Origin of the sequence: Pantoea sp. VS1 (genome assembly GCF_002207995.1) — a bacterium.
Lineage (GTDB): Bacteria > Pseudomonadota > Gammaproteobacteria > Enterobacterales > Enterobacteriaceae > Pantoea > Pantoea dispersa.
Genome location: NZ_NHZE01000045.1, coordinates 450932 through 506423, shown reverse-complemented (window position 1 = coordinate 506423; position 55492 = coordinate 450932). Strand labels below are relative to the sequence as shown.

Sequence of the window (55492 nt, the reverse complement as noted above, 5' to 3'; positions counted from 1 at the left end):
TCGGCCGGCAGTTGAAAACTGCCGTTACTGTTGCCGCGCGTGCTCAGCGTGGCGCTGGAGTGCTGCACGTGGCCCTGCTCCAGCAGCTCCTGCAAAATCTTGCTGGCTGCCGGTATGGTCAGGCCGCTGAGCTGCGCCAGCTGCGATTTGCTCAGACGTTTATGACGCCACATCAGCTGCATAAACAGCGCTTTGTTGTGCTTACGCACCTGGAAATTATTCAGTCCGACGGTTTTCACGCGGCCTCCTTTCGCTTCATCCGCGCTCATCTTACTAAACAGTGTTTACTGACTTCTGTGATGGTTGCGCCATCCTGCGCGCCTGCCGTGCTTTAGAGTCCCTGCTCATAACAACCCGTTCGGGCTATCCCGGTAAAAAACGTTCTGATAATGCCGGGCGAACGCTTTATCTGGCTGTGCTGACACCAACCCTACTGAGAAAACATAATGACAACATCACCTGCAACCCATCCGTGGCTGATCCGCCTCGGCATTCCGCCCGCGCTGGCCTGGGGCTATCTGGCAGTCCTGCTGTTTATGATTGGCGACGGCGTCGAGTCCAACTATCTCGCGCCCTATCTGCACGAAAACGGCTTCTCCCTGAATATCGCTGCCTGGGTAATTGCCTTTTACGGCGTCACCGTCACGCTGGGCTCATGGCTGGCCGGTTCGCTGTCAACGCTGATTGGCCCGCGTAAAGTGATGCTGGCGGGCGGCCTGATCTGGATTGTGTTTGAAGTGCTGTTCCTGGCCGTGGCGCTGCCGTCGCACAGCGTGCTGCTGCTGGCGCTAACCTATGGCCTGCGCGGCGTGGCTTACCCGATGTTTGCCTACGCCTTTCTGGTGTGGATTCAGTCGGCAGCCCCGGCGGAGATGCGCGGCTCCGCCACCGGCTGGTTCTGGCTGGCGTTTACCGGCGGGCTGCCGACGCTCGGTTCGCTGGTGGCGATCTTCTCTATCCGCCTGGTGGGCGAATACGCTACCTTCTGGCTGTCGCTGGGTCTGGTGGCGATCGGTCTGCTGGTGATGCTGCTGGCGCTGAAAGAGCGCAGCGGTTATCAGTCGCTGCTGGATGCCGAACATCGTCAGCAGGGCACGCTGCGCACGCTGATGGGCGGCATCGATATTCTGTGGCGTGAGCCGCGCATCGCTGCCGCGGCAGTGGTGCGCATCATCAACACCACGCCCTACTTCGGCTTCTTTATTTTTCTGCCGGGCTTTTTCACCGAACAGATTGGCTTTTCCCAGACCGAATACCTCAGCCTGATCACCATCATGGGACTGGTGGGCATGAGCTTTAATCCGATCGTCGGCAAGCTGAGCGACCGCATCGGCTGGCGCAAAGTGCTGACGGTGTTCGGCGGCCTCGGTTCCGGCGTCTCGATGCTGCTGATGTACTTTGTGCCACAGTGGAGCCACGGCAGCTTTGTGCTCAGCGTGATCTGCGCCTGCCTGTACGGCATCACACTGTGCGGCTACGTGCCCGCCGCCGCGCTGTTCTCCTCGCTGTGCCAGCCGAAGGACAAAGGTAACGCTATGGCGATTTACTGCTTCGCCGCCGGTTTGTCTACCTTCTTCGGTCCGGCGCTGTACGGGGCGATCAATGCGCTGCTCGGCACGCTCGGGGTGATTTGGGGCTACGCCTTCCTGTATCTGGTGAGTGCGTTTATCTCGTGGCGTTATCTGCTCAGTCCGCTCGATCCGGGCGAGCAGCACAACCCGGCGGCGCAGCGCCTGCGCCGGTTAGATTCCATCGCGTCGGAGTAAACGGAGCGTTATGAAAGAGTACGATTACATTGTGGTGGGCGGCGGGAGCGCGGGCTGTATCGTTGCCGCGCGCCTGGTCAGCGAAGGAAATGCACGCGTGCTGCTGCTGGAGGCCGGGCGCGACGAATACCATCCGGTGCTGAAAATGCCCGCCGGCTATATGAAGTTTCTCGCCAGCGACCGGTTTCTGACGATGCATCAAACCGAAGCGCAGCCGCAACTCAACGGACGCGGCGTGATCGTGCCGCAGGCCAAAGTGCTGGGCGGCGGCTCGACTGTCAACGCCATGGTCTACATGCGCGGCCATAAACAGGATTACGCCGACTGGAACCAGGCGCTGGGCCATCAGGGCATCGACTGGTCGTGGGAGGCGCTGCTGCCGCACTTCACCGCCATCGAAGATAACGATCACCTCGGCGCACCCAATCACGGCGTTGGCGGCCCGATGAAGGTGTCGCATCTCGGCCACTTCAGCCCGCTGAGCCGCGCCTATGTCAAAACCCTGCAGGGGCTGGGTATTCCCTACACGGCGGATTTTAACAGCGGCAATCCGTCCGGCGTCGGCTTCATGCAGCACACCATTGACGCTCAGACAAGGCAGCGCTGCAGCGTGGTCGATGCGTTTATCAACCCGCTGCGCCATGACGCACGGCTGACGCTGGTCACCGGTGCGCAGGTTGAAGAGGTGCTGTTTGACGGCACCTGCGCCAGCGGCGTGCGCTATCGTCAGGATGGCCAACCGCAACAGGCGCGCGCCAGCCGCGAAGTGATTCTGGCCGCCGGTGCCTACCAGACGCCAAAACTGCTGATGCTCTCCGGCATCGGTCCGCAGGAGCAGCTGAAACAGCACGGCATAGCCGTGCGCCATGCCTTGCCGGGCGTGGGTAAAAACCTGCAGGACCATTACGAAGTGCCGGTGGTTGCCAGCACGCGCGGTGCGTTTGGCTATTACGGCCAGGATCGCGGCTGGCCAATGGTCAAAGCCGGACTGCAATATCTGCTGTTCAAAAGCGGCCCGGTGACCACCACCGGCGTGGAAACCTGCGCCTTTTTCGATCCGCTCGATTTCACGGCGACGCCCACCATTCAGATGTTCTGCGTGCCAACGGTCTATCTCGATCGCGATGTAATGGGTGCCGATCCCGGTGACGGTGTCACGGTGAATTCCCTACTGCTGCGCCCCAAAGCCACCGGTGAAGTCACGCTGCGCGATAACAACGCCAGCAGCCTGCCGGTGATCGATACGCAGATTTTCGGCCATCCGGACGATTTAGCGCGCACCCTCGCCGGCTTTCGCTTTGCGCGTCAGGTGCTGGCCGCCGCGCCCATCCGCGAGATGGTCGATCGGGAGATCTTCCCTGGTGCAGAAGTCACCAGTGATGAAGCGATTGGCGCCCACTGCCGGCGCATGGTAAAGACCGGCTATCACCCGGTCGGCACCTGTCGCATGGGCCACGATGACGATCCGCTGGCGGTGCTGCACGATGACCTGCGCGTGCGCGGCGTACAGCGGTTGCGCGTGGTGGATGCCTCGATGATGCCGAATATTATCAGCGGCAACACCAATGCGGTGGTGATGGCCGTGGCGCATCGCGCGGCGCAACTGGTTCTGCAGTCACAACTTGTCGAGCACAAGGAGGCCGTGTATGAGTGACAAACTGGCGCGCCTGCAACAGGCGCTGGCACACTGGCAGCTGGATGCAGTATTGCTGACGCGCCGCGATAACATCGCCTGGCTGACCGACGGGGCCAGCTATTATGTAGTGGATCGCGCCGAGACCGGCGTTGCCAGTCTGCTGATTGGCCGCGACAGCGTGCTGCTGCTGGCACCGGACAATGAATTACCGCGCATTCTGGCCGAAGAGCCGCTGCCGTTCAGCTGTGCGACCCGGCACTATCCGTGGTACCAGTCGCTGAGCAGCGTGCTGCCGGCGGGCCATATCGGCAGCGATACGCCCATGGCAGGATTGAGCGATATCCAGCCGCAGATGATTACGCTGCGCCAGGGGCTGAGCGCAGCGGAACAGCAGCGCTTTCGCACGCTGGGACAGGAGACGGCGCAGGTTGTCGAAACGGTGGCGCGCCAGCTGCGCGTGGGCGTCAGCGAATGGCAGGTCGAAGCCGACATTGCCGCCGGCTGTCTGGCGCGCGGCATTCGCCCGATGTGCACGCTGGTGGCCGCCGATGAGCGCATCGCCGCATTTAAACATCCGGTGCCGACCCGCAAAACGCTGCAGCGCATGATGCTGATCACCCTCGGTGCCGAGCGGCACGGTTTGCATGTCAGCCTGACGCGCCTGGTGCATCTCGGCGAACCCGACGCGGCGCTGCGCCAGCGCATTGTGACGCTGGCGGAGATCCACGCCGATATGCTGTATGCCACCCAGTTGCAGCGCAGCTGGTCAGCGGTTTTTGCCGACATCACTCAGGCTTATCAACGCCACGGTCACGCTGAGGCGTGGCGCGATCATCATCAGGGCGGTCCGGCCGGATACGGCTGTCGCGACTGGATTATCACCCCGGAGAGTCGCGGCGAGGTGCAGCCTGACATCGCCGTGGCGTGGAACCCGACGCTGAGGGGCGTGAAAAGCGAAGACACTTTTTTGCTCAGCCGCAGCGGGCTGGTGCCGCTCACGCGCAGCGACAGCTGGCCGCTGATTCGCCTGCAGCGCGGCGATAATACCCTTGAGCTGGCCGACTGGCTGATTCTCCCGACATCCTCATAAGGAAGCGACAATGTCCCCACGTTTAGCCAATAAAACCGCCATCATTACCGGTGCCGGCAGCGGCATCGGCAGCGCCATCGCCACCCTATTTGCGCGCGAAGGCGCCCGTCTGGCGCTGTTCGATCGCGACGCACATAGCAGCGAAGCGCTGGCGGCGCAGCTACAGCAGCAGTCCGGCCAGCGCTGTCTGGCCTGCGCAGCCGATGTCACGCAGCCGCAGCAGGTTAGCCGCGCGGTAGAGCAGGCGCAGCAGGCGCTGGGGGATATTGATATCCTGATTAACTGCGCTGGCGTAAACGTTTTTCGCGATCCGCTGACGCTGGACGAGGATGACTGGCAGCGCTGCATGGACACCAATCTGAAAGGGCCTTACAACCTGATACGCAGCGTCCTGCCGGCGATGCTGGCACGTCAGTACGGCAACATCGTTAACGTTGCCTCGGTGCACGGGCACAAAATCATTCCCGGCGCGTTCCCTTATCCGGTGGCCAAACACGGGCTGATCGGCCTGACGCGTTCGCTGGGCGTGGAATACGCCGCGCAGGGCATTCGCGTAAACAGTATTTCGCCCGGTTTGATCATGACGCCAGCCGCTGAAGCCTGGCTGGCGAGCTGTCCGGATCCGCAGGCCGAGCGCGCGCGTCAGGCGGCGCTGCTGCCGTGTAAACGCATCGGCGAGCCGGATGAAGTGGCTTACACCGCGCTGTTTCTCGCCAGCGACGAGGCGCGCTTCATCAATGCCACCGATATCCTAATCGACGGTGGGCGCAGCCAGATGTATCACGAGTGAGCCGGAATCACCGGTTACGGATGCACGCGCCGGCAATGATCGGCACCTGCCGCCACCGGATGGGCGGCGATATCAGCGCGGTCAGTGCGGATTGTCGCAGTATCGACGTCAAAGCGCTTGTCGCGGTCAGCCAGCAGCGCCGGATTGAGCTGACCGTCGGCGGTAAAGCCCATCATCAGCGTCGGCGCGCCCAGCGGCAGCGTTTTATCGCGGTCGGTATGCCAGGTGTGCCAGGTTTTTCCGTAGGTGTTGACGATTTTGCTCATCAGCGCGTGCTCCGCGGCCGGCGGCAGGCCAGGCGCAATCAGCGTACCGGATTTCACTTCATAGCGATGGCTGTGCCAGTACTGCTTTTCCTGCGCCGGCAGCTGCTTAAATAAACGTTCGCTGATGATATATTCCACGCCCATTAATTTGGCGTCTTTTTTGTTACCGTCATAAATAACCGCCTGCATCACATCGTCATTAAGAATGGTGACGTAGTGATGGGCCTCCATCTGCCCCTGCTGATTTCCGCAGTAATAATGAAAACCATCCAGATACGTATTGATCGCCTCAATCGGCGGCCGCGACTGCAACGCCGCCGCCCCGCTCTCCAGCAGCGCGGTTTTCCCCGCTACCGGCGCACCAGGCGCTGTGACCGGCGAGGCGCTGTTATTCGCGCCACAGCCGGATAATAACAATAACGCCAGCGCGCTAAATACACGGTTTCGCATTTCATCACCCCATACTTTTATTGAGTGATAAACATAGTTAATCAGTGTCAGGACGCGAGCGCAGCGGGAACACTATCCGGCGGCGAATTAAAACCGCCACGCGGTAAATAACAGGCCGCTCAGCTGCCCGGACTGTTCAGCGATCGGACTGTCCGCTGCGTTATTTTCCAGATGCTGCGCGACAACGCGCGCGCCCAATAGCCAGCTGGAGGTCATCTCATAATCCATGCCCAGCTCCCAGCCGACCTTCTCCAGTCCGGCACCCGCGTCATAGCGTGGCAGACCGCTGCGCATAGCCTGTGACGCTGTCACGCCGTATTGCGTTTGCATGTAGTCGCTATCGGCCCAGCTGAAAGTGGGGCCGGTGAACAGACGTACGCTTTCAACCGGACGCCACTGCAGATGTGCGTAGCCGGTGAGCTTAAACCCCTGCTGATTGCCGCCCACATCCTGCGAGGCTATCACGCCCCCTTTGAGCCAGCCGTTCTGGTAAGTCGCGGAGGCAAAGGCGCGCGGCGTGACGTCAATGTCGCCCAGTCCGCGCAGGTGCGCATCATCGGATTCCTGGCGCGGCGAGAGGTTGGTCCCAACGCCCAGCGCAAAGGTCCAGCGATCGGTTTTAGCCACCTCCCAGCCAGCACCCAGCAGGTCGTCCACGCCGCCGACGAAAAACGGGCCATACGCCAGTTTGATCGCCGGCACAAAGGTGGTCTGATTATATTTCGCCCCGGAATAGTTGGGCTTTACGCCAACGCCGCCGCCGATGAAACCGGATAGCGTGTCGTCCGCCAGTACCGGCAGTGTCGCCGGTAGCAGGCAGAACAGGATGAGAGGCTGGGCCAGAGGAAAACGCATCGCTATGTCCTTAAGGTTGCAAAACACCATTCTGATGAGTGGTGCTATTCAACCAGCCGGCTGTAAAGTGCGTTTTTCGCTTCGGTAAAGTTATGTAACAGCCAGCGGCAGGCGCAGGCTGAAGCAGGCCCCGCCGCTCTGGCGGTTGCGCACCGTGATGCTGCCGCCGTGATGATGGACAATCGAACGCACCAGCGCCAGTCCGAGGCCGGTGCCGGGCTGCGCGTGGTGCAGTCGATAAAACGGTGCAAAAATCCGTTCGATTTCCTGCGGCGGAATACCCGGTCCGCGGTCTTTCACCTCCAGCCGGAAATAATGCGCCTCCTGCTGCAGGTGCACTTCAATCTTCTCACCGGCATAGCGCCGTGCGTTGTCGAGCAGATTACGCAGCAACCGCCTCAGCAGGCGCGCATCAACCTCCGCTACCACGTGCTGTGCGCTAAGCTCGACCTGGGCGCTGGCGCACTCTTCTGCGGCGATGGCCGTCACATCTCTCAGCTCAAATGTACCGCTGACGAGGGTGGTGGCCATTTCCAGCCGGCTGAGCGTCAGGATTTCATCCACCAGTTCATCCAGTTCGGTCACGCTGCGCTGCAGTTCGCGGCGCGCGACGGATGCATCATCTGCCAGTAACGCCGCCGCCATCTGAATGCGCGTCAGCGGCGAGCGCAGTTCGTGTGATGCATTGGCCAGCATGGTTTTTTGTGACTGAACCAGCTGTTCGATTTGCGCCGCCGAACGGTTAAAACTGGCGGCCAGCTGCGCCACTTCATCACGCCCGGTGACCAGTACGCGCGCGCTGAGCTGCCCCTGCCCGAGCGACTCCACGCTCTGCTGCAACGACTCCAGCCGCGCTGTCAGGCGGCGGATCACCAGCAGTGAAACCAGCGCCACGCTGACTGCCAGGGCAATCAGCAGCAGGATAAACAACCACGGCCGCTTGATGCAATCGAGGCTGAGCTGGATCACCAGCAGTCGCCCATCCTGCAGTGGCCAGACGAAGCGCGTCGCGTACCAGTCATCAAAACTGCCCCCCGGCACGCTGTGCGCGGGTCGCGGCAGCAGTGGCTGGAGCGGACGGCTCAGCAGAGCCCCATCAGGCGCGAACAGCGCAAAGCGCGCTCTGGTGCGCACCATCCAGCGATCAATGGCGGCGGCCTGCGCGCGCGGTGGCGCGGACGCAGGTGGCAGATTCTGCTCCACCAGTTCAGCAAAGGTAGCGAAGGCATCGCGATGGCGGCTGTCATCGTTATTCCACAGCCACAGCACGATGGTGAGCGTGACCACCATCAGCAGCGCACCGCTGAAGGCAAAAAATATCTGCAGATAGAGTGGAAAATCAGCGAGACGTTTCATCAGCCGGGCTGCGCCGAAAACACGTAACCGACACCGCGCACCGTGATAATCCGCGTTGGCGCGCGCGGATCGTCACCAATCGCCTGACGAATGCGGCCAATGTGGACGTCAATCGCCCGGTCAAACGGGTCATAATTCTCGCCGCGCACCGCCTGCCAGATCTGTTCGCGCGAGAGAACGCGGCCCGCCTGACGCGCCAGCGCCACCAGCAGATCAAACTGTAGCGAGGTCAGCTGACAGGATTGCTGCGCCAGCGTAACGCTGCGCGCGGCGGTGTCGATCTCCAGCGCGCCGCTGCGGATCACATTGCGCCCGGCGGCGGTGCCTGCCGGGCGGGTACGCCGCAGCACAGCGCGCATACGGGCCAGCAGCTCACGTGGTTCAAACGGTTTGGGCAGGTAATCATCGGCACCGACTTCCAGCCCGATGATGCGGTCAGCCGGATCGCCCCGGCCGGTCACCATGATGATGGCCGGATCGTGCTGATAGTGACTGCGAATCTGGCGGCACAGCGCCAGACCATCGGCATCGCCCAGCATCAAATCCAGCAGCACCACATCAAACGGCTGCTGCTGCATGCGGTAATGGGCATCGCTGACGCTGGCGCTGTGCTGCACGCTGAATTCGTACTGCGCCAGCCATGGCACAATCATTTGCGCCAGCCGGTTATCATCCTCAATCAACAGAACCGAGGTCATCGCGTTACCCGCCAGAGGAGTGGTTAATGAGATACAGACAGCGCCGTTTGTTAATAAGTTTCGTGAGTGAACAGACGATTCCGCTATCATGAGTGAACGCTCATAAAACAAGGCTGCACCGATGAGAGAGTTACCGCCTACCGCCATGCTGCGCGCGTTTGAAGTGGCGACGCGCCATCCGACCTTTACCGCCGCCGCTGAAGAGCTGTTTATCACCCAAAGCGCCGTCAGCCATCAGCTTAAAAACCTGGAAGAGATCTGGGGCGTGCAGCTCTTTCAGCGCGGCAAAACGCTGAGTCTGACGCCGGCCGGCGCGGCGCTGGCACCGATAGTGCGCGAGTTTTTCAGTAATCTGGAAACCACCTTAGCCGACTTACGCGAGCAGAAAGGCCGCGTGCGGCTGCGCGTGAATACCACCTACTCGTTTGCGCTGAAGTGGCTGTTGCCGCGCCTGCCGGACCTGACGCGCCAGCATCCGGAAATTCTGGTGACGCTGGAAAGCACCGATGATGCGATTACCTTCTCGCGCCAGGATTCTGATGTGGCGATCCGCTTTGGCCATGGCAATTATCCGGCGCTGCACAGCGAATTTATGTTTCGTGAACAGCTGTTTCCGGTTGCCAGCCCGGCGCTGCTGCAGCGCTTCGGCACACCGCAGGAACCGGCAGAACTGCTGCGCTACCCGCTGCTGATGCGTGATGGCGCCGATCTGGTGCCTAAGTGGGAGATCTGGTTTAAACAGGTCGGCCTGACGCTGGATGCCTTACAGGAGAGCGTACGTTTTGCCGACACCAATATGACGCTGGAAGCCGCGCTGCTGGGGCAAGGCGTGGCGCTGGCGCGCAGCGGTCACGTTGAAAAAGAGCTGCGCGACGGCAGCCTGGTGCGGCTGTTCAACGTCGCGTTTTCCTCGCCCGCCGCCTACTATTTCGTCTGTCCGCAGGGCATCGAAAGCCAGCCGCATATTGTTGATTTTCGTCGCTGGCTGCTCGCTGAATCACGTCAGGCGCAACAGGATTATCAGTGAAGCATGAGTATTTACTCATAGCGCAATGATAAATCTTCGCTTTCCAATCCATTTGCGGCTGCATAGCATCAGCCTATGCCTGATTACATTATTGTCTTAACGCTGTGCGCCGCACTGCTGCACGCCAGCTGGAACACCTTACTGCGCGGCGGATCCGATCGCCTGTGGTCGATGACCATTATGTGCGTGGCGATCGCGCTGGTGTGTGCGTTCAGTACGCTGTTTCTGCCGCTGCCGGCGCGCGCCAGCTGGAAATATGCGCTGCTGTCGGCGCTGCTGCACGTCGGCTATAACCTGTGCCTGGTGCGCAGCTACCAGAGCGGCGATCTCGGCCAGACCTATCCGATTGCGCGCGGATCGTCGCCGCTGCTGGTGACCTGCGCCGCCGCGCAGTTTGCCGGCGAGCACATCGCCTTTACTACGCTGTGCGGCATCGTGCTGGTGTCCGCTGGCATTGTGTCGCTGGCGCTGCGCGGCGGCAAACTGGCGCTGCCGGGCCTGCGCTACACGCTGGCGACCGGTGCCTTTATCGCCGCGTACAGCGTGGTGGACGGCATGGGCGTGCGCGTTGCCGGCAATGCATTTGCGTATACCGCGTGGATGTGCAGCTTGTGGGGCATATTAATGCCGGCGGTCTACATCGCGCTGCGCGACAGCAAAAGCCTGCTGCAGTGGCGACCGGGCGTGCTGAGCGCCGCGGCGGGTGGCCTGGTTTCGCTGCTTGCCTACGGCATCATCATTTACGCCATGACGGCAGCGCCGATGGGCGCGGTGTCGGCGCTGCGTGAAACCAGCGTGCTGTTTGCCGCCGTGCTGGGCGCGCTGTTTCTCGGTGAAGCATTAACGGTAAGAAAAATGCTGGCGTGTGCGGTGATTGCACTCGGCACGCTGATGATCGGTTAAGCGATGAGGAGATGGCAGCATGTCTGAACGTTGTAAAATCGCCCTGCTGGGCCCCGGTGCAATTGGTACCACCGTCGCGGCGGTGCTGCATGAAGCCGGGCGCACCCCGCTGCTGTGCGGCCGCACGGCCCATGCACAGTTAACGCTGCGCCACGATGCGGGCGAAATCAGCGTGCCCGGTCCGGTATTGCATGATGCCTCGCACGTGACACAACGCTGCGATTTGCTGTTCGTGGCGGTTAAAACCACCCAGGTCGCGGACAGCGCCGCGTGGCTGGCAACCCTGTGTGATGAAAAAACCGTGGTGTGCGCGCTGCAAAATGGCGTCGAGCAGCAGAGCCAGCTGGCGCCTTACGTCAACGGCGCCACGGTAATACCTTCGGTGGTGTGGTTTCCGGCGCAGCGCGAGCCGGATGCATCAGTCTGGCTGCGCGCCCAGCCTCGCCTGACCTTGCCGGATGTGCCGCAGGCCGCGTGTGTAGTGGATGCGCTACGCGACACGCGCTGTGAGGTGGCACTGGCCGCGGACTTTCTCTCCATCGCCTGGCGCAAGCTGTTACAAAATGCCGCCGCCGGTTTGATGGTGCTGGCCAACCGTCGCGCCGGCATGTTTAGCCGCGGCGATATCACGCAGCTGGGATTAGCTTATTTACAGGAGTGCCTGACGGTGGCGCGCGCGGCCGGCGCGGTGCTGGACGACAGCGTGCCGCAGGAAATTATTGATGGCTTTCACCGCGCGCCGCCCGATCTGAGCACCTCGATCCTGGCCGATCGCCAGGCCAACCGCCCGCTGGAGTGGGATACCCGCAATGGTGTGGTACAGCGCTATGGCCGTCAGCATGCTATTGCTACGCCGATTAGCGATGTCGTGGTGCCGCTGCTGGCAGCGGGCAGCGAAGGGCCGGGCTGATAAAATAGGTTGCCTGTCGCGCGGGGAGAAACCGGTATGCTGCGAATTGTTAATACAACGGCTACGTTTTGATCGCGTCGCTACCAATAGGGTGCGATATTTAGCTGATTTAAACCATCGCCTCCCCGGCATAATCACGTTGACAGCAACAGGACGCGCTTATGACAGATTACGTTTTTTATCGCAAACAACAGGTTATCGCCACGCTGGAACGATCGGATGTGGAACGTGCCCGGCTGCTGATGGCGGACGGTTACAGCAAGATGGATGAAGAAATTAATGCAGCCAGCGCGCAGGCGGCGCTGCGGCGGCTGGCTGATATGCGCCATGAAGAGCACATGACCGAACACGCCTTTGCTACCGGTTCGGTATTCAGCGCGGTGGTCAGCGCCCTGTTCAGACACTGACGTTATGCGCCAAACGCCCCATCAATGGTGTGCATGGCGCCGGTGACGAAACCGGCTTCAGGTCCTGCCAGCCACGCCACCATGCCAGCCACCTCTTCAGAACGGCCATGGCGTTTGATGGCCATGAAGCTGTGCATCAGATCTTTCATCGGACCATTTTCCGGATTGGCATCGGTATCAATCGGGCCCGGTTGCACCACGTTAATGGTGATGCCGCGCGGTCCGAAATCCCGCGCCAGGCCGCGCGCCAGCCCCTGTAAAGCGGATTTACTTAGCGCATAAGACGCCATACCGGGAATCGGCATACGGTCGCCATTGACCGAACCGATAATGATGATGCGGCCGCCGGCTGGCATCTGTCGGGCGGCTTCAACCGCAGCATGATACGGCGCGTGAATGTTAATGCGGAACAGGCGATCGACCGCGTCCGGATCCTGTTCCAGCGCATCACCAAACAGGGCGATACCAGCATTCACCACCAGCACATCCAGCGGTCCGCTGTCGCGCACGGTGGCAATCACCGCATCGCGCTCTGAGCTGTCGGTATGAACGGCAGCCGAACCGGTTTCGTGCGCCAGTTTTTCGGCGGCCTCAGGCGAACCGGAGAAGGTGAAGGTCACGCTGGCACCCTCATCAGCAAAGCGACGCACGATAGCCGCACCAATACCGCGACTGCCGCCCAGAACCAGAACCTGCTTATCTTTAAATACGCTCATTTGCATCTCCACGTGTGATTTCTTAGTATGCATTACAAAATGAGCCCGAATTAATGTCAATGCTATTTTGTAGCGAGCACTATAAAATATGAAATCACCTGGTCGTCCCCGTAACTTTGACCCCGAACACGCCGTAGCGGTCGCGCAGGGGTTATTCCATGCCAAAGGTTATGACGCCGTCAGCGTCGCCGATGTCACTGACGCGTTGGGCATCAACCCGCCGAGCTTTTACAGCGCCTTCGGTAATAAGGCCGGATTGTATGCCCGCGTTCTCGATCGCTACGCCGCTACCGGCTCGATTCCCCTGGCTGAGATACTGCGCGACGACCGCCCGGTGGCCGAAGCCCTTGATGCATTACTGAAAGCGGCGGCGCTGCATTATGCCCGGGATGAGGTGTGTGCGGGTTGCCTGGTGCTGGAGGGGATTCGCTGTCAGGATCAGCAGGCGCGCGAGGCGGCCAGGGTGTTTCATCGCGCCGCGGAGGATACCATCCGGTGCTATATCGCGGCCCGCTACCCACAAGATGCGCAGCGCCTGACCGATTTTGTCAGTACCGTGATGTCCGGACTTTCTGCCAGAGCGCGTCAGGGTCACAGCGTTGAGCAACTGCTGGCCAGCGCGGAGCTGGCGGGTCTGGCGGTGGTTGCAGCGCTTGAGACTTGATCACTTTTCAGCGATGTTCTGACTGCGAAGTGATGCCGGTTAACTGGCTGAGTCGGTGTCCGCCACCGACCGCTGGAACATGCGCATAATGCCGCCAAGATGCCAGTGCAGAAGTTCCAGCGCCTGTTCATCCTCGTAATTAGTTAACCGCGCCACGATCGCCTCATGATCGTTTTGCGAACCCTGAAACTCATCCGGCGTGCGCGTCAGGTGATTGAGAAAGGCGCGAATGCGGTTGATGCTGGTTTTGTAAAAACCGACCAGCTCGCTGTTCTGGCTGGCTTCAATCAGTGCCATATGAAAGGCCGCATCGGTTTCGCGGTAGGTCTCCGGCGCGTTTTGTAATGCATCGCGTCCACGCGCCAGCTGTTCGTTCAGGCGCGCGATCAGCGCCTGACGATCGTGTTGCAGCGCCAGCTTTAATGCGCCTGATTCCAGAATCTGCCGCATCTCACAGGTTTCGCGCATCTCCCGCTCATTAAACGAAAACACAAAAGTGCCGCGCTGCGGGATAATTTGCACCAGACGCTCCATCTCCAGCTTTTGCAGTGCCGCTCTTACTGGCGTCCGGCTCACGTTAAGCTGGGTGGCAATATCGTTCTCGGAAATTAATGCACCGGGTGCAATCTGGCAGTTCACGATCAGGTCACGAATATGATCGGCCAGAATGCTGCTCAATGACTGCGGGCGGAGGATGTTTTTCGATGACCAGTCAATGATGAGTTTATCGGCGGGCATAGCGTGGCGAGCGTCCTTTAAACAGCGAGCATTTGTGGGGTCAGAATGACGATGGGCACTGTGTTTTGTAGTATACAAGAGACAGATCCCCCAAACAATAACGGGCCTGTTTGAGGGAACGTTGGGTTATGAGGTGAACAAGTATGTCTGCTGCTGGATATGCGCTGGATTAAGTGCCATGCCCATACCGGGTCTCTGCGGTACCGGGATTAACCCGTTTTGCGGCACCAGCGGATCGCGCAGGAAGTACTGATGAATATCATTCCATTTCACCAGATACTCCTGATAAGGCGTGTGAATCGGCGATTGCGTGGTGCTGAAATGGGCCGTCGCGATGCTGGAATGGCCGTGCGGGATTACCTGCAAATCGTACAGGGTGGCGATAGCGGCAATTTTTAGCGTTTCTGAAAGCCCACCGCACCAGTAGATATCGGGCTGAATCACATCCAGCGCCCCGGATTCAAAGAAGCGCTTGAAACCCCAGCGCGTGTACTCATGTTCGCCTCCCGCCATCGGGATGGACAGTTTATCTTTGAGTCGTTGCATACTGCTGATTCTGTCGGCCATCACGCACTCTTCCAGCCAGCGCGGGCGATACGGCTCAATGCCCTTTGCCAGTTCAAGCAGATACGTCACATCCATCGACTGCCAGCAATCAAACATCAGATCGTAATCATCACCCACGGCTTCGCGCAGCGTTTTTGCCAGTTCGATGTTTTTCTTCAGCCCTTCTCTGCCGCTCATCGGGCCGTGGCGGAAAAACCATTTTTGTCCGCGATATCCCAGTGCCTTATACTCCAGCGCCCGCTCGTGCACCCGCGCCATATCCTGCACCGCGAAGCCCAGCATCGATGCGTACGCCGGTATTTCTTCCCGTAACGAACCGCCCAGCAGGCGAAACACCGGTTGCTGCATCCATTTGGCACGCAAATCCCACAAGGCACAATCCACCGCGCTGATCGCCAGCATGCCATCGCCCTGACGCCCATGAATCTGCGCCCGGTACATCTGATCCCACAAACGCTCAGTGTCGCGCGGATCCTGACCCAGCAACAACGGCCGCAGCTGGCCATGAATGATTGATGCAACGGCATGCGGCACCGGCCCTGCCAGCCCGTCTACGCCCTCATCAGAAACGATCTCAAGAAACACAGTGGTAATGGCAAAACCGTCTTCCAGCTGAACGCCACCGTCATGATTATTCACGTTACGAAACTGCGCATAGACATCGGTGGGTCGCGCGAGACGCTCCTCCCAGAAATCACCCTCTCCCGGCATCACGCCTTTCACCTGAAGTAACCGGACATCAATAATCTTCATACTACTGCCCCTCACGTTGTTCATTGCTGGCCTGGTAAGCCGGTAAACGCTGGCGACGGAAGATGATGCTCAGGGTAATGATCGAGAGCATCGCCATCGCCGCCAGCCAGTAAAATCCGCCGTTATAACTGCCGCTGCGGTCGCGTATCACGCCGATGACCCACGGATTCACCACACTGGCAATACTGCCCAGCGCATTGATCAGGGCGAGGCCGCCCGCCACCACGGATGCCGGGATAAACTGCGCGGGCAATCCCCAGAACACCGGCATCGCGCCGAAAAAGCCAAATGCCGAACAGCACAAAAACATCATTTTCACCAGCGAGTTATCGAACCACGCAACGCATAACAGCCCGACAAAGGAGAAGATCAGCGCCAGATAATTGGCCAGCAGACGCGACCCGGGACGATCGGCTATGCGTCCCAGCACCAGCATGCCGGCCAGACCAAATACGTAAGGGATGATGGTGATGAATCCGGTCTGAACATGACTTAAGCCGGTTTCGCTGATGATCAGCGGCAGGAAGGTGCTCACCGCGCCGTTGAGGTTCGCCAGTCCGTAATAGGTGAGGCTGAACAACAACACCAGCGGGCTGAACAGCGCTTTCAGCAGACCGCCGTGGCCGCGCGACGGCAGTTTTTGCCGCTCAGCAGCCAGTGTTGTCACCAGCCAGTGCTGCTCATCTGCGCTGAGGAAGCGGGCATCTTCCGGCCGATCGGGCAACGCAAAGGGGACGATCAATCCCAGCACAATCGCCGGAATGGCCTCCAGCAGAAACATCAGCTGCCAGCCGCGCAGCCCCAGCCATCCGTGCAGTTCTAACAACAGGCTGGAAACCGGTGTGCCGATAATCAGCGCAATCGGAATGCCGGTCATAAACGAGGCGATAATGCGTCCGCGCCACGCCACCGGAAACCACAGGGTGAGATAAAACACGATGCCGGGGAAGAAACCGGCTTCAGCGGCACCCAGCAGCGCGCGCAGCACATAGAGGCTGTTTTCACTCCACACAAACATATGCGCACCGGAGATGATGCCCCAGGTCACCATAATGCGGGCGATCCACCAGCGCGCGCCCACCCTTTCCATCAGCAGATTGGAGGGCAGTTCGAGGATGGCGTAAGGCAGGAAAAACAGACCGGCGGCGAGGCCAAAACTGGCGGCGCTGATGCCCAGATCGGCATTCATGGTGAGGGCGGCCACGCCGATATTGGCGCGATCGATCACCGCAATCACGTAGCAGCCAATCAGCAGCGGAATCAGTCGCCACGACAGTTTACGGATCACCCGCTTTTCAATTTCAGTATCTGTACTTTGCATGGTCTTTCCCGATGTTGGTGTCATGGATAAAAAATGCACTTGTATACAAGTTCTGTTGTATACATCTGGTGACCACTCTTCAATGGGCTGAGTAAGGAAATGAGATATGAAACGTTTCAGCGTGAAGCCGCTGGTAAACGTTTATAAGAGGGTTGAGCCGGGCGAAGATGAACTAAATACGTGGTGATTATTCGAAGTGAACAGAGTGCGCTGGCACACTCCGGGCAGGGTTATTTTATGCGCAGCCATTGTATAAACGCGCGCATGGCAGGTGACATGGCTTTACCCGCTATCCAGCAAAGTGAATAACCCGGGAATTCCATCTCCCAGGGTTGCAGAAGGCGACAAAGCTTGCCGGCGGCCAGCGATGCACTGACCCGTTCCGCCGTTAACTGAGCAATCCCTGTGCCAGCAATAGCGGCCTGCCGCTGCCTTTCGCGATCGTCTACCACCAGATTTCCATGTACGGGAATATCAAAAATTTTCCCCTCATTTAAAAACTGCCAGGGCTCTACCCTGCTACTTCCCGGCCAGCGCCAGCCGATGCAATTGTGATTGAGCAGATCTTCCGGGACTTCAACCGCACCATGCTTTGCCAGATATGCTGGCGCAGCGACCACAATCTGATGGAGCGGCTTGCCTAATGGAATAGCAACAAATCCCGGTTCCAGCACCTCGCCTAAGCGCAGTGATAAATCATAGCCGCCGCGGCTCAGATCGACCGGCGCATCGCTGGTTGTGATATCCAGCTGCACGTTGGGATAATCAGTAAGAAACCCGGCAATATTGTGATCAAGAAACATTTCAGCACCCGATCGAAAAGCATGAACGCGAATCAGCCCCTTAATATCCTGGCTTCTGGCGTGTGCCTGCTGCAGGGTCTCATGCAGATTAGTCATAATGGGAGCAGTCTGAAGAAACAGGGACTTGCCATCATCGGTAAGATATACCGCCCGGGTGGTCCGGTTCAGCAAACGTTGCCCGAGTTGTGCTTCCAGCGCGGTGATTTGCTGACTGACGGCTGACGCGGATACCCCTAGTATTTCCGCAGCGGCTCTGAAATTCAGTTGCTGAGCAACCACGACAAAAGCCCGTAGAGCCAGATACTCCGCGCTGTTAATCATTATTGATGTCCTTTATTAATTGCCACTTAACACACCATTAAGATACAGGAACTTCACGCCTGTAAGTATCTCGTTATAATCACTCAAATCATAATTAATAAATAATATCAGGAGCACTTTATGCTGCAGGAAAACCTTGAATTAGCGCAGAGATTACAAATTATCGAAGACAAACTGGCTATTTATGAATTGATTGCGTCACATCCTCCCAGCGCAGATACTGCAATGGCGGAATATACATTATCGGTTTATCTGGAAAAGAGTGAATTCAATCGCGGCCCTCATCTTGATGGCGCGGAGGGTGCAGAGGCGATAGCCGCCTTTATTTTGCGGCCTGAGCATGAGGAAGCACTGGCCAGCGGATTAGCGCATTTTACCGGATTACCCCTGATTGATCTGCGCGGAGACAGCGCGGTAGTCACCTCTTATTTACAGTTAATTTATCTGGATGATAAAGGCGAATCACGCATGCTGGCCAATCACGGCAGCTCTCCTGGCTATCGCATTCACCGCGTTGTAGTGAATCGCTGGGAGTTAAAACGCATTGCGGGCCAATGGAAAATTCATCGCAGGACGTTGATTCCGGTGGACGGTAGCGGTTTATCACGCGCATTGCTTTCCCAGGGTCTGAAAGATGTATTCAGCCGGCAATCACGATAATTAACGCGACAAGACAGTCATTGAGCCAGACCACGATGTGCAGCTAAGTCATGAATGACAATCCGCTACGAGACTGGCGGCGCAGGTTGGTGTCCAGCATGGCAACAGTCTGGCTATTCCTTTCAGCCAAATCCTTTGGTGATGTACTTGCCAGTAACGTATGAAATTTATCAAAGTCGACATTCTTATCCTGTAGCAATGCAGCATATTTCCCTATAAATCATCGCCTCACCAAAGAATATCATGTGCAGAATGCTATCAGCTTTAAGCATCAGCATAATGGGTTATTTCAGCCGCTGCGCCTTTTGACAGTCTCATACTCTAACGCTACGCTTAATTGCAAGGATATATGTCGCAAACTTGCGTAAAGATAAAATTTTTCCTAAGGTGACCGCCTTTCAGCCTCTTATAGCTTTCATTTCCCTTTGTGAAGTGCCGGCTGCGAAAGCTATAAGATCGCTCCAATTTTACTCATGGGGAGTTTATGAGCACCGGAACGATGACCAATAAACCTGATTTGACCGTTGACGATATTACCGTCATTGACAACAAATTATTGAAACGCGCCGTCAGCGCAGCAGCGCTGGGTAATACCATGGAGTGGTTTGATTTCGGCGTTTATAGTTACCTTGCCGTGATTATCGGCCAGGTATTTTTCCCGGACGCCAGTAATACCGCGCAGCTTATTGCGTCGTTTGGTACTTTTGCGGCCGCGTTTTTAGTGCGCCCGATTGGCGGCATGGTATTTGGTCCACTCGGCGATCGCTTTGGCCGGCAGAAAGTGCTGGCCTTCACCATGATTATGATGTCGATTGGCACCTTCTGTATTGGCCTGATTCCCAGCTATGCCAGTATCGGTATTGCCGCGCCGATCCTGCTGTTGCTGGCGCGTCTGGTGCAGGGCTTTTCCACCGGCGGTGAATATGGCGGTGCCGCCACCTTTATTGCGGAATACTCCACTGACAAACGCCGCGGCTTTATGGGCAGCTTCCTGGAGTTTGGTACGCTGGCCGGTTATCTGCTGGGCGCCAGCCTGGTGACTGGTATGATTGCGCTGCTGCCGCATCAGGCGATGATGGACTGGGGCTGGCGCATTCCGTTCTTCCTGGCCGCGCCGCTGGGGCTGTTTGGCCTGTATATCCGCCTGAAGCTGGAAGAGACACCCGCGTTTAAAGAGCACATGGATAAGCGTGAAGAGGCCGAACATAACAAGCCGCAGCTCACGCTGTGGCAAATGCTGCGCACGCAGAGTAAGCCGCTATTGAAGTGTATTGGCCTGGTGCTGCTGTTTAACGTGTCTAATTATATGCTGACCGCCTACATGCCAAGTTATTTAACCGGCATTCTGGGGCTGAGCGAAATATCCGGTCTGCTGCTGGTGATGGTGGTGATGTTTATCATGATGCCGCTGACCTTAATGTGGGGCCATTTTACCGACCGCATCGGCCGTAAACCGGTGATTGGTTTCGGCGCGCTGGGATTATTAGTGCTGGCGATCCCGGCGTTCATGCTGATTGGTTCTGGCAACATGCTATGGGTATTTGCCGGTCTGGCCGTGCTGGGCTTACTGCATACCTGCTTTAGCGGCACCATGCCAGCGACATTACCGGCACTGTTTGTCACCGATATTCGTTACAGTGCGCTGGCTATCGGCTTTAATTTGTCAGTCTCGCTGTTCGGTGGCACCACGCCGTTAATTACCGCATGGCTGGTCGACACCACGCACAATACCATGATGCCGGCGTATTACATGATGGGTGCCGGCGTGATTGGTTTGTTAACAGTATTAACGCTGAGTGAGACAGCACGTAAGCCGCTGAAAGGTTCATCCCCTGCGGTGGCGACTAAAGCCGAGGCGCATAAACTGATTGATAAACTGCGTAAACAGCGCAGCCGTAAAAAACAGCAGCCAGCATAATCCTCGCTGATATTCACATCAGGTGCGCTCAATGCGCACCTTTTTTGTGCCCTGCGTCAGACTTATAGCTCAGATAATCGCCCCGGGCTGCGGTAGACTGCCCCTCTCTGACTATTTTTTACTCATTAAGGGATAATGATGTCATCTGCCGTGGCTCCCGCCGTTAATCAAAAACGCGTACTGATTGCCGGATCCGTCGGCAATTTTATCGAGTGGTATGAATTCGCCGTATACGGTTTCATGGCCACGCTGATCGCTAAACATTTCTTCCAGCTCGAAGGAGAAAGCGCCCTCACCAGCCTGATCCTCACCTATGCGGCCTTCGCGGTGGCGTTCTTTTTTCGCCCGTTAGGGGCGGTGCTGTTTGGCCGCCTGGGCGATCGCTATGGCCGTAAACCGGTGCTGATCGCGGTGCTGGTATTGATGACACTGGCCACCGTCGCCATCGGTCTGGTCCCGGTTTATGCCAGCATTGGCATGGCTGCGCCGCTGCTGATTACACTGCTACGCATTTTGCAGGGACTGTTTGCCGGCGGAGAATACGGTGGCGCGGTCTCGCTGATGACCGAATCGGCGCCGCCCGGCAAGCGCGGATTTTATGGCGCGTGGCAATCGCTGACGGTGGCGCTCGGACTGCTGGCGGGCGCGGGCGTGGTGGCAGTACTGCCGCTGCTGCTGGGAGACGCCGCCATGAACGCCTGGGGCTGGCGCATTCCCTTCCTGCTGGCGCTGCCGCTCGGCGCAGTGGCGCTGTGGCTGCGCACCGGCCTCGACGAATCACCGCAGTTCAGCCAGACACCGGCGGCACCACAACAGCAGGCATCGCTGGGTGTCACGCTACGCGCTATCGGGCTGGGCATTGGGCGGTTAATGGTATGGTCAGCCGCCGGTTATACCTACCTTGTAATCATGCCTACCTATCTGCAGGCCGCGCTGCATACCGGCTTTAACCAGGCGCTGCTGATTGCGGTGATCTCTAACCTCGGCTTTGCCGCCACCATCCTGCCGGCCGGCATACTCAGCGATCGCTATGGTCGCCGCACATTAATGCTGCTGGCGACGTTTTTGCTGCTGGTGCTGGCTTTCCCGCTGCTGAAAGTGTTGCAGCATCCGGAAAGCGGTATGGCGATCAAAGCGCTGGTGGTATTTATCGCCGGTGCGCTGGTGGGCATGCTGGCGGGACCGGGACCGGCGATGCTGGCCGAGATGTTCCCTACCCGCGTGCGTTACACCGGGCTGGGGCTGGCCTATTCGCTCTCCAACGCGCTGTTTTCCGGCTGCGCAGGTCTGTTCATTACCGGCCTGATGAAGCAAACCGGCAACGCCGACATTCCCGCCTGGTATGTGATGGCCACCGCCGTAGTGAGTTTTGTCGCGCTGCTTTCGCTTAATAAGGACGATCACCGCAAGCCCCTTTAACATCATGCTGCTTCGTTCCTGCACTTCATGTGATGCAGCCTTACCAGGGTGAGCGCTCGCCCTCACCCGTATCGACGCCGCCGGTTAGTCTGTTGACAATCAGTCCGATTAATAGTTGTATTATACAACTTTATAGCCACCGGGCGTTTGCACCATGACCACTGAATCGTTAGTTAATCAGATACGTTCCGCCTCACGACTAATGGTACGTGAACTCGGATTTATGCGCCCGACGCTGGCGGCAACGGACTATTCGCCTTCCGCTGTCCACACGCTGCTGGAGATGGAAACCCAGGGCACAGTGACTGCTGCACAGTTAGTGGAATTGCTCGGTCTGGAAAAATCGAGCGTCAGCCGCATGCTGGCCAGACTGGTGGCGGCTGGTGAAGTGCAGGAAATCGCCGACGGCAGTGATGCCCGGGTTAAAAGGCTGAAACTGACTGCGCAGGGTATGGCTACCGTTGCCAGAGTCAATCAGTACGCGGCACAACGGGTGCTGGCCGCGCTAGCCGGGCTTGAACCGGCACAGCAGCGCACCGTAGCGCAGGGACTGAGCGCTTACGCTGACTCCCTGCGTTGCTGTCGGACCGGCACGCAGCCCCTTCCCTCAGGTGCCATCGACATCGTCAGCGGTTACCGGCCCGGGATGATCGGCCGCGTCGCCGAAATGCATGGCCGTTACTATGCCCGGCATCATCAGTTTGGTCACTATTTTGAAGGCAAAGTCGCCAGCGGGCTGGCAGAGTTTGCCGGACGGCTGGGAAGTGAGCGCAATCAAATCTGGCTGGCAGTGCATAACGATAATATTGTCGGTTCAGTGGCGATTGACGGAGAAGATCTTGGCAATAATCAGGCCCATCTGCGCTGGTTTATTCTTGACGAGACGTGTCGCGGTAGCGGCATCGGGCGACGCTTGCTTCATGAGGCTGTGGCGTTCTGCGATGGTCAGAGGTTCAGCGCAACGCAACTGTGGACCTTCAGTGGGCTGGATGCGGCCAGACGACTCTACGAGCAGGCAGGCTTCACCCTGACGCGCGAGTGGCAGGGCGATCAGTGGGGCAAAATCGTGACTGAACAGCACTTCACGCGATGATGGCCGGGAAAGATTCTCAACGGCTGATGCGCTGCCGTTTCACCACCGCGTCAGGCCAGAGAAATAGCCGGGTTAATGCGAGCAAAACAGGTCTGAATATGAGTTTCGGATTAAGTAATAAATGGTATTTAATAAACGTAAACCGGATTTTAAATTTATCCGATTGAGAAGATAAACAGCCATAAATAACAAGACCCCGGCACATCAGTGTGCCGGGGATAACCAACACTACCAGTTAAATTTATTACTATCTTCCCACTCTTTGACTTCTTTCTCTGCTTGATCTTTACCGTAGCCGTAGCGCTCCTGAATGCGGCCGACTAATTGATCGCGTTTCCCTTCGGCTACGTCTAAATCGTCATCTGTAAGCTGGCCCCATTTCTCTTTCACTTTTCCTTTGAACTGCTTCCAGTTTCCGCTGATACGATCTTCGTTCATCAGTGTTCTCCTCATTTAGGTGACAGTGCCGCCTGGCATTATTTCGCGCAGCGGTTAACTGCGCAGAGATAAGCGTAGCCTATGACTGAGATTAAAAGGTGCTTAAGCGAACAAATCGGAAAATTTACGTAGCGGTACTGTTTAAAGCGCAGCGGGAATTAAATCTGAAAATATAGGCTATGATTTTTCAGGGTACTCAGTGATTTATCTGCGTACCCGTTTGCTACCAGGGCATTTAGTCTTTTGTATTCAGAGAGTAAATGGTTTTAAGGAACGCGAATCGCTTGATGTCGTCCATTCCCCGTGCGGGGCTTAACGAGGCAATAGAATGGAATCCACAACGTTGGAAAAATCCTGGGGTGCTGAAATCCTTGCTGACGGCAGCATGCGGTTTCGCCTTTGGGCACCCGGTCAGCAGCAAATTACCCTTCACGCCGATGGTCAGCAGCATGCCATGCAGCCGCAGCAGGATGGCTGGTTCAGCCTGACGCTGCGCGGGCCTGGTCACGGCAGCGAATATAACTACGAGCTGGCCGATGGCAGCACAGTGCCCGATCCGGCCGCGCGGGCACAACGCGCCGATGTCAACGGCCCTTCTCTGGTTATCGACCCTCACCATTACGACTGGCAGCAGCGTGACTGGCAGGGACGGCCCTGGCATGAAACGGTGGTCTACGAGCTGCACATCGGCACCTTTACCGCCGAAGGCACCTTCCGCGCGGCTATCGCAAAACTCCCTGCGCTGGCAGAGCTTGGTATCACCATGCTCGAAGTGCTGCCGGTGTCGCAGTTTGGCGGCGCGCGCGGCTGGGGCTATGATGGCGTTCTGCTGTATGCGCCGCACTCGGCGTATGGCTCACCGGATGATTTCAAAGCCTTTGTCGATGCTGCGCACGCGCTGGGATTGTCGGTGGTGCTGGATATTGTGCTCAACCACTTTGGTCCGGAAGGCAATTACCTGCCGCTGCTGGCACCGGCCTTTTTCCACGAAGAACGCATGACGCCGTGGGGCGCCGGGATTGCTTACGATGTCGATGCAGCGCGGCGTTATATCGTCGAAGCACCGCTCTACTGGCTGAAAGAGTTTAACCTCGACGGCCTGCGCTTCGATGCCATCGACCAGATTGAGGACACGTCCAGCAAGCATGTCCTGATCGAAATTGCCGAACGCATTCGCAGCGAAATCCACTCTCGCCCGATCCATCTCACCACCGAAGACAGCCGCAACGTGATCTTCCTGCATCCGCGCGATGCGGACGGTAACGCGCCACTGTTCAGCGGTGAATGGAACGACGATTTTCATAATGCTATTCACGTCTTTGCCACCGGCGAGACGCACGCGTATTACCAGGATTTCGCCGACGTACCGGAGAAATTAATCGCGCGCATTCTCACCGAGGGCTTTGCTTATCAGGGCGAGCTGTCACCACAGAGTGGCCAGCGGCGCGGCGTACCCAGCGCAGGCCAGCCGCCGGTCGCGTTTGTCGATTTCATCCAGAACCACGATCAGGTGGGCAATCGCGCCCAGGGCGAACGCCTGATTAGCCTGGCCGGTGTCGATCGCACCAAAGTGCTGCTCGCTACCCTGCTGTTGTCACCGCATATTCCGCTGCTGTTTATGGGCGAAGAGTACGGTGAAACCAACCCGTTCCTGTTCTTTACCGATTTCCACGGCGATCTGGCGAAAGCGGTGCGCGAAGGACGTGCGCGCGAATTTACCGGTCACGCCGGTCATGACGATACGGTACCGGATCCCAATGCTGAAGAGACCTTCACACGTTCGAAACTGGACTGGAGCAAAGTGGAAAATCCCGCAGGCCAGGCGTGGCTGACGCTTACGCGCCAGCTGCTGGCGTTGCGCCAGCAGCACATCGTGCCGCTGCTGCCGGATGCCCGCAGGCATAACGGCCAGGTGCTGCGCACCGCACCAGGCTTTGTCGCCGTCAGCTGGCAGTTCCCGCAGGGCCAGCTGTCGCTGGCGCTGAATATTGGACAGCAGAGCCAGCCGCTGCCCGCGATGCCCGGCGAGACGCTCTTTGCGTGGCCACAGGAAAGCGGCGAGCTGCCGCAGCACTCCCTCATCGTGCGTCTGGCAAAAGGAGCAGCGCAATGAGCATTCCAACCGCAACCTACCGCATTCAGTTCCGCAACGGCATGACTTTTGACCGCGCAGCGCAGCTGGTGCCCTATCTGCAGCAGCTGGGTATCAGCCATCTTTATGCCTCGCCGATCTTTACCGCCACGCGCGACTCGACGCACGGCTATGACGTTACCGATGCCAATGAGATTGACCCGGCGATTGGCGGACGCGCCGGTTTTGACCGCCTCAGCGCGGCGCTGCAGCAGGCAGGGATTGGCCTGATCCTCGATATTGTGCCTAACCACATGGCGGCGTCGCTGGAAAATGCCTGGTGGCGCGATGTGATTGAACACGGGGAAGCCAGCCGCTACGCGCGCTACTTTGATATCGACTGGTCGCGCAGGCTGACGCTGCCGTTCCTCGGCGATGATTTTGACCGCGTGCTGGCCAATGATGAACTCAGCATCAAGGCCGATCCGCACAGCGGCAATCCGGCGCTGGTCTATTACGATAGTTACTATCCGCTGACGCCCGCCAGCTGGCAGCAGCGTAAAGACGAGGTGCTGGCGTTGCGCGATCGCGCGGCCATCGCGGAACTGCATGCGCAACAGCCGTGGCAGCTGATGAACTGGCGTGAGGCGCGCAGCGCGCTCTCCTACCGCCGCTTCTTTGAAATTACCGGGCTGGTCGGCGTGCGCGTCGAAGATGAAGAGGTGTTCGCGGCGTCGCATCGCCTGATTCTCGAACTGGTACACAGCGGTGTGGTGAGCGGGCTGCGCGTCGATCACGTTGACGGGCTGGCCGATCCGCTCGGCTATCTGCAACAGCTGCGTCAGGCCGCAGGCGACGCGTGCTATATCACGGTGGAGAAGATTCTCGCTGACGGTGAGCAACTGCCCGCCGACTGGCCAGTGTCCGGCACCACCGGTTACGAGTTTATCGCCGCGCTGTCACATGCGCTGATTGATGATAATCAGATCGATATGCTGCATCTGGCCTATGAAGCGGTATCCGCTGAACGTAACGACGTGGCGGCTGGCCTGCGTGCAGCGCGTGAACTGATGGTCGATCGCAACTTTGCCGGGGAATTCAGCCGCCTGCTGGCGCTGGCTACCGAGGCAGCCGATCTGGTGCATCGCAACTTTAGTGAGGCTGAGCTGCACGTGGCGCTGCGCGAACTGCTGATCGCCTTCCCGGTGTATCGCACCTACGGCCGCAAAGCCGGTATGCCGCTGGAAGGCGAAGCGTTGCTGTTACAGGTGCTGGAGCAGGTTAAACATAGCGCCTCGCCTGCGGCGCTGAGCTTTTTGCAGGCATTACTGCTGGGGGCGATCACTGAACAGGGCGAGCAGGATGCGGCGGAATTCCGCGCCCGCTTCCAGCAGCTGACCGGCCCGCTGATGGCGAAATCGGTCGAAGACACGCTGTTTTTCCGCAATCACGTGGCGCTGGCAATCAACGAAGTGGGTGCCGAACCGCTGCCGCATGCGTTTTCGCTTGAACGCTTTCATCGCGAAATGCAAACCCGCCTGCAGCACCAGCCGGATGGGCTGTCGGGTACCTCCACGCACGATACCAAACGCGGCGAGGATGCACGTGCACGGCTGTATACCCTGAGTGAAGCGCCGGCGCTGTGGGCGGAGAACGTGACGCGCTGGCGCCAGATGAATCAGCCGCACGTGGTCGCGCTGGCGGACGGCCCGGCGCCCGAACCGCCGGTTGAGTGGATGCTGTACCAGGCGCTGGCGGGCGTCTGGCCCACCACGCTGCAGCCGGAGGACACGGCGGCACTGGACGCGCTGCGCGATCGCTTTTTGCCGTTTGTGGAAAAAGCCCTGCGCGAAGCGAAGTTACGCACCGACTGGGCGGACAGCAACGAAGCATATGAAAATGCCGTGCTGGAGTATGCCCGCCAGCTGCTGTCACCCACCAATCCGGCGTTCCTGCAGGACTTCAGCCACGCACTGCAGCCGTTCATCCGGGCCGGACTGGTTAACAGCCTGAGCCAGACGGTGATCAAACTGACCGCGCCGGGCGTGCCGGATATCTATCAGGGCTGCGAAGCGCTCGATTTCAGCCTGGTCGATCCGGATAACCGACGCGAGCCGGATTTTGCTCAGCTGACGGCGCAGCTGGATGTCCACGCCGCGCCGGATTTCGCCAGCCAGCAGGACTGGCTGAGCGGCCGGCTGAAGCAGCAGATGGTTGCGCGCCTGCTGCATCTGCGCCGCGACCATGCGCAACTGTTCCGCTTCGGTGATTATCAACCGCTTAGTGCATCGGGCGAACATGCGGAAAAAGTGATCGCCTTTGCCCGTCAGGACAGCGACTACGCGCTGCTGGTGATTACGCCACGGCTGATTTTCAATGGTGCTCAGTGGAGTCATACCCGACTGGCACTGCCGGAATCGCTGGCGCATCGCCACTATCGCAATGTGCTGACCGGCGAGACCGTAGTGATTAATGACGATGTTACGCTGGACAATGTGAGCTATAGCGCGCCGCTGGTGCTGATTAGCCAGTAGCGTCCCCGATAAACCTGTTGTTTTACATGACTATCTATTCACTGGATGGAGAGGATTGAATGTCTAACGGTAAACCTTTAGAAATCACCGCTGGATCGGGGCACCAGCTCGGCGCCAACTTTGATGGGGATGGCGTTAATTTTGCGCTGTTTTCAGCACACGCGGAACGGGTCGAACTCTGTCTGTACGATGAGAGCGGTCAGCATGAAATTGCCCGCTTCGATCTGCCGGAATATACCCACGAAATCTGGCACGGCTACGTGCCCGGGCTGAAACCCGGCGCGCTGTATGGTTATCGCGTTCACGGACCGTTCGATCCGGAAAACGGTCATCGTTTTAACCCGAGCAAATTACTGATTGATCCCTACGCCCGCGAGCTGCAGGGCAACATCGACTGGAATGAAGCGCACTTCGCTTACGATTTACTGCACGAAGATAAAGATCTGACGCTGGATAGCCGTGACAGCGCGCCGTTTACTCCCAAGTGCCGGGTGATTGATACCAATGCGTTCGACTGGCAGGACCACAACCGGCCCAGCATTCCGTGGTCCAGTACGGTGATTTATGAAACCCACGTCAAAGGTTTCACCCAGCTTAATCCAGCGATTCCGGCAGAGATGCGCGGCACCTATGACGGCATGAGCCACAAATCCACCGTCGACTACATCAAAAGCCTCGGCGTGACGTCAGTGGAATTGCTGCCGGTGCACTGGTTCCCGGACGACCAGCACCTGCTGGATCGCGGACTGAAAAACTTCTGGGGCTATAACTCGCTGGCCTTTTTTGCGCCTGCCAGCCGCTATTTTGGCCCGCGCGGTATTCAGGGCTTTCGCGACATGGTGCGCGCTTTCCACGATGCCGGCATCGAAGTGATTCTCGACGTGGTGTATAACCACACCGCGGAAGGCAACGAACTGGGGCCGACGCTGTCGTTTAAAGGCATTGATAACTTCTCTTATTACCGCACGCTGCCGGATCAGCACCGTTATTACATCAACGATACCGGCACTGGCAACACGGTGAATACCTCCCATCCGCGCGTGCTGCAGCTGGTGACGGATTCGCTGCGCTACTGGGCAGAATCGATGCATATCGACGGTTTTCGCTTCGACCTCGGCACCATTCTCGGCCGCGAGCCGGAAGGTTTCGATCAGCGTGGCGGCTTCTTTGATGCCATGACGCAGGATCCGGTGTTGTCTAAGCTGAAACTGATCGGCGAACCCTGGGACATCGGCCCCGGTGGCTACCAGGTGGGTGGTTTCCCGCCCGGCTGGGCTGAGTGGAACGACAAATATCGCGACACGGTGCGTGAGTACTGGAAAGGCGACAACGTCTCAACCGACTTTGCCGCGCGCCTGCTTGGTTCCGGCGATCTGTACGATCAACGCGGCCGCCGCCCGTGGGCCAGCGTCAATTTTATCACCGCGCACGATGGCTTTACGCTGAACGATCTGGTCTCGTACAACGACAAGCACAACGATGCCAACGGGGAAGATAACAACGACGGCCATAACGATAACCGTTCATACAACTACGGTGCCGAAGGCCCCACCGACGACGAAGGCATCAACGCGGTGCGCGAGCGGCAGAAGCGTAACTTCCTCGCCACGCTGTTTTTCTCTCACGGCACACCGATGCTGCTGGCGGGCGATGAGTTTGGCCGCAGCCAGATGGGCAACAACAACGGCTATTGTCAGGACAGCGAGATTTCCTGGCTGCACTGGGAAGATCTGCCGGCTTCCGCTGATGCGTTACGCGATTTCACCCGTCAGGTGATTGCGCTGCGCGCGCAGCAGCCGCTGCTGCGACGTGAAAGCTGGCGCGACGGCATGGAGATTAAATGGTTTAACGCTGGCGGCGGTTTTCAGCAGGCGGAACAGTGGGATGAAGGCTCGACGCTCGGCGTGTACATCGGGCGTCCGGACCTGCAAACCGAAGAGGGTATCTGGCACGATGTGCTGATGCTGTTCAATCCGTTTGAAGGCAATGTGCCGTTCCGCATCCCGCAGTTTGGTGAAGGCGGCTGGGTGCTGGAGCTGACCACCTCCGACAGCGCCAGTAAGGGATTGGTGATTACCAAAGAGAAGGATTTCGAGCTGGAGGGCCGCAGTCTGGCGCTATTCCGCCGGCCGTGAGTTGTGCACGGGGTGCCGGTTTCCAGGTGCGCATGAATGCGCACCCTACAGAAACAACGGGACATGCACTCCCGGTTTCCAGGTGAGCATGAATGCGCACCCTACGGTAATAACGGGACATGCACTGTAGGGTCGCCGTTTACGGCGACCTTGTCGCATTCTGCACCCATCGTTCAACCCGCACCACCCCAGGGTCGCCGTTCACGGCGACCGGCTCCACTGTTAACCCGCCAGACTCTTCTGCTACCCGGTGCTAAAATTTCATTAACTAAAAACCACAATCTGCCGATGTTCTTTAATCTGCCCTTGTACCCGCCGCGTCAGGCGTCGGGGTGCGTTTAGATTAAGGATAATAAGATGAACATCTCCCAACGATTGTTACTGACCTTTTCCATGCTGTTTGGCGCCATCATTCTGCAAGCCGTGCTCGCCATCTCACTGCTTTCCGGCTTCCAGGAGCGCTTTGAATATGTGCAAACCAACGCCATCCCCTCGATCAAAGACCTCAATACGTTGATTGATCGCAGCAACCAGCTGGCGCTGACGCTGTACAAACACCAGACCCAGTTGCAGGACAGCAACATGCCCGCCGTTGAAGCGGACATTGATAAACAGATCGGCGGGCTGAAATCGCTCACCGATTACTACATGAAGCATGATATCTCCAGCGAGGAAGATAAGCGCCTGACTGAGGTGGCCTTTAGCAATATTCAGCGCGTGAATGAGCGACTGCCCGCTTTTCTCAGTGCGTCGCGTGCACACCAGAATGCCATCAGCCTCGACCTGATTGAGGGCCAGAGCGGCATCGGTGCCGCCATTCGTCAGCTGATTGCCGATTATCAGAAACAGCTGATGCTGAACATCGCCATTGGCGACGAGTTACGCGCCACCAACCGCAGCACCTTCCATAATGTGTTGTGGACGACCATCAGCGGCGTGGTTGCAACAGTGCTGGTATTCGGTCTGTTCGCCCTGTTCACCGTACTGCGCATCCGCCGCAGCCTGGCGGATGTCGGCAAAGTGATGATGCGCGCCAGTGAAAATCTCGACCTGACGCTCAGCGCAGACGAAAGCCGTCGCGATGAGGTGGGCAATATGGCGCGCTCCTTTAATCAGTTGATGCGCAGCGTGGCCGGTTCGTTGAGTGCCGTGCGCAGCGCGTCGCATTCGGTAAGCAGCGCATCGGTGCAAATCGCCGCCGGCAATGAAGATCTCTCTGCGCGTACCGAACAGCAGGCCGCCTCACTGGAGCAGACTGCGGCCAGCATGACTGAACTGAGTGAAACCGTACGTCAGACCGCCGATAACACGCGTCAGGCCAGCCAGCTGGCGGCTAACGCCAGTTCGCTGTCGGAAAAAAGTGGTACCTCGCTCAGCACCATGCTCTCGACCATGGATGACATTCGTGGCAGCTCGCGCAAGGTCACGGACATTGTTTCAATGATCGAAGGCATCGCTTTCCAGACCAATATTCTGGCGCTCAACGCCGCAGTCGAAGCCGCACGCGCCGGTGAGCACGGCAAGGGCTTTGCGGTGGTGGCGGGTGAAGTACGCAGCCTGTCGCAGCGCTCAACCTCGGCCGCACGCGAAATCAAAGGGCTGATTGAAGAGTCGCATCGACTGACTGAAGCCGGGGCCGCCCAGGCCAGCGACGTCAGCAGCAACATGCAGGTAATGAATGACGCTATCCATCAGGTCAGCGAACTGATGAGCGAAATCGCCGCGGCCGCGGTTGAGCAGAGTCAGGGCATCAGCCAGGTGCAGCAGGCGGTGAATCAGATGGATGATGTGACGCAGCAGAACGCCGCGCTGGTGGAACAGGCCTCAGCCGCGTCGCAATCGCTGCAGGAGCAGGCCCAGACGCTCAACCAGCTGGTGACCCGCTTCGTGCTGACGGAATCCGGCGCAACGCCGGTCATCAAGCCTGCGCCGGCGAGCCACAAAGCACCACAGCCGGGACGCCTGGCACTGGCCAGCGATGCCGACTGGCAGAGTTTCTAATCCCGTTGCCCTCCGCGTTGTCGCGCGGAGGGGCTTTCTCCCACTGACGAATTCCCCCCGGCGCGCTGGCGCGAGCGACATCGCCTCAACGAGCGCCAGCAAAACTGCTATTCTGTGAACCATGCTAACGGTCATCAGCAACGAAAGCGTTTCACCTCCGCATGCCCGCCGCTCCCTAAAGGAACCTTATGCACCCTCAGCAACAGACACGCGGTAAATGGGCCATCTTTGGCCTGATGTTTATTCCTGGCTTTACCTGGGCTTCCTGGGTTAGCCGCACGCCCTTTATGCGCGATGTGCTGCACGCCTCGACGGAAATGATGGGCCTGATTCTGTTTGGCTTCTCCTGTGGCTCCATGCTGGGCGTGCTGCTGGCCGGTAAGCTGGTCGCGCACTTTGGCACCAGCCGGGTGATGCGCACGGGTTACCTGATCCTGCTCGGTGGCCTGGTGCTGATAACCGTTGCGTTAACGCTCGCCAGTAGCGGGCTGGTGTTTACCAGTCTGGTGTTGCTGGGCGGCGGAACCGCGCTGATGGATGTGGTGGTTAATGTCGAAGGGGCAGCGTTTGAGCGGCGCATCGGCAAGTCAATCATGACGATCATTCACGGCTTCTTCAGTTTCGGCACGCTGATCGGTGCACTGGCGGGGCTGGCCATGACCGCAGCCGATATCAGCACCCACTGGCACTTTAGCGTGGTGCTGCTGGTTAACCTGCTGATTGCCGCCCTGGCGCTACGCCATCTGCCCGCCACCAGCGACAGCGAACGCAGCGAACAGCCGCATCATGGCGGCTTTCTGGCCCAGGTTGGACGTGAACTGCGTGACCGCCAGCTGCTGGTGCTCGGCGTGGTGATTCTGGCGATGGCGCTGGCGGAAGGCTCGGCTAACGACTGGCTGCCGTTACTGATGATCGACGGCCATAACCTCAATCATACCCAAAGCACGCTGGTCTACGCGGGCTTCACCGCCGGCATGACGCTGGGGCGCTTTCTCGGTGGGCTGGTGGTTGATCGTCTGGGCCGTGTCTGGGTACTGCGCGCCAGCGCATTCTCCGCCGCGCTGGGGCTGACGCTGGTGATTTTCTCCGATAACCCATGGCTGGCGGCGGCGGCCGTGCTGTTCTGGGGCGTCGGCGCGTCGCTCGGCTTCCCGCTAACGGTCTCGGCGGCGGGCGATGGCCATAACAGCGCGGTGCGCGTCACGATTGCCGCCACGCTGGGCTATCTGGCGTTTCTGGTCGGCCCGCCCGGACTGGGCTTTATCGGCGAACATGCCGGATTGCGCATGGCGATGCTGCCGGTACTGATCATGGTGCTACTGGCGCTGGTGTGCGCCGGTGCGGCTGGCCGCCCGCGTCAGGCAAAAACACCGGCGGAACAATAAATCTCAGGGCACGCGCCAGCTGCCCTGCCAGCCAGCCGCAGTGGCCTCGAATCGTGCGCGCTGATGGGGCTCGCGGCTGACATCCAGCCACTCCACGCTGTGCAAGGTGATCTGCACCAGCGCGAAGTACTCGTCAGGCCCGGAGCCCGCTTTTTGCGCGCTGGCAGGCAGTGCGTCATCAGGATGGGCAATTACGCTGCCCGGCCTGACCGGTGACTGAAACAACGCGTGTGAGTGCGGGCGCAATGCATGCCAGGCTGCGGCACGCTGTTGTGCATCGTCAACGCGCTGAGCCGTGCCCGCCAGCCTGAGCTGAACGCGACTGGCGGCATCATAAGCCAGTAACGCCACCTGCGGCTGGGCTGCAATATCCTGCATTTTGGCGCTGCGCCGATCTGCGGTAAAACGCAGGGCCGGCAGCGCGGGCAAAAACTGCCGTATCACCACGGTGCGCAGGCTGGGCTGGCCGTCAGCGGTCACCGTTGCCAGCTGCATCAGGGTGAAAGCCGAACGAGAAGTGGTGGCAGTGCTAAGCAACTGCCAGATGGCTTGCAGGCGGTCGTCGAGCGAGATCATGATTCCCTTCCTTAGCGGGCGTGAAGCGGATTGCTGCCCGCACGTTTCAGCGCCGACAGCGCCAGCGCGCTGAGCAGTAACCCAATGACGATCAGCAGCGCGTAGCTTAGCCACTGCAGCAGCAGAATGCCCAGCACGCCGCCAGCGAGAAATGCCAGCACGGTGTAGCAATGCAGTTTTAGCCGCTCAATATACAGCGGCGCGTCTTTTGGTGACTCTTTGCGACGCAGCACGTCGAACAGCATCGCCAGCTCAATGCCGATATCGGTTGACGTGCCGGAAACGTGCGTCGTGCGCACGCGAGCATTGGAGATGCGCGTTACCACCGCATTTTGCAGGCCCATCAGAAAGCTCAGGCTGAGAATCAGTAACACACCGCCCTCGCTGAAATGAAAGCCGCTTTCGACAATCCCCAGCACCAGCAACGCAATGCCCTCCAGCAGAATATTGATGGCGTAGATGCCGCGTATCTGCCGCCTGCGGCCGGAATTGATGATCAGCGTGGAGACCGACGAACCGGCGATGAATAACAGCACAATCAGCAGGAAGAACAGCCCGATATGCAGATTGGCTTTCGCCAGATGATCGGACAGGGATGAGACGTTACCGGTCATGTTGGCGGAGAAGAAACCAACCGTTTCGAACGCCGCAGTGTTCAGTGCGCCCGCCACGGCGGCCAGCGTCGCCGCCAGGCGGATGTCGGTGTTGAAAGTGCGCGTATCCTCAGTGGAGATCAGCATGAAAAGGTCCTGGCCCGGCAAAAGGTTTATCATCCTCCGGCGGTCAAAAATTCTCAACTAGCTGGGCTGAACATTAACGCGGCTCGCTGTCGATCATTGCACGCCGGGCCAGGCGTTTGTGCAGGATTTGACCCTGTCACCGATAAGCCGGATAATTTGGAAACGATTCATTCTAAATAGCACGCATTATGACCAGTAAACCCAATCCGGTGCCGGCTGCCAGAGAGCGCGGCAGACCGCGCAACTTTGATATCGACGAAGCGCTCGACAGCGCTATGATCGTGTTCCGCCAGAAGGGTTTTCATGCGGCCTCGATTGCCGATTTAGGTGAAGCGATGAACCTGACGGCGGGCAGTATCTATAAAGCGTTTCAGGATAAACGTTCCCTGTTTCTGCGGGTGTTTGAGCGCTACATCCTGCTGCGCAATGTGGACCTGCGCACCCGTTTGCAACAGTACCCGACCGGCCGGGCGCGCATTGCTGAGCTGTTGCAGTTTTATCTCGACTCAGCCAGCGAGATCGAGGGCAGACGCGGCTGCCTGGTGGTTGGCAGTACCGTGGAACTGCAAACGCTGGATGAAGAGTTATCCCAGTTGGTGCGTGAAGCGGTATTACGCAACCGCAACTTCCTGACTTCGCTGGTTGAGCAGGGGCAAGAGGACGGATCGATTTCGCCACGACTGGATGCCGACACCGCCGCCGGACTGCTGCTTTGCGTGGCATTTGGTATGCGCGTGGTAGGCAAAATTCAGGATGTGACTAATGGCAAAGAAACCATTAATATGGTGCTCAGCATTCTGGACTGATTCGTCTGGCCTATTAGGAAATAGGCGTTTCCTAATTAATATTCGCCGCGATAACGTTTTAAACCCTGGAATGGCGCGCTTAATAATATTTATCAGGCAGTAACATATTACGTAGATTTATGTTTATTTGTCCCGGGGGTTGAGTGAAGCACGATGAATTAGAAGATGCCGATGAGATCTATCTTTTATTGGGCAAAGTCGTCACACAGATTGTACAACCGGGTGAAACCTTATCTGTTCAGCAAATAATTGGCGCGCTGTATCGCACGGGCTTGCGCTCGGAGAATCCGGCCATCCAGCAGGCCTGCGATAATGCGATCAGGCTGCTGGCCAAAAAGCTGAATTAACGCACTGCTATCAGGGTAATGATGATGCGATACGATCCTTTTCATAATAATTCTGAAGATGCATTACCATGGACTGGTGGATCGCTGCAGGCAAAGCAGCATGAGTTACTTGGCACGCTGGTGCAGGAAATTTTGTGTAGCGGCAAGTTGCTGAACCGAAAAACCCTGTTTGTCGCGCTAATAGCACGTCTCGACCAGTGCGACGATGTGATATTGAAAACGCATTACGAGGCTATTTTTTCTCTGCTGCTTGGTCGCCTGGCCGCTGAGTAATATCGCAACGCTATCCTGCCTTCCCAATATACGCGGCGAAACACATTAGCCGCGCCTGGTAATTTCCTCCTCATCAATTGCACGCTAAACCGCATTAATTGTGCAAAGAAAGCGAGTCAGGTCAGACCAGAATCCGGATTTTGTTCTACGCTTATAGCTGGACTTCAGACCAATCAGGGAAATTACTATGAAGAAACTGACTGTAGCGGCTGTGTTATTGACATCGATTTTTGCCATCGCCGGCTGTTCATCGAATCAGGCGATTAAAACCACCGACGGACGCACTATCGTCACCGATGGTAAGCCACAGGTGGATAGTGATACTGGCCTGGTCTCTTATAAAGATGCGCAAACCGGTAAAACAGAACAGATTAACCGTGACCAGATCACCAATATGAGTGAACTGAACAACTGATCTACTCGATAGGGAGAGCGACATGAAAAAAGTGATTTTGTTACCACTGGCAGCCATTGTGGCACTGAGCGCCCTGACCGGCTGTACCCGTACCAGCTACGCCATTCATACCAATGATGGCCGTACCATTGTCAGCGATGGTAAACCGCAGGAAGCGGAAAGCGGACTGCTGGGCTACGTTGATGCCAATGGTGTCAAACAGCAGATCAACAAAGCGGATGTCAAAGAGGTCTCTGAGATTCCGCATTAATCGGTTCTTATCAAGCCCGCGCAGCGGGCTTTTTTGTGCCAGAACGTTGTGATTGAACCCATACGCAGGGCCGTCGTAGGAGAGCAATCCGGTCCACCGCGGCGCCTATGGTCAGGGACGCACGACGGTGAGTTTAAACGGCCCGCTGTTTTTCGCAGCATGCGCGACTGAATCATTCACTCTCTCAAGCGGAAACTCGGTTACGTCATAGTGGCTTAGATCAAGCAGTCCCGCGCGTATAAGGCCGCAGAGCGTAGGGACTGCCGAAGGTTCATACATCCACTGCCCTTTTACGGTAATGAGGTTACGCATTATCCAGGGATAAGGTAGCGAAAGATCGTCCCCACCCAGCATGCCAACACCGCCCATAAGGACTGCACGACCATAAGGTCTGACTGACATAATCGCATTCCGGGCGACAGAGGCCTGCGCAGACGGCGGAAGGAAATCAAGGACCGCATCAATGGGTCCCCCGGCCATGTGCTTCATGGCAGAAATATCGATCTCTGCTGTACCTGTGAGCTTTACTGTTTCCACACGCGATCCAAAACGTTTTTTCAAATCGTTCAGCACCTGTTCACTACGGCCCGGTGCGATGACTTTATGGGCTCCCATGGCCAGGGCAGCAAGCACAGCGGAACTGCCGAAATTACCGGTTGCGCCACTGACCAGCAGGCGCTCTCCCGCTTTCAAATCCATAGATAACAATCCGCCATAGGCTATAAGCAGCGTATTGATGGCACACCACCGCCCCGCTTCTGCAGGCGATATGTCGCCAATGGGCACTGCGTTTTCAGTCGGAATGCGTATTTGTTCAGCAAGACTGCCATTCAGGTGATATTGCTGGATTTTTTGTCCTCCTTCACCACGGGCACTCCATCCCTGAAGGACAATTTCTGGCGACAGCGCGTTGTCACGGGAACGCACCGTCGGATCGCAAAATACCCAGTCTCCTGGTTTCAGCCAGGCTGAGTCAGGGCCGGTCTGGCGAACCTTTCCGATGGCACCACAGCCCGGGATGACCGGCACAGGTAAAAGATATTTTCTTTCCCCACTCAGTACTTCATTCGTGTAGGAGAGAACGGGCGCCGCAACCACATCGACAGTGACTTCCCCGGTTCCCATCACCGGTGCAGGCACATTCTTAACGTCTAGCGGACGGCCAAAGGCAGTAAGCACAGCAGCTTTCATGGTCATATTCTCCTGAGGGCATAGAACAATATGAAACCATCATAGGGCGACCAAAAACGGCGTAAAATACACTAGTTTTATACAGGTATAATTTACTACCAGGTTCAAAAAATGGTTAAGAATACTGAGCTCAGTCAGTTTTTACGTTCACGACGTGCAAGGGTGAAGCCTCAGCGTCCCCCCTCTGCCGGGCCAGAAAGACGGCGGACGCCCGGGCTAAGGCGTGAGGAAGTTGCGGCGATGCTGGGAATAAGTACGGAATGGTATACCAAAATCGAACAGGGACGGGTCAGCACGCTTTCCGAACGGATAGTTAACGCCCTGGGTAAAGCTCTGCAGCTGAACGAGGCAGAATTTCTGCACCTGAGAACACTGACAGGCCGGAAAAAAAGTGCAGATATCGAACATGAAGTCCCGGCTAGCTTATCGCATCTGGTCAGGGCGCTGAGTGAGCCTGCCTACATCACCAATGACAGATGGGATGTATTGGTGTGGAATTCTACAGCAGAACAGGTCATCACGGACTTCAGCCTGTTGGCTGCGAATGAGCGAAATATCATGGTTTTCATGTTCACTACAGAGCAGGCCAGATACCTTTTTGGCGACACCTGGCCTGCAGAGGCACAGAGAATGCTTGGCCTGTTTCATTCCAGTTATTCACGAAATGCAGACGATGAGACCTTCACTGCGCTGGTAGAACGCTTAAGCCGTGAATGCCCGGAGTTTGATACATGGTGGAGCGAGCATGTGATAACAGCGCCGGTGTCCGGAGAGAAAAAACTCACTGGAAAAGACGGGATAACGCGGACATTCAGCTATTCAACGTTTACTTCAAATGACTCCCCTGCACTCAAGCTGGCAATTTATGTTCCGCTGTTATCGGCATCGGGCAGCAAGGTGATATGACATCGTTATCCCTCCGGAGCAGTGTTAAGGGGGTTTCGCTGAGTCTGCCGTAGCCTATAAAGAGCGATCTAACCTGCCGGTGATCCATGACGAAGTGGAGCGGCAGCAGCGTGAAGAAATACGTTATTACCTCCAGGAGTGCCGACATTATCCGGGGTATGTCGACTACTTGACTGCACAAGCTGTACATACCTAACCCATCTGCTATTCAGAACAGGTGACAGGCTGTTTCATATTGCATCCCGCAGGCTACCAGCGTGGTGTAGAAAACCATAAAGTCAGCCAGTCTGTTAATGCACTGATTTTTGCCGACTGCAACTGGCTTGAAGGTTTCATTAACCAGACACCATCCTCGCCTGTTGCCTGCCAGTCCGACAGCACTGGCACCAGTGAACCCTCAGCCAGTTCTTTCTGTACCAGCCAGTTGGCCGCGAGTAATATCCCCATACCCGATTGAGCGGCCAGTATAAGCCCATCCATTTCGTCACTCTCGTAACGCGTCTTAACAGGTACCGCTATCTGTTGACCGTCTTTCTCGAGTCGCCATTCGGGCCAGCTGTGCATGGGTGTGAAACCCAGGCAATCATGCTTACGAAGGTCCTGAGGGTGTGTTACAGGAGAATGGCGCTCCAGGTAATCCGGCGCGACACATAAAATGCGACTTGTATTTGCCAGCTTTCGGGCAATTAATCTGCTGTCCTTCAGAACACCAATACGGATTGCCATATCAAAATTATCACCCAGTAAATCTACGTAGCGATCGCTGCAGTGCAGCACAATACGGATGTCAGGATAGGCTTTTAAAAAGAATGGTAAGGCCTGTACGACCCACTTTCGTCCGAATGAGGCGGGAACGGTAAGGCGAATCGTCCCGGCCGGACGCGCTGCCAAATCACGGGCTTCCTCTTCCGCTTCCCGCAGCAATTCATCTGCCAATTCAATTTTTTGCCGATAGCGTAAGCCCTCTTCTGTGGGACGTATGCGGCGGGTGGTGCGTTCCAGCAGGCGAATTCCCAGACGTTTTTCTAATGCAGCTACACGCCGGGAAACGACAGAGACATCTCTTCCCAAATCGCGCGCACCAGCACTAAAGCTGCCAGCGCGAACTACTGCAAGAAAAGCCTCCCGCTGACGATAATCGTCGTCATGCATTATTGCACCTCATGCAACAGTTATTTGTTTTTCAGGCTCATTATAGCGTCAGTTCTGCCTCAAAATGATCGTATTAATTGAACAGGGGGACACCATGAAAGCTATCCACTTATCCGCTGCAGGAATAGACAGCTTAAAAATATGTGATATTTCACCACCACAACCAGGGTATGGCGAAGTGCTGATTCGTCAGCATGCTGTAAGTCTGAATTACCTTGATTTGGCGCTGGCCACTGGTAAATTCGGCGCTGTTTCGCAGCCGGTTATTCCTGGTGCAGACAGCGCGGGAGAAATTGTTGAGTCTGGAGAGGGAGTTGAAGGCTGGCAAATTGGCGAACGTGTGGTGCCGGGTATGATGTCTCACTGGCATGCTGGAGCAATACGATCAGAACATCATCAAATATTACGCGGAGTTACGACCAACGGTGGGCTGGCAGAATACGCTGTAGTGCCTGCTAAGTCACTGGTGCGTATACCCGATTTTCTCAACTGGCAGCAGGCAGCGACGTTACCCATTGCCGCAACGACCGCATGGAACGCTATAGTGCGCGGTAAAATACAGCCCGGCAGCACTGTTTTACTGCTTGGCACGGGAGGGGTGAGTCTGTTTGCATTGCAATATGCGAAGGCAGCAGGTGCGCGGGTGATCATCATTTCCTCTTCTGATGAAAAACTGGACAGAGTGAAAGCCCTGGGTGCGGATGAAGGAATTAACTATCACGAGGTGCCTGAATGGGATCAACGGGTGCTTAAGCTGACTGATGAGCATGGCGCTGATCTTGTACTGGAATCAGTGGGTGGCTCAACATTTACGAAATCGATTAACGCAGCAGCTCATAACGGAACCATTTTCGTTATTGGCTTTGTTGGTGGTGCAGAAGTCAGCATGCCTGTTCTGCCCGTAATGCAAAAGATGTTGAATATTGTGGGTAACAATACGGGTTCGACTTCAGATTTGCGCGCGGCGGTCAGGGCGATTGAAGCATCCACGATTTATCCCGTAATTGATCGTATTTTTACTTTTGCCGATACACGGAAAGCTTATCGCTACCTTGAGGCTGCCGGACATATCGGGAAAGTGGTTATTAGTCTGGATGCATAACGCTGAATCAGCCGGGAGTTCATCATGGGGCCTGATACCGGCTGATTACTCCTGTCCAGTAATGATGGACACTCTTTTCCAGGAAACGGAGCCCGCTGCGCAAAAGTGCTAAATGAAACGCTGGCATAAGAGTGCAGGATTCATTTTTTTACTAAGAAGTATTGATAGTCCGATTTTCCATCAGGTGATAAGGTCAGGTTTTCCGGGAATTCTTAAACAGGATTGAGCGTGAGTATTTCAGAGAAATATGAGTGGCATAAAGATAACTACCTGATAAGTACAGACAGAAAAAAACTGGATGTGCACGCTATCCATCTCTATCTCACGAGGTCAACCTGGGCTAAAGGGATTGATCTGGCTCTTGTCCGTGCATCCGTTGAAAACAGCCTTAATTTCGGTGTTTATCACGATGACGCCCAGATTGGTTTCGCGCGCTTAATAACAGATTACGCTACGTTCGCTTACCTTTGTGATGTTTATATCCTGGAGGAATATCAGGGAGAAGGATTGGGTAGATGGGTGATGCAATGCATACATGATCATCCTGTTTTTGAGCGGCTTCGCAGGATCATGTTGTTTACAACCACTGCGCCCTGGCTCTATGAAAAATTTGGCTACGAGCCTGTTAATCGGGAAAACTATGCATGGAGTATCACACGTCCTGATATCTATACCAGAAGATAAAAGCAAATATAACAAGTATCTCTCAATGCCCGGGCACAACTCCTTTGAGAGTAAAAGATCCGCTTCTGGCACAGAGCTTCCTCTGATGCCCAGGGGCTGTGGAGAGCGAGGAGCGGACGTTGAGGGCTTATTACCTGAGGGGATATTAAAATCAATTTCGCATTCAGCAAAACACCTTTAGGCATAAAAAAATATAAAATTTTTGGGACATAATTAGTGATGAAAGACAGCATCAACATATTTATTTAACTCTCTTGTGTATTGCTGCATGCTCATGTTGCGCTGCGGCGGTCAGGGTTATCCAGTCACGGAATCGACGACTTATCTTCTGCAATATAGCTGACTCGTCATACACCAGATAATACGCAATCGGCGAATTAACCTCTATTTGCAGTGGGTTAATTAATAAACCACTTTCCAGTTCTTCACGTACAAGTACACTGCGTACGAGGGCGATACCTTTACCCGCGATTGCAGCTTCAATAACGCCGTTAGAATCGATGAAAACAGGACCGGTGTCAGTATTCACATCTTCAATACCCAGAGCCCGGAACCAGACGGCCCAGTCCAGCCGGTGCTCATCGTGCAGCAGCGTGTAATTTGCCATATCGCCCGGCGATGAAAGATCGTATTCTCTGGTTATTAAGCGGGGACTACAAACCGGGAGAAGTTTGTCATTCACCAGACACTCGGACTCCAATCCGGGATAGTTACCAGCGCCGTGACGGATAGCAAAATCAATCCCTTCAGACAATAAATCAACCTGCCTGTTGGTTGTACTGATTTGCACTTCCACACCCGGGTTGGCTTTTTCAAATGCAGGTAGCCGTGGCAGCAACCATTGAATGGCAAAACCACTTGTGCAACTGACCGTTACTTTGTTCGCTTTTCCCTCATTCATTAAGCGTTGTGTTGCTTCTGCTATCTGGATAAAAGCGGGTCTAATCGCCCTCAGATAGATGCGCCCCTCGGTTGTCAGTTCGAGACGGCGAGGACTACGTATGAACAACCGGATATTCGTCATGTTTTCCAGTTTTGCAATCTGCTGGCTGACCGCGCTGGATGTCACACATAACTCTTCGGCGGCAGCTTTCATGCTCATCAGCCTTGCCGCAGACTCAAAACACATAAGCGCATGTAAAGGTGGCATTTTCATCGGATACACAGTTCCATGAGTTAGGAAATCTTAAGTATAAACAAAAATCTTGTTTGTGAGCACGTCTGACATGTTTCACAGTTTCGCTGTTACTTCCATTTAAATAAAAAGGAACTGTTATGCGTGTTGCTGACTATTTTCGGTTATTGCTGCTTGCCGCTATCTGGGGGGCGAGCTTTCTTTTTATGCGCATAGCCGTGCCAAAGTTCGGTGCCATTAATACTGCTTTTTTGCGAGTGTTTTTAGGTTTCACGGGCCTCGCTATTATTTTGTTTATGTTTAAATCTTCTTTTGATTTTAAAGATAAGTTCAAGCCTTCAGTCATACTTGGCGTGATAAACTCTGGATTGCCTTTTCTCATGTATTGCCTTGCGGCCAAGTGGTTGCCTGCCGGGTATTCCGCTATTATGAATGCAACAACCCCTTTGATGGGAGCGCTCATCGGGTTTTCATGTTTTGCTGAGAAATTAACATTTAGAAAATGGGCAGGCATGTTCCTGGGACTTGTCGGCATCATAGTGATAACCACCATCGGTGAAGCACAGCCATCGGATAAAAAAATTACCGGTGTTATTGCCTGCCTCATCGCTACCAGTTGCTATGGGGTTTCCAGTTTTTTGACACGTAGCTGGATTTCAGACAAAGGTGGACTCGATCCTAAAATCGTTGCTTTCGGCAGTCAAATAGGAGCATCTATTTTTTTACTGCCCTTTTTCATATGGAGTACCAGCGTTGGGCCTGCCGTTAACTGGCTACAGCAAGAGCCATGGATTAGTGTCATTGCTGTGGGGGTGATCTGTACTGCGTTAGCATACATATTATATTTTCGACTGATTGCCGATATCGGACCGTTACGCTCCTTAACCGTTACATTCTTAATTCCTCCGTTTGGCGTGCTGTGGGGATACCTGGTACTGAACGAAACCATTAACAATGGTTTCATTGTCGGTGCGATAACTATAGGGATAGCTGTCTGGATGGTTGTGAGTCCGGAAAAAAATCAAAAAGCTGAAAATTGTGATTAGTCAACCTAAGGGGGTTTCATAACCGGACCCCTTATAAGTTGATAAAAATATGTCACCTGCATCATTTCTTATAACTGGATTAACTAATGATGGTCCGCTTCTGGCACAAAACGGACATTCAGCATGCATTTTTACAAAGTACCAACATCACAATGGGCAGTATGTGAAAGCATATAACCCTTCACTCGTCCCGTGTTTATAAGCCCCATACTCCCCACCTGTTTTTTTGAGAATACCTGCTTAGCCCAGTGCTGACGCGGATATTAGCATGCCCGCACTTTCTGGGCATAAACAGAGAAAGGTAGGGTATGGCACGATTTATACGGCTGTAACCGGCTACGCCGGGCGTACGGCGCCGTTCACCTTCACACCGGAACGCTCTGCATGCCCAAAAAAATGAGGTAAAAATTCGTTCATTTTGAGAAACCTATTTTTTCAAGATGCTCAAGCAGGAGTGCTGATACGGGGGAATTGTCATTCAGCTACCGTATTTTAATTGTGGGAGTTGCGATCTGCTTCAGGGCTCTGGTCGATATTTATTGCCCTGGCTAACTCCCCCATTGCCCGTGTTGCTGACCGGAGTCGGTCATCACCCATCTTCATGGACAACTTATCTTTAGCTGATTTCCATATAGGCAAGGCTTCTGCCATGAGCTGGTATCCGGAATCCGTCAGACTTAGCCGCTTTCCTGCGCGACCGCGTCCACCTTCGGAACGGACTAAGCCTCTCAATTCCATGTTCTGAACATTTCGGCTCAGGGTTGTCGCATCAACTCCCGCGCTGACCGCAAGATCAACTATTGTGGCGCCCTCGAAAGCTCCAATTCCAACCAACAGGCTAAATTGCTCGGCGGTGAGACCGAGCGATTTGAAACAGACATTGTAGTAGCGCGTGACTGCGCGCGCCGTGGCACGAGCCTGAAATCCCGGACATTCAGCTGCTATTTCCCTGAAATATTTTGGATCAAAACCGCTCATGTAGTACCTCTTGAAATCCCGATCAACCAATAATAGTGTATATGCATTATTTAACAACAGGAGAAGCATTATGCCAGCGTACGTGCACATCAATCTGCGTGTTATCGACCCTGACAGGCAGTCTAAACTCGCTCCCCGGTTTCAGGCAGCTCTGAAAGAAGCCGGCGGGCGAATTCTGCATTTTGGCACCGTCTCGGAGGTTCTTGAAGGCGATGAGGTGCCTCTGCCATTAGCTGGCGTATTTGAGTTTCCAACCCTTAACCAGGCATTAGCCTTCTACAACTCTGAAAAATACGCCCCCATCAAGGCCGAACGCCGGGAAGCTCAGGAAGCACGAATGTTTATTGTCGAAACCGACTGAGATCTTTTCCCGGAATACAGACAGATTCTTTTGAGTACATGCTGTGCCTCCTAAGGCTTTGCCAGGAAACCAAAAATATCCTGCGCAGAGCCTGTTTATGATGAAGACAAAACCTGCATCCCTGGATAGGGTATAAAAATAAGATTCATATAAATCAGTCGTTAAGTGCAACTCTTGATTCCAGATCACAAAAAACTGTTGCCGTTTTCAGTACGCCATAACAGCGGTGAACCCGTTTTCGCATCAGTGCGCCGATGGTTACCATTTTAGGTTTGCCCTCGAGACACATTTCCTGGTAGATATTACGCATCCGTTATTATTAATTTTTCCGTATTGGGCAGACATGTAGAGCTTTGCTCTGAGCTGTCGACTTCAGCAGCGCACAATCCCGTTTCAGGTCTGGGCTGGCCTGAATGTCCGCTTTAACCTGCCGTTCAATATTTCTCACTTCTTCATGGGGCAGCTGCGCCATTCTGATGCATGAACTGATGACGTCAGCAGGCGTGTCAGTAGACTGATATTTTTCGAGCCGGTTTTCCCCCGCATAGCGTCAGCCAGCAGCACATCCCAGCAAAACCGACTGGAAACATGATTTCACTCCTCTTACATAGAGTGTCACGCCAGTTCGCCTGGTATATACAGAGTCGTGCTCACGGAGACCCGGTCCGATACGCCCGGAAAATCTGACGCAGGTATTGACGCGCGCGAACCCGCTGCGGTCTGGATGAAGCGGACAACCCGCCCACTTTCCATGAGATCCGCAGTTTATCGGGAAGGTTATATGAAGCGCATTAGGGTGAGGTGTTTACACAGCGGTTACCGGGTTATAAGAATCTCTCGATGTGACAGAAGTATCCCGACCTCCGTGGCGATGAGTACTTACTGGTATGAGGCACAGGCAATTACGGACAAATTCCGCATATTTTCGGACAGGCGAAAATCTGACCTTGCAAATCATGCCGTTGTGGATATGCTATATACATAGCATATACGTTTCATATAAAGGCCAGCTATGGGTATCGTCAAAATTTCAGATTTAATGCATGAGAACCTGCGCATCGCCAGCACGGCGCTCAGTCGTTCGATCAACGCGCAGGCGGAGCACTGGATGAAAATCGGCATGCTGGCCGAACTTTATCCGCAGCTCAGCCATCAGGAACTGACGCGCCTGCTGATGCGGGTCGAACGTGATGGCGGCGCTGAACTGGCGCAGCTGCTTGACCAACCTTCCTTTATTCCGCAGGGAATCGCGCAATGAGTATTAAACTGCATACCGCTGAAGAGATTGAACGGGCGCGCGCCGCCGGTCACGCCGCCGCCAAAGTGCTGGAGATGATCGCGCCCTGGGTGAAACCCGGCGTTACCACCGATGAACTGGATCGCCGCTGTCACGACTATATTGTCAATGAGCTAAAGGTCATTCCGGCTAACATTGGCTATCAGGGTTACACCCGTACCGTTTGCACCTCGGTTAATCACGTGGTGTGCCACGGGATTCCGGGCGAGAAAAAGCTCAAAGACGGTGACATCGTCAATATCGACGTGGCGGTCATCAAAGACGGCTGGTACGGCGACACCAGCCGCATGTATTTCGCTGGTCAGCCGTCGGTACGCGCTAAGCGCCTGGTTGACGTGACGTATGAATCAATGGTGGCAGGCATTCGGGTGGTGAAACCCGGTGCAACGCTGGGCGATATCGGTGCGGCTATTCAGCAGGTCGCTGAAAAGGCAGGTTTTTCCGTGGTACGCGAGTATTGCGGTCACGGCGTTGGCGAGATCTACCACGGCGATCCACAAATCCTGCATTACGGCACGCCGGGCCAGGGGCTGGCGCTGCAGGCTGGCATGATTTTTACCATTGAGCCCATGATTAACGCCGGTAAAGCGGGCACCAGCGTGCTGTCCGATGGCTGGACGGTGGTGACCAAAGATCGCTCCCTGTCCGCGCAGTGGGAGCACACTGTTGCCGTCACGGATACCGGCTTCGACCTGCTCACACCCTGGCCGGAGGGGACCGGTGATTACGCCGCGATCGTTTAACATCTGCCAATCGTCCAATCTGTGATCTCTATTGTAGTACAATCAAAATAGATTGTACTACACTGCTAACTCATGACGATTTATATCGCTCATGTGCAATATCACTATCGGCATAGTTAATGCTTCCGCGTGGCCGAAATAAAATGATTTTTATTTTTCGGCTGCACTTCATTTATTGCTTAGCAAGCGAAACAGATCATTCATGACATCGCTGCCCTTGCGCCCGTCTGCCGGCGCGGAGTGGCGTAATGCTGCGTGACGAGGTGGATATGATAAGTTCCGATGTTTCTGGTTCTACGTTGAGTCAATTAAATAAGCGCATCATCCCGTTTATCGTAATCTGTTATTTTGTCGCTAATCTCGATAAAACCAATATCTCTATCGCTGCGCTGCAAATGAATGCCGATCTCGGGCTTACCACCAGCATGTACGGCCTCGGTGTCGGCATGTTCTATATTTCCTACATTCTTTTCGAAATTCCCAGCAATGTCATTATGACCAAAGTCGGCGCCCGGCGCTGGATAGCGCGCATTATGATTACCTGGGGCATTGTCAGTACCGGCATGGCGCTGGTTCATAGCGCCAATCAGTTATATGTGATGCGTTTTTTACTCGGTATGGCCGAAGCCGGTTTTGCGCCGGGTATTATCTATTATATTTCCTGCTGGTTCCCTAAAAGTAACCGCGCACGGGCAATGTCTTTCTTTTATATGGGATCGGTGGGCGCGTCGATTATTGGTCTGCCCATTTCCGGTGCCATTCTCAATATGCATGGCATTGCCGATATCGCAGGCTGGCGCTGGCTTTTCGCGCTGGAAGGCATTCCCGCAGTGGTGCTTGGTTGTCTGGTGCTGTGGCGCTTACCCGATAAGCCTGACGATGCTGTCTGGTTAACTACACCGCAAAAACACTGGCTGCGTCAGCGCCTCGAACAGGACAATCTGGGTGTTACCCTGAATAAGAACCACTCCTGGCTGCAGGCATTAAAAGATCGCACGGTGTTATTGCTCAGTCTGGTATGGTTTTTACAGGCGTTCGGTTCCATCGGCATTACGTTGTTCATGCCGTTGATTATTAAAAGCATGGCTGCAGAGCAGAGCAATTTTATTATCAGCCTGTTATCCGCCCTGCCCTTTGTGATGGCCTGCGTATTTATGTATTTAAACGGACGCCATTCCGATCGCAGCGGTGAACGCGCCTGGCATATGGGCTTGCCATTAATTTTATCGGGCCTGGCATTAACCGGCGCGATTTATTCGGGCAGCCTGTTGCTGGCCTATATTTTGCTGGTCTTCACCGTCGGGCTTAACTTTGCCCTGACGCCAATATTCTGGGCCGTGACCACAGAAAAATTAGCTGGCGTAGCCGCTGCGGCATCGATTGCCTTTATCAATACGGTGGCAAACTTTGTCGGACTGGGTTTACCGCCGCTGCTGGGAAAAATGAAAGATGCGACGCAGAGTTATCACTCAGGATTGCTGATTGTGGCGATAGCGCTGATTGCCGGCGGTATTCTCGGTATTATTATCGCCCGTCCATCGGGCGGTGCCGGTGCCAGCAAAACCCGCGCGCCGCATGCCGAAACCGGGCACTGAACGTGATTACGGCCCGCCTGCGGGCCTGACACTGGCCATCGCCTCTATCACCTCAGTCATGCGCTGAATCACCATCTGCGCCGCCCGCGATAGCTGGCGCGACGGTGCAGTACACAGCGCCAGGGTCAGCGGTCGCATCACGCTGTGCCTGAGCGGTACAAAGCAGAGCTGGTTCTCCTGCACCTCGGTCATCACGTCCAGCAGGCTCAGCACGCTGATGCCGGTGCCCTGCGCGATCAGGCTGCGAATCAGGCGGATGTCGTTACAGGCGATAATGTTTTCCGGCGCCAGGCCCTGCTTGCGGTACAGCGCATCGACACGTTCGTGGACTACCAGCGCGGCGCCAGGCACAATATGTCGCTCATGACTGAGCTCACTGAGCGACAGTAGCGGCCTCGTGCTAAGCGGATGGTCAGCGGCCATCACCACGCCCATCTCCAGTTCGGCAAACGCCAGCACTTCCAGTCCGCTCTGCCCGGCGGGATCGAGAATCAGGCCAAAATCGATTTCCGACTGGCGAATCATCTGGCTGATGCGGTGGCTGTTGTCCACCGTCAGCTCCAGCCGCAGCCACTGATGCTGGCGTGCGATATCGGCGATGGCGTCTGCCACGCTGCCTTTGGTCAGCGACTGCACCAGCCCGGCCGTGACGTTACCGCGCTTGAGTCCCTGTATATCATCGAAACGCTGCCGCGTGACGCGAAACTCACGCTGCCAGCGCATCACATCGTCATACAGCAATTCTCCGGCGGTGGTCATGCGCAGCCCTTCCGGCAAACGCTCAAACAGCGGCGTACCAAAACTCTCTTCCGCCTGCAGAATCTGCCGGTTAATGGCAGAAGCGGAAACGTGCAGTTGCTCAGCGGCTTTGCGCAAACTGCCGCTGCGCGCCACTTCGGCAAAATAGACGGCAAAGCGGGAAAACGGGCTCATTGCTCACCTGTACGGTTTTTTGCAACACCTGGCTGCATTCTTGCTGATGGATTTGCACAGACAAGCATATTAACAATGTCCTGACAAAAATGAAGCCTTCTATTTCGCCTTATGTGAGCACCTGACAGGACAACAGCATGAATAACATTACGCCTCCCGCACATTGCACGTTTGAACCTGATGACTGGCTGCGTCTGGCGCGACAGTGGCATCCGGTTGCCCGTTCCTGTGATATCGCCGGCGCACCGACCAAAGCGGTGCTGCTTGACGAGCAGCTGGTGCTGTATCGTCTGCAGGGTCAGGTGGTAGCGGCACGCGACGTTTGCCCGCATCGTGGCGTCCCGCTGACGCTGGGTTTTCATGATGAAGAGGGTATCGTCTGCCCTTATCACGGCTTGCGCTTCGGTGCCGGTGGCCGCTGCAATCGCATCCCGTCCAGCCCCGACCAGCCGATTCCGGCCAAGCTCAATCTGATCAGTTACGCGGTGGAAGAGCGCTTTGGTCTGATTTGGGTGTGCCTCGCGCCGGATGCTGACCAGCCCGCGCCGCTGCCCACCATGCCGCACTGGGATGATGCCGGTTTTCAACAGATCAACTGCCCCGGTTTTGAGGTCAACGGCTTTGCCGGACGTCAGGTGGAAGGTTTTCTGGATGTGGCGCACTTCGCCTGGGTGCACACGGAAACCTTCGCCGATCCCAACAACCAGGTAGTACCTGCCTATAACCCGGTCGAAACCGAGACCGGCTTTGCCGTGGATTACTGGAGCTCAGTGAGTAACTTTGCCGCTGACAGTACGCAGCAGGCGCCGGAAGGATTTAGCTGGCTGCGTCATTTCGAGATGCATCTGCCGTTTACCGCCACGCTGACCATTCATTTCCCCGGCGAATCGCGCCTGGTGATCATGAATGCCGCGTCGCCGGTGTCGGCGCGCAAAACGCGCATGTTTGCACCTATCGCGCGTAATTTTGACCTGCACATCCCGGTCGAAGAGGTGCACGCCTTCAATCAGCGCGTGTTCGAGGAAGATCGCCTGATGGTGGAAACCCAGCAGCCGGAGCGTTTGCCGCTTGACCTGGCTCTGGAAGCGCATATTCCGGCCGATCGCAGCTCCATTGCTTATCGTCGCGGCCTGAAGCGCATGGGCTTCGGCGAATTTTTCCTGGTGTAAGGAGGCAACGATGAGTGATCTGCTGAATGTGGTGGTGGATGGACTGTATCGTCAGGGACGTCACAATCTCAGCGTCACGCTGGTGGCAGAAAATGGCCAGCCGCTGCCGGACTGGCAACCGGGTGCGCACATTGATGTCCACCTGCGTGATGGCCTCATACGCCAGTACTCGCTGACCGGACGCTGCGATAACGCGCGCGGCTACCAAATCTGTATTGCCCGCGACGGGCAATCACGCGGGGGATCGCGCTACGTGCACGACACGTTGCGCCCCGGCCAGACGATTGCGATTTCGCCACCGCGCAACCTGTTTCCTCTGCAACCGGCCGCTAAAGTCATTTTGCTGGCGGCCGGAATTGGCATTACGCCGCTGTACGCCATGGCGCTGGCGCTGGAGGCCGCCGCCGTGCCTTTTGTACTGCATTACTTTGTGCGCCAGCGCGGTGATGAAGCTTTTGCCGCCGAACTGGCGCAGCGTTTTCAGCATGGATTTTGTGAAATCTGGTACAGCAGCGAAGGCCGCAGCGCCCGTGATTATCCACCGGCGGAACTGCTTGATGCTGCCGCCGACACGCATCTGTATCTGTGCGGGCCGGAAGGGTTTATGACGCACATGCAGCAGCAGGCGCTGGCGCGCGGCTGGGACAGCACCAATATTCACGCTGAAGCGTTCAAACCTGTCGCCCGCACGGCTGGCGCGGAAGAGGGCTTTACCGTGACGCTGGCACGCAGTGGGCAGCAATGTACCATTCCGCCTGACAAAACCATTGCCACGGTGCTGCTGGAGCATGGCGTCGACGTTCCGCTCTCCTGCGAGATGGGCATGTGCGGCGCCTGCCTGACGCGGGTCACCGCCGGAGAGATCGATCATCGCGATACCGTGCAGTCTGACAACGAAAAAAGCGCCCCGGAGCAGTACATCGCCTTGTGCTGCTCGCGCAGCAAATCGGCGGAACTGGTGATTGATCTCTAGGGCGCGCGGCAAAATGACTTAATCCGTGCCGGAAAGCTCAGGTTCCGTGCGCAGCACAATGGCTTCTTCTGCCGCCTGTGGCAGCAGCTGCAGCAGCCTGCTGGCCATCTGGCTTTCCTGCTGCAGGATGCGCCGCACGATCCTGACATCCTCCCCCTCTTCCGCCTGCTCTGCGGCCACCAGCAACGTCGAGTAGGTGGCGATTTTATAGTTACAGAACACGTAGCTGCTGACGGCCACACGGATGCCCTCTTCATCCTGCAGCATATCGCTGGCGGCCTGACCGACCGCCGACATCCGGCCTAACGACTCCTTCAGCACCGACCAGCTGCTGTCATACTGGCGCAGCAGCGTTTTCACCTGCTGCTGCTGCTCACGACTTTGCTCAAGATACTGCTCAAGGCGCGTCTGCAACGCGGGATGCTCCGTCAGGCGCAACACCGCCGCTTTCAACAAGCTTTCCGCGTGTTTTTCCATAGCATGCGCATCGCGCAGCCAGTCCAGATACACAGATTCCTTCGTCATGTTTCGCTCCAAAGTAAAGTGACACCGGCCAGGCACATCAGCCGCGTTGGATGCTCGTCACTGAGCCGGCAGCACGCTCTTACCTCATCGCTTTCAGGCTGTTTATCTGAAAATAAGCGAAGCGCTAATTAAGTCCAGGCGAACAACTTAATTAAACGTAGCAAGTAAGCGCAGCTGTGCAAGAAAGGTTTTTAAGAATTGCGACAGCGGATAATTGTCATAACCTCATCGAATCACATTAGCGTCGCTAAAAGAATGCTTCCCTTTATGAAAGTAAAATGTTAACAATTCCACCCCAGATGTTTTGCCGGAATAAATCAGCTGGAATTGACTCATAGTTAAACAACCAACGTGCTGTAAATTAAAAGTTAAGATTATTCCTGGCTTGATTATGGTAAAAACATCGCTACATTTATTTTTGCTTCATGCGGGTATGAACTGAGAGGAAAAAAATGAAGGATCCAAAGAAGAAACCTGAAGAGGAAGAAAAAGTGACGCAACGTCGTGGGGGTTCAGGCAACTTCGCAGCCGATAAGGAGCGCGCGGCTGAAGCAGGCCGCAAGGGTGGTCAGGTCAGTGGCGGTAACTTTAAGAACGATCCACAGCGTGCCATTGAAGCCGGCAGGAAGGGAGGAAAGATCAGTCGTCGTAAATAAGACTTTCCCCTCTTAATACTGATTTAACCTCGATAACCTTTGGCACCACACTCTCCTGACATTGAGTTTACGCTTCGCTTAAATGCGTTATAAACCTTGTCAGGAGAGTAATTTTCTCGCTGGAAAACAATTAATCGATCAAATCTTCAGCGATCCGGCAGCATTTACCGCTTCGCTTATAATGCCTCAATTGCATCGTTTATTTACCACGAATTTAAACCATTGCTTATTTAACTAACAAATCCGCAGCGGCTATATTTGTACAAGCCACACAGACTTGTACACTTTTATTTAAGCGGTTTTTATAACCTGCGCTGATATATACACAAGCTTACAATTAGCTAACTCCGCATTATTAAAGGGATAATTGCATCTGCGATGCACCTTACCGGGGTTAATCCGCCGCTATCCACTTGATATCCCCTCTGTTTTAGCTAAATTCTCCCTTCAGGCTCACACACGCGTCGTTTACCCTGACGCTAAGGAAACCCATGAACGCTGAACTCAATGACTGTATCGCGCTGTGCTATCGCTGCGCGACCGCCTGCGACCACTGTGCGGCGGCTTGTCTGCTGGACGCTGACGCCAGTGAGATGAGCGTCTGCATTAGCCTGAATCAGCAGTGCGCGGCGCTGTGTCGCGTAACCGCCCAACTGCTGGCTGCCCAGAGTGAACTGAGCGAGCAGCTCTGTACCATCACGTCGATGGCCTGTCAGCTGGCCGGTTGGGAGTGCCAGAAGCACCAGCATCCGCACTGTCAGACCTGTGCTGAAATTTGCCTGCAATGCGCAGATAGCTGCATGACGGTGGGCATGGCGGAATAAGGGATTGAGGTACCGGGCGGGCGGTGGCAGGTCGCCAGTGCAGCGACTGGCGACCTGGCTTAATGGTCCTGCATCACCAACCCGCCATCGACATACAGCGTCTGGCCGGTGACAAATTCGCTCCATGCTGATGCCAGAAACAGCACTGGCCCGGTGATATCCGCAGCGCGCGCCAGTCGTCCGAGCGGCGTTTGCGCCGTCAGCGCGTGGCGGACCGCTTCTGGCGTATGCTGACTGGCATCGGTGGGATACACCAGTCCCGGCGCCACGCAGTTCACCCGAATGCCCAGCGCCCCCAGTTCGGCCGCCAGCGTCCGGCTGAAGCCCGTCAGCGCGGCTTTTGCGGTGATATAGTCGTGATAAGCCACCGCTGGCCGGGCGATCAAATCACTCACCAGATTGATGATACTGCCGCGCGCGCGGCGGCGCATCAGCGGCAAGGCCGCCTGACACACGTTGTAGCAGGCGTTCACTGCGCCATCAAACTGCGTCTGGTAAGCGGACCAGGACGTTTCCCAGAAGCGCTGGCGCTGGTCCGGATCGAAGCGATAAGGTGCGAAGGCATTGTTCACCACCACATCCAGTCGCCCGGTAGCGGCCTCGATCTGCTGCATCATATCGGCTACCTGTGCGGCACAGGTCACATCGGCGGCAATCGCCAGTGCACCCCCGCCCTGTGCTTCACAGGCCGCCACCACCTGCGCAGCGGCGTCGTGATTACGTAAATAGTTGACCACGACAAACGCGCCTTCGGCGGCAAAGGCCTGGGCAATGGCGGCGCCAATACCGCGGCTGGCGCCGGTCACCAGCACGGTGTAATTGCTGAATTTCATTGCGTTTCTCCACGCCCGCTCAGTCAAGATAGGGCGCATAGTGTTCAGCGGCCGTTTCCGCCGCCTGTTCGATTTCGCACAGGGTGACCAGATCCAGCAGGCTAAAGCGGCCATCGTGATGCCAGCCCGCCTCCGGTGAAGTCATGTTACCCAGCGCCGTGATGCGCGTGACGCCCGCCGCACCGAGCTGCGCCGCCAGCCGAAACAGCACCTCGGGCGCGGCCGCGAGGCCAACGCTTTGCAGATACGCGCGCTGCGCGGCCACCCAGTTTACCGTCTCCTCCAGCGTAT

The 55492-nt window shown here is 56.3% G+C and carries 56 protein-coding genes and 2 pseudogenes (2 of these 58 cut by a window edge); 36 read left to right on the top strand and 22 right to left on the bottom strand.

Annotated features, from left to right (window positions below; translation table 11 throughout):
• A protein-coding gene (locus CBW22_RS19250; RefSeq protein ID WP_088517584.1) for an ROK family protein crosses the window boundary here: on the bottom strand, nt 1–239 show its 5' end (the start). It extends 934 nt beyond the left edge of the window; 239 of the gene's 1173 nt are visible here — the first part of the coding sequence; its start codon is at nt 237–239; its stop codon lies beyond the left edge, outside the window.
• A 207-nt stretch (nt 240–446) separates the two neighbouring features.
• Here CBW22_RS19250 and CBW22_RS19245 point away from each other — a divergent pair, with 207 nt between their 5' ends.
• Genes CBW22_RS19245 through CBW22_RS19230 form a run of 4 tightly spaced genes read left to right on the top strand, consistent with a single transcriptional unit; the run spans nt 447 to nt 5282 of the window.
• Nucleotides 447–1766 carry an MFS transporter gene (locus CBW22_RS19245; RefSeq protein ID WP_059011891.1) on the top strand — a complete coding sequence of 440 codons (1320 nt, stop codon included), beginning with the start codon at nt 447–449 and terminating at the stop codon, nt 1764–1766.
• A gap of 10 nt (nt 1767–1776) precedes the next feature.
• Entirely contained in the window at nt 1777–3420 is a 1644-nt protein-coding gene (locus CBW22_RS19240; protein ID WP_088517549.1) for a GMC family oxidoreductase, read from the top strand.
• Nucleotides 3413–4492 carry a M24 family metallopeptidase gene (locus CBW22_RS19235; RefSeq protein WP_088517548.1) on the top strand — a complete coding sequence of 360 codons (1080 nt, stop codon included), beginning with the start codon at nt 3413–3415 and terminating at the stop codon, nt 4490–4492. Before CBW22_RS19240 ends, CBW22_RS19235 begins: the two co-directional genes overlap by 8 nt.
• A gap of 10 nt (nt 4493–4502) precedes the next feature.
• On the top strand, nt 4503–5282 hold the full coding sequence (locus CBW22_RS19230; RefSeq protein WP_088517547.1) for an SDR family oxidoreductase: 780 nt from the start codon (nt 4503–4505) through the stop codon (nt 5280–5282).
• Between the two features lie 14 nt (nt 5283–5296).
• Here the strand turns inward: CBW22_RS19230 and CBW22_RS19225 are convergent, their stop codons facing one another.
• From CBW22_RS19225 to CBW22_RS19210, 4 genes are all read right to left on the bottom strand, one after another.
• Complete coding sequence (locus CBW22_RS19225; protein WP_088517546.1) at nt 5297–5998, bottom strand: OBAP family protein; 702 nt, start codon at nt 5996–5998, stop codon at nt 5297–5299.
• A gap of 87 nt (nt 5999–6085) precedes the next feature.
• Complete coding sequence (locus CBW22_RS19220; protein ID WP_088517545.1) at nt 6086–6853, bottom strand: MipA/OmpV family protein; 768 nt, start codon at nt 6851–6853, stop codon at nt 6086–6088.
• Between the two features lie 90 nt (nt 6854–6943).
• Complete coding sequence (locus tag CBW22_RS19215) at nt 6944–8209, bottom strand: HAMP domain-containing sensor histidine kinase (RefSeq protein WP_088517544.1); 1266 nt, start codon at nt 8207–8209, stop codon at nt 6944–6946.
• Entirely contained in the window at nt 8209–8907 is a 699-nt protein-coding gene (locus CBW22_RS19210; RefSeq protein ID WP_088517543.1) for a response regulator transcription factor, read from the bottom strand. Before CBW22_RS19210 ends, CBW22_RS19215 begins: the two co-directional genes overlap by 1 nt.
• Before the next feature lie 121 nt (nt 8908–9028).
• Between CBW22_RS19210 and gcvA (CBW22_RS19205) the strand changes: the two genes are divergently transcribed.
• From gcvA (CBW22_RS19205) to CBW22_RS19190, 4 genes are all read left to right on the top strand, one after another.
• Entirely contained in the window at nt 9029–9934 is a 906-nt protein-coding gene (gene gcvA / locus CBW22_RS19205) for a transcriptional regulator GcvA (protein WP_031280119.1), read from the top strand.
• 75 nt (nt 9935–10009) lie between these two features.
• Nucleotides 10010–10837, top strand: coding sequence for a DMT family transporter (locus CBW22_RS19200; RefSeq protein ID WP_088517542.1), 828 nt, complete (start codon nt 10010–10012; stop codon nt 10835–10837).
• Nucleotides 10838–10856: 19 nt separating this feature from the next.
• The gene (locus CBW22_RS19195) at nt 10857–11747 is read left to right on the top strand and encodes an oxidoreductase (protein WP_088517541.1); all 891 of its coding nucleotides are present in this window, start codon (nt 10857–10859) and stop codon (nt 11745–11747) included.
• Nucleotides 11748–11908: 161 nt separating this feature from the next.
• Nucleotides 11909–12154: a hypothetical protein gene (locus CBW22_RS19190; RefSeq protein WP_088517540.1), complete on the top strand. Its 246-nt coding sequence runs from the start codon at nt 11909–11911 to the stop codon at nt 12152–12154.
• Nucleotides 12155–12156: 2 nt separating this feature from the next.
• On the opposite strand, the gene bdcA is transcribed toward CBW22_RS19190, so the two are convergent.
• Entirely contained in the window at nt 12157–12870 is a 714-nt protein-coding gene (gene bdcA, locus CBW22_RS19185) for an SDR family oxidoreductase (RefSeq protein WP_021509562.1), read from the bottom strand.
• A gap of 88 nt (nt 12871–12958) precedes the next feature.
• Between bdcA and CBW22_RS19180 the strand changes: the two genes are divergently transcribed.
• Nucleotides 12959–13534 (top strand): TetR/AcrR family transcriptional regulator, encoded by a 576-nt coding sequence (locus tag CBW22_RS19180; protein WP_088517539.1) that lies wholly within the window; start codon nt 12959–12961, stop codon nt 13532–13534.
• Between the two features lie 39 nt (nt 13535–13573).
• Here CBW22_RS19180 and CBW22_RS19175 read toward each other — a convergent pair whose 3' ends face one another.
• The 4 genes from CBW22_RS19175 to CBW22_RS19160 form a co-directional block, all read right to left on the bottom strand.
• On the bottom strand, nt 13574–14272 hold the full coding sequence (locus tag CBW22_RS19175) for a GntR family transcriptional regulator (RefSeq protein WP_058758854.1): 699 nt from the start codon (nt 14270–14272) through the stop codon (nt 13574–13576).
• A gap of 126 nt (nt 14273–14398) precedes the next feature.
• Complete coding sequence (locus CBW22_RS19170; protein ID WP_176428145.1) at nt 14399–15592, bottom strand: enolase C-terminal domain-like protein; 1194 nt, start codon at nt 15590–15592, stop codon at nt 14399–14401.
• A 1-nt stretch (nt 15593) separates the two neighbouring features.
• Nucleotides 15594–16913: an MFS transporter gene (locus CBW22_RS19165; protein ID WP_176428144.1), complete on the bottom strand. Its 1320-nt coding sequence runs from the start codon at nt 16911–16913 to the stop codon at nt 15594–15596.
• A 230-nt stretch (nt 16914–17143) separates the two neighbouring features.
• On the bottom strand, nt 17144–18037 hold the full coding sequence (locus CBW22_RS19160) for a LysR family transcriptional regulator (RefSeq protein WP_088517536.1): 894 nt from the start codon (nt 18035–18037) through the stop codon (nt 17144–17146).
• 120 nt (nt 18038–18157) lie between these two features.
• On the opposite strand from CBW22_RS19160, the gene CBW22_RS19155 reads away from it, so the two are divergent.
• The 4 genes from CBW22_RS19155 to CBW22_RS19140 all read left to right on the top strand — a co-directional run bounded on the left by CBW22_RS19155 (nt 18158) and on the right by CBW22_RS19140 (nt 23127).
• Nucleotides 18158–18697, top strand: a complete 540-nt coding sequence (locus CBW22_RS19155; protein WP_021509568.1) for a nuclear transport factor 2 family protein — start codon at nt 18158–18160, stop codon at nt 18695–18697.
• A 484-nt stretch (nt 18698–19181) separates the two neighbouring features.
• Nucleotides 19182–20615 (top strand): glycine betaine/L-proline transporter ProP, encoded by a 1434-nt coding sequence (gene proP, locus CBW22_RS19150; RefSeq protein ID WP_031280122.1) that lies wholly within the window; start codon nt 19182–19184, stop codon nt 20613–20615.
• 135 nt (nt 20616–20750) lie between these two features.
• Nucleotides 20751–22034, top strand: coding sequence for an MFS transporter (locus CBW22_RS19145; RefSeq protein ID WP_088517535.1), 1284 nt, complete (start codon nt 20751–20753; stop codon nt 22032–22034).
• 154 nt (nt 22035–22188) lie between these two features.
• On the top strand, nt 22189–23127 hold the full coding sequence (locus CBW22_RS19140; RefSeq protein WP_088517534.1) for a bifunctional helix-turn-helix transcriptional regulator/GNAT family N-acetyltransferase: 939 nt from the start codon (nt 22189–22191) through the stop codon (nt 23125–23127).
• 228 nt (nt 23128–23355) lie between these two features.
• Here CBW22_RS19140 and CBW22_RS19135 read toward each other — a convergent pair whose 3' ends face one another.
• Nucleotides 23356–23565 (bottom strand): CsbD family protein, encoded by a 210-nt coding sequence (locus tag CBW22_RS19135; protein ID WP_021509571.1) that lies wholly within the window; start codon nt 23563–23565, stop codon nt 23356–23358.
• 328 nt (nt 23566–23893) lie between these two features.
• Between CBW22_RS19135 and treZ the strand changes: the two genes are divergently transcribed.
• The 5 genes from treZ to CBW22_RS19110 all read left to right on the top strand — a co-directional run bounded on the left by treZ (nt 23894) and on the right by CBW22_RS19110 (nt 33691).
• Nucleotides 23894–25678 carry a malto-oligosyltrehalose trehalohydrolase gene (gene treZ, locus CBW22_RS19130; protein WP_088517533.1) on the top strand — a complete coding sequence of 595 codons (1785 nt, stop codon included), beginning with the start codon at nt 23894–23896 and terminating at the stop codon, nt 25676–25678.
• On the top strand, nt 25675–28170 hold the full coding sequence (gene treY / locus CBW22_RS19125; protein ID WP_088517532.1) for a malto-oligosyltrehalose synthase: 2496 nt from the start codon (nt 25675–25677) through the stop codon (nt 28168–28170). The genes treZ and treY overlap by 4 nt, the downstream gene beginning before the upstream one ends.
• 59 nt (nt 28171–28229) lie before the next feature.
• Nucleotides 28230–30305, top strand: coding sequence for a glycogen debranching protein GlgX (glgX, locus tag CBW22_RS19120; RefSeq protein WP_088517531.1), 2076 nt, complete (start codon nt 28230–28232; stop codon nt 30303–30305).
• A gap of 357 nt (nt 30306–30662) precedes the next feature.
• Complete coding sequence (locus CBW22_RS19115; protein WP_088517530.1) at nt 30663–32306, top strand: methyl-accepting chemotaxis protein; 1644 nt, start codon at nt 30663–30665, stop codon at nt 32304–32306.
• Nucleotides 32307–32494: 188 nt separating this feature from the next.
• Nucleotides 32495–33691: an MFS transporter gene (locus CBW22_RS19110; protein ID WP_088517529.1), complete on the top strand. Its 1197-nt coding sequence runs from the start codon at nt 32495–32497 to the stop codon at nt 33689–33691.
• Nucleotides 33692–33694: 3 nt separating this feature from the next.
• Here the strand turns inward: CBW22_RS19110 and CBW22_RS19105 are convergent, their stop codons facing one another.
• Nucleotides 33695–34267, bottom strand: a complete 573-nt coding sequence (locus CBW22_RS19105) for a pyridoxamine 5'-phosphate oxidase family protein (RefSeq protein WP_088517528.1) — start codon at nt 34265–34267, stop codon at nt 33695–33697.
• Nucleotides 34268–34278: 11 nt separating this feature from the next.
• A complete protein-coding gene (locus tag CBW22_RS19100) occupies nt 34279–35007 on the bottom strand; it encodes a YoaK family protein (protein ID WP_010615793.1) in 729 nt (242 codons plus the stop codon).
• A 188-nt stretch (nt 35008–35195) separates the two neighbouring features.
• On the opposite strand from CBW22_RS19100, the gene CBW22_RS19095 reads away from it, so the two are divergent.
• From CBW22_RS19095 to CBW22_RS19075, 5 genes are all read left to right on the top strand, one after another.
• The gene (locus CBW22_RS19095; RefSeq protein WP_088517527.1) at nt 35196–35813 is read left to right on the top strand and encodes a TetR/AcrR family transcriptional regulator; all 618 of its coding nucleotides are present in this window, start codon (nt 35196–35198) and stop codon (nt 35811–35813) included.
• Between the two features lie 143 nt (nt 35814–35956).
• Nucleotides 35957–36160 carry a hypothetical protein gene (locus CBW22_RS19090; protein WP_021508701.1) on the top strand — a complete coding sequence of 68 codons (204 nt, stop codon included), beginning with the start codon at nt 35957–35959 and terminating at the stop codon, nt 36158–36160.
• An 18-nt stretch (nt 36161–36178) separates the two neighbouring features.
• The gene (locus tag CBW22_RS19085) at nt 36179–36433 is read left to right on the top strand and encodes a biofilm development regulator YmgB/AriR family protein (RefSeq protein WP_125310694.1); all 255 of its coding nucleotides are present in this window, start codon (nt 36179–36181) and stop codon (nt 36431–36433) included.
• Between the two features lie 187 nt (nt 36434–36620).
• A complete protein-coding gene (locus tag CBW22_RS19080) occupies nt 36621–36848 on the top strand; it encodes a YgdI/YgdR family lipoprotein (RefSeq protein ID WP_021508703.1) in 228 nt (75 codons plus the stop codon).
• A 22-nt stretch (nt 36849–36870) separates the two neighbouring features.
• On the top strand, nt 36871–37098 hold the full coding sequence (locus CBW22_RS19075) for a YgdI/YgdR family lipoprotein (RefSeq protein ID WP_021508704.1): 228 nt from the start codon (nt 36871–36873) through the stop codon (nt 37096–37098).
• Between the two features lie 111 nt (nt 37099–37209).
• Here CBW22_RS19075 and CBW22_RS19070 read toward each other — a convergent pair whose 3' ends face one another.
• Complete coding sequence (locus CBW22_RS19070; protein WP_254919540.1) at nt 37210–38295, bottom strand: zinc-binding dehydrogenase; 1086 nt, start codon at nt 38293–38295, stop codon at nt 37210–37212.
• 105 nt (nt 38296–38400) lie between these two features.
• Between CBW22_RS19070 and CBW22_RS19065 the strand changes: the two genes are divergently transcribed.
• Together CBW22_RS19065 and CBW22_RS19060 are read left to right on the top strand one after the other, a co-directional pair.
• A complete protein-coding gene (locus tag CBW22_RS19065) occupies nt 38401–39195 on the top strand; it encodes a helix-turn-helix transcriptional regulator (protein ID WP_088517526.1) in 795 nt (264 codons plus the stop codon).
• A gap of 49 nt (nt 39196–39244) precedes the next feature.
• Nucleotides 39245–39391: pseudogene (locus CBW22_RS19060) on the top strand (hypothetical protein); the annotation flags it as partial.
• Between the two features lie 53 nt (nt 39392–39444).
• Here the strand turns inward: CBW22_RS19060 and CBW22_RS19055 are convergent.
• Complete coding sequence (locus CBW22_RS19055) at nt 39445–40347, bottom strand: LysR family transcriptional regulator (protein ID WP_088517524.1); 903 nt, start codon at nt 40345–40347, stop codon at nt 39445–39447.
• Nucleotides 40348–40441: 94 nt separating this feature from the next.
• Between CBW22_RS19055 and CBW22_RS19050 the strand changes: the two genes are divergently transcribed.
• Both CBW22_RS19050 and CBW22_RS19045 read left to right on the top strand, forming a co-directional pair.
• A complete protein-coding gene (locus CBW22_RS19050) occupies nt 40442–41449 on the top strand; it encodes a zinc-dependent alcohol dehydrogenase family protein (protein WP_088517582.1) in 1008 nt (335 codons plus the stop codon).
• 228 nt (nt 41450–41677) lie between these two features.
• Nucleotides 41678–42133 carry a GNAT family N-acetyltransferase gene (locus CBW22_RS19045; protein ID WP_088517523.1) on the top strand — a complete coding sequence of 152 codons (456 nt, stop codon included), beginning with the start codon at nt 41678–41680 and terminating at the stop codon, nt 42131–42133.
• A 241-nt stretch (nt 42134–42374) separates the two neighbouring features.
• Here CBW22_RS19045 and gcvA (CBW22_RS19040) read toward each other — a convergent pair whose 3' ends face one another.
• Complete coding sequence (gene gcvA, locus CBW22_RS19040; protein ID WP_088517522.1) at nt 42375–43289, bottom strand: transcriptional regulator GcvA; 915 nt, start codon at nt 43287–43289, stop codon at nt 42375–42377.
• Between the two features lie 119 nt (nt 43290–43408).
• Between gcvA (CBW22_RS19040) and CBW22_RS19035 the strand changes: the two genes are divergently transcribed.
• Entirely contained in the window at nt 43409–44314 is a 906-nt protein-coding gene (locus CBW22_RS19035) for a DMT family transporter (protein WP_088517521.1), read from the top strand.
• Between the two features lie 492 nt (nt 44315–44806).
• Here CBW22_RS19035 and CBW22_RS19030 read toward each other — a convergent pair whose 3' ends face one another.
• Complete coding sequence (locus CBW22_RS19030; protein ID WP_088517581.1) at nt 44807–45292, bottom strand: MarR family winged helix-turn-helix transcriptional regulator; 486 nt, start codon at nt 45290–45292, stop codon at nt 44807–44809.
• Nucleotides 45293–45362: 70 nt separating this feature from the next.
• Between CBW22_RS19030 and CBW22_RS19025 the strand changes: the two genes are divergently transcribed.
• Nucleotides 45363–45653, top strand: a complete 291-nt coding sequence (locus CBW22_RS19025; protein ID WP_088517520.1) for a DUF1330 domain-containing protein — start codon at nt 45363–45365, stop codon at nt 45651–45653.
• 154 nt (nt 45654–45807) lie between these two features.
• Here the strand turns inward: CBW22_RS19025 and CBW22_RS26995 are convergent.
• Nucleotides 45808–46220, bottom strand: a pseudogene (locus tag CBW22_RS26995) (IS110 family transposase); the annotation flags it as partial.
• 445 nt (nt 46221–46665) lie between these two features.
• On the opposite strand from CBW22_RS26995, the gene CBW22_RS19015 reads away from it, so the two are divergent.
• The 3 genes from CBW22_RS19015 to CBW22_RS19005 all read left to right on the top strand — a co-directional run bounded on the left by CBW22_RS19015 (nt 46666) and on the right by CBW22_RS19005 (nt 49288).
• Nucleotides 46666–46911 carry a ParD-like family protein gene (locus CBW22_RS19015; protein WP_010615787.1) on the top strand — a complete coding sequence of 82 codons (246 nt, stop codon included), beginning with the start codon at nt 46666–46668 and terminating at the stop codon, nt 46909–46911.
• Nucleotides 46908–47693: a type I methionyl aminopeptidase gene (gene map, locus CBW22_RS19010; protein ID WP_088517519.1), complete on the top strand. Its 786-nt coding sequence runs from the start codon at nt 46908–46910 to the stop codon at nt 47691–47693. The genes CBW22_RS19015 and map overlap by 4 nt, the downstream gene beginning before the upstream one ends.
• A 269-nt stretch (nt 47694–47962) precedes the next feature.
• A complete protein-coding gene (locus tag CBW22_RS19005; protein ID WP_249219514.1) occupies nt 47963–49288 on the top strand; it encodes an MFS transporter in 1326 nt (441 codons plus the stop codon).
• A 6-nt stretch (nt 49289–49294) separates the two neighbouring features.
• Here CBW22_RS19005 and CBW22_RS19000 read toward each other — a convergent pair whose 3' ends face one another.
• Complete coding sequence (locus CBW22_RS19000) at nt 49295–50221, bottom strand: LysR family transcriptional regulator (RefSeq protein ID WP_021508717.1); 927 nt, start codon at nt 50219–50221, stop codon at nt 49295–49297.
• Between the two features lie 137 nt (nt 50222–50358).
• Between CBW22_RS19000 and hpxD the strand changes: the two genes are divergently transcribed.
• Nucleotides 50359–51390 (top strand): molybdenum cofactor-independent xanthine hydroxylase subunit HpxD, encoded by a 1032-nt coding sequence (gene hpxD, locus CBW22_RS18995; protein WP_088517518.1) that lies wholly within the window; start codon nt 50359–50361, stop codon nt 51388–51390.
• A gap of 10 nt (nt 51391–51400) precedes the next feature.
• Nucleotides 51401–52363, top strand: coding sequence for a PDR/VanB family oxidoreductase (locus CBW22_RS18990; RefSeq protein WP_088517517.1), 963 nt, complete (start codon nt 51401–51403; stop codon nt 52361–52363).
• 18 nt (nt 52364–52381) lie between these two features.
• Here CBW22_RS18990 and CBW22_RS18985 read toward each other — a convergent pair whose 3' ends face one another.
• The gene (locus CBW22_RS18985; RefSeq protein ID WP_041387188.1) at nt 52382–52888 is read right to left on the bottom strand and encodes a YciE/YciF ferroxidase family protein; all 507 of its coding nucleotides are present in this window, start codon (nt 52886–52888) and stop codon (nt 52382–52384) included.
• Between the two features lie 491 nt (nt 52889–53379).
• On the opposite strand from CBW22_RS18985, the gene CBW22_RS18980 reads away from it, so the two are divergent.
• Both CBW22_RS18980 and CBW22_RS18975 read left to right on the top strand, forming a co-directional pair.
• Nucleotides 53380–53544 (top strand): general stress protein, encoded by a 165-nt coding sequence (locus CBW22_RS18980; protein WP_010615780.1) that lies wholly within the window; start codon nt 53380–53382, stop codon nt 53542–53544.
• A 491-nt stretch (nt 53545–54035) separates the two neighbouring features.
• Nucleotides 54036–54368, top strand: coding sequence for a four-helix bundle copper-binding protein (locus CBW22_RS18975; RefSeq protein WP_058758661.1), 333 nt, complete (start codon nt 54036–54038; stop codon nt 54366–54368).
• A 59-nt stretch (nt 54369–54427) separates the two neighbouring features.
• Here the strand turns inward: CBW22_RS18975 and CBW22_RS18970 are convergent, their stop codons facing one another.
• A complete protein-coding gene (locus CBW22_RS18970; RefSeq protein WP_088517516.1) occupies nt 54428–55201 on the bottom strand; it encodes an SDR family oxidoreductase in 774 nt (257 codons plus the stop codon).
• Between the two features lie 19 nt (nt 55202–55220).
• On the bottom strand, nt 55221–55492 hold the 3' end of the coding sequence (locus tag CBW22_RS18965; protein WP_088517515.1) for an acyl-CoA reductase. Its footprint extends 1177 nt past the window's final position; the window shows 272 of its 1449 coding nt (coding positions 1178–1449); its start codon lies beyond the right edge, outside the window — the gene reads right to left on this strand; its stop codon occupies nt 55221–55223.

What these genes read in the sequence shown, in the direction of transcription:
- CBW22_RS19245 (WP_059011891.1), top strand. Translation starts at nt 447, where the DNA reads ATGACAACATCACCTGCAACCCATCCGTGGCTGATCCGCCTCGGCATT.
- CBW22_RS19240 (WP_088517549.1), top strand. Translation starts at nt 1,777, where the DNA reads ATGAAAGAGTACGATTACATTGTGGTGGGCGGCGGGAGCGCGGGCTGT.
- CBW22_RS19235 (WP_088517548.1), top strand. Translation starts at nt 3,413, where the DNA reads ATGAGTGACAAACTGGCGCGCCTGCAACAGGCGCTGGCACACTGGCAG.
- CBW22_RS19230 (WP_088517547.1), top strand. Translation starts at nt 4,503, where the DNA reads ATGTCCCCACGTTTAGCCAATAAAACCGCCATCATTACCGGTGCCGGC.
- CBW22_RS19225 (WP_088517546.1), bottom strand. Translation starts at nt 5,998, where the DNA reads ATGCGAAACCGTGTATTTAGCGCGCTGGCGTTATTGTTATTATCCGGC.
- CBW22_RS19220 (WP_088517545.1), bottom strand. Translation starts at nt 6,853, where the DNA reads ATGCGTTTTCCTCTGGCCCAGCCTCTCATCCTGTTCTGCCTGCTACCG.
- CBW22_RS19215 (WP_088517544.1), bottom strand. Translation starts at nt 8,209, where the DNA reads ATGAAACGTCTCGCTGATTTTCCACTCTATCTGCAGATATTTTTTGCC.
- CBW22_RS19210 (WP_088517543.1), bottom strand. Translation starts at nt 8,907, where the DNA reads ATGACCTCGGTTCTGTTGATTGAGGATGATAACCGGCTGGCGCAAATG.
- gcvA (WP_031280119.1), top strand. Translation starts at nt 9,029, where the DNA reads ATGAGAGAGTTACCGCCTACCGCCATGCTGCGCGCGTTTGAAGTGGCG.
- CBW22_RS19200 (WP_088517542.1), top strand. Translation starts at nt 10,010, where the DNA reads ATGCCTGATTACATTATTGTCTTAACGCTGTGCGCCGCACTGCTGCAC.
- CBW22_RS19195 (WP_088517541.1), top strand. Translation starts at nt 10,857, where the DNA reads ATGTCTGAACGTTGTAAAATCGCCCTGCTGGGCCCCGGTGCAATTGGT.
- CBW22_RS19190 (WP_088517540.1), top strand. Translation starts at nt 11,909, where the DNA reads ATGACAGATTACGTTTTTTATCGCAAACAACAGGTTATCGCCACGCTG.
- bdcA (WP_021509562.1), bottom strand. Translation starts at nt 12,870, where the DNA reads ATGAGCGTATTTAAAGATAAGCAGGTTCTGGTTCTGGGCGGCAGTCGC.
- CBW22_RS19180 (WP_088517539.1), top strand. Translation starts at nt 12,959, where the DNA reads ATGAAATCACCTGGTCGTCCCCGTAACTTTGACCCCGAACACGCCGTA.
- CBW22_RS19175 (WP_058758854.1), bottom strand. Translation starts at nt 14,272, where the DNA reads ATGCCCGCCGATAAACTCATCATTGACTGGTCATCGAAAAACATCCTC.
- CBW22_RS19170 (WP_176428145.1), bottom strand. Translation starts at nt 15,592, where the DNA reads ATGAAGATTATTGATGTCCGGTTACTTCAGGTGAAAGGCGTGATGCCG.
- CBW22_RS19165 (WP_176428144.1), bottom strand. Translation starts at nt 16,913, where the DNA reads ATGCAAAGTACAGATACTGAAATTGAAAAGCGGGTGATCCGTAAACTG.
- CBW22_RS19160 (WP_088517536.1), bottom strand. Translation starts at nt 18,037, where the DNA reads ATGATTAACAGCGCGGAGTATCTGGCTCTACGGGCTTTTGTCGTGGTT.
- CBW22_RS19155 (WP_021509568.1), top strand. Translation starts at nt 18,158, where the DNA reads ATGCTGCAGGAAAACCTTGAATTAGCGCAGAGATTACAAATTATCGAA.
- proP (WP_031280122.1), top strand. Translation starts at nt 19,182, where the DNA reads ATGAGCACCGGAACGATGACCAATAAACCTGATTTGACCGTTGACGAT.
- CBW22_RS19145 (WP_088517535.1), top strand. Translation starts at nt 20,751, where the DNA reads ATGATGTCATCTGCCGTGGCTCCCGCCGTTAATCAAAAACGCGTACTG.
- CBW22_RS19140 (WP_088517534.1), top strand. Translation starts at nt 22,189, where the DNA reads ATGACCACTGAATCGTTAGTTAATCAGATACGTTCCGCCTCACGACTA.
- CBW22_RS19135 (WP_021509571.1), bottom strand. Translation starts at nt 23,565, where the DNA reads ATGAACGAAGATCGTATCAGCGGAAACTGGAAGCAGTTCAAAGGAAAA.
- treZ (WP_088517533.1), top strand. Translation starts at nt 23,894, where the DNA reads ATGGAATCCACAACGTTGGAAAAATCCTGGGGTGCTGAAATCCTTGCT.
- treY (WP_088517532.1), top strand. Translation starts at nt 25,675, where the DNA reads ATGAGCATTCCAACCGCAACCTACCGCATTCAGTTCCGCAACGGCATG.
- glgX (WP_088517531.1), top strand. Translation starts at nt 28,230, where the DNA reads ATGTCTAACGGTAAACCTTTAGAAATCACCGCTGGATCGGGGCACCAG.
- CBW22_RS19115 (WP_088517530.1), top strand. Translation starts at nt 30,663, where the DNA reads ATGAACATCTCCCAACGATTGTTACTGACCTTTTCCATGCTGTTTGGC.
- CBW22_RS19110 (WP_088517529.1), top strand. Translation starts at nt 32,495, where the DNA reads ATGCACCCTCAGCAACAGACACGCGGTAAATGGGCCATCTTTGGCCTG.
- CBW22_RS19105 (WP_088517528.1), bottom strand. Translation starts at nt 34,267, where the DNA reads ATGATCTCGCTCGACGACCGCCTGCAAGCCATCTGGCAGTTGCTTAGC.
- CBW22_RS19100 (WP_010615793.1), bottom strand. Translation starts at nt 35,007, where the DNA reads ATGCTGATCTCCACTGAGGATACGCGCACTTTCAACACCGACATCCGC.
- CBW22_RS19095 (WP_088517527.1), top strand. Translation starts at nt 35,196, where the DNA reads ATGACCAGTAAACCCAATCCGGTGCCGGCTGCCAGAGAGCGCGGCAGA.
- CBW22_RS19085 (WP_125310694.1), top strand. Translation starts at nt 36,179, where the DNA reads ATGATGATGCGATACGATCCTTTTCATAATAATTCTGAAGATGCATTA.
- CBW22_RS19080 (WP_021508703.1), top strand. Translation starts at nt 36,621, where the DNA reads ATGAAGAAACTGACTGTAGCGGCTGTGTTATTGACATCGATTTTTGCC.
- CBW22_RS19075 (WP_021508704.1), top strand. Translation starts at nt 36,871, where the DNA reads ATGAAAAAAGTGATTTTGTTACCACTGGCAGCCATTGTGGCACTGAGC.
- CBW22_RS19070 (WP_254919540.1), bottom strand. Translation starts at nt 38,295, where the DNA reads ATGACCATGAAAGCTGCTGTGCTTACTGCCTTTGGCCGTCCGCTAGAC.
- CBW22_RS19065 (WP_088517526.1), top strand. Translation starts at nt 38,401, where the DNA reads ATGGTTAAGAATACTGAGCTCAGTCAGTTTTTACGTTCACGACGTGCA.
- CBW22_RS19055 (WP_088517524.1), bottom strand. Translation starts at nt 40,347, where the DNA reads ATGCATGACGACGATTATCGTCAGCGGGAGGCTTTTCTTGCAGTAGTT.
- CBW22_RS19050 (WP_088517582.1), top strand. Translation starts at nt 40,442, where the DNA reads ATGAAAGCTATCCACTTATCCGCTGCAGGAATAGACAGCTTAAAAATA.
- gcvA (WP_088517522.1), bottom strand. Translation starts at nt 43,289, where the DNA reads ATGAAAATGCCACCTTTACATGCGCTTATGTGTTTTGAGTCTGCGGCA.
- CBW22_RS19035 (WP_088517521.1), top strand. Translation starts at nt 43,409, where the DNA reads ATGCGTGTTGCTGACTATTTTCGGTTATTGCTGCTTGCCGCTATCTGG.
- CBW22_RS19030 (WP_088517581.1), bottom strand. Translation starts at nt 45,292, where the DNA reads ATGAGCGGTTTTGATCCAAAATATTTCAGGGAAATAGCAGCTGAATGT.
- CBW22_RS19025 (WP_088517520.1), top strand. Translation starts at nt 45,363, where the DNA reads ATGCCAGCGTACGTGCACATCAATCTGCGTGTTATCGACCCTGACAGG.
- CBW22_RS19015 (WP_010615787.1), top strand. Translation starts at nt 46,666, where the DNA reads ATGGGTATCGTCAAAATTTCAGATTTAATGCATGAGAACCTGCGCATC.
- map (WP_088517519.1), top strand. Translation starts at nt 46,908, where the DNA reads ATGAGTATTAAACTGCATACCGCTGAAGAGATTGAACGGGCGCGCGCC.
- CBW22_RS19005 (WP_249219514.1), top strand. Translation starts at nt 47,963, where the DNA reads ATGATAAGTTCCGATGTTTCTGGTTCTACGTTGAGTCAATTAAATAAG.
- CBW22_RS19000 (WP_021508717.1), bottom strand. Translation starts at nt 50,221, where the DNA reads ATGAGCCCGTTTTCCCGCTTTGCCGTCTATTTTGCCGAAGTGGCGCGC.
- hpxD (WP_088517518.1), top strand. Translation starts at nt 50,359, where the DNA reads ATGAATAACATTACGCCTCCCGCACATTGCACGTTTGAACCTGATGAC.
- CBW22_RS18990 (WP_088517517.1), top strand. Translation starts at nt 51,401, where the DNA reads ATGAGTGATCTGCTGAATGTGGTGGTGGATGGACTGTATCGTCAGGGA.
- CBW22_RS18985 (WP_041387188.1), bottom strand. Translation starts at nt 52,888, where the DNA reads ATGACGAAGGAATCTGTGTATCTGGACTGGCTGCGCGATGCGCATGCT.
- CBW22_RS18975 (WP_058758661.1), top strand. Translation starts at nt 54,036, where the DNA reads ATGAACGCTGAACTCAATGACTGTATCGCGCTGTGCTATCGCTGCGCG.
- CBW22_RS18970 (WP_088517516.1), bottom strand. Translation starts at nt 55,201, where the DNA reads ATGAAATTCAGCAATTACACCGTGCTGGTGACCGGCGCCAGCCGCGGT.